This is a genomic window from Acinetobacter sp. M5A5_2a, assembly GCF_053345265.1.
In genome coordinates, this window is record NZ_JBKEZV010000010.1 from 57470 (window position 1) to 115140 (window position 57671).

At 39.7% G+C, this 57671-nt stretch carries 52 protein-coding genes, 1 pseudogene and 1 riboswitch (1 of these 54 cut by a window edge); of the genes and pseudogenes, 28 read left to right on the top strand and 25 right to left on the bottom strand.

Translation table 11 applies throughout. From position 1 onward, the window contains the following. On the bottom strand, positions 1–546 hold the 5' portion of the coding sequence (locus tag ACLBWE_RS13850; RefSeq protein ID WP_017392438.1) for an acyl-CoA desaturase. 627 nt of this gene lie to the left of the window's left edge; 546 of the gene's 1173 nt are visible here — the first part of the coding sequence; it begins with the start codon at positions 544–546; its stop codon lies beyond the left edge, outside the window. Between the two features lie 208 nt (positions 547–754). Here ACLBWE_RS13850 and ACLBWE_RS13855 point away from each other — a divergent pair, with 208 nt between their 5' ends. Then, the gene (locus ACLBWE_RS13855; protein ID WP_127493904.1) at positions 755–1294 is read left to right on the top strand and encodes an META domain-containing protein; all 540 of its coding nucleotides are present in this window, start codon (positions 755–757) and stop codon (positions 1292–1294) included. 30 nt (positions 1295–1324) lie between these two features. Here the strand turns inward: ACLBWE_RS13855 and ACLBWE_RS13860 are convergent, their stop codons facing one another. From ACLBWE_RS13860 to ACLBWE_RS13870, 3 genes are all read right to left on the bottom strand, one after another. Next, the gene (locus tag ACLBWE_RS13860; protein WP_447603567.1) at positions 1325–2038 is read right to left on the bottom strand and encodes a glycerophosphodiester phosphodiesterase; all 714 of its coding nucleotides are present in this window, start codon (positions 2036–2038) and stop codon (positions 1325–1327) included. Positions 2039–2112: 74 nt separating this feature from the next. Next, entirely contained in the window at positions 2113–2691 is a 579-nt protein-coding gene (locus ACLBWE_RS13865; RefSeq protein WP_447603569.1) for a cob(I)yrinic acid a,c-diamide adenosyltransferase, read from the bottom strand. A gap of 96 nt (positions 2692–2787) precedes the next feature. Further along, positions 2788–4662 carry a TonB-dependent receptor plug domain-containing protein gene (locus ACLBWE_RS13870; protein ID WP_447603571.1) on the bottom strand — a complete coding sequence of 625 codons (1875 nt, stop codon included), beginning with the start codon at positions 4660–4662 and terminating at the stop codon, positions 2788–2790. Between the two features lie 36 nt (positions 4663–4698). After that, a riboswitch (cobalamin riboswitch) is annotated at positions 4699–4905 on the bottom strand. A gap of 126 nt (positions 4906–5031) precedes the next feature. Between ACLBWE_RS13870 and ACLBWE_RS13875 the strand changes: the two genes are divergently transcribed. The 4 genes from ACLBWE_RS13875 to ACLBWE_RS13890 are packed head-to-tail and all read left to right on the top strand — an operon-like array spanning position 5032 to position 8462. Beyond that, positions 5032–5700 carry a phosphoribosylanthranilate isomerase gene (locus ACLBWE_RS13875; protein ID WP_198079412.1) on the top strand — a complete coding sequence of 223 codons (669 nt, stop codon included), beginning with the start codon at positions 5032–5034 and terminating at the stop codon, positions 5698–5700. Then, complete coding sequence (gene trpB / locus ACLBWE_RS13880; RefSeq protein ID WP_003655197.1) at positions 5675–6904, top strand: tryptophan synthase subunit beta; 1230 nt, start codon at positions 5675–5677, stop codon at positions 6902–6904. Before ACLBWE_RS13875 ends, trpB begins: the two co-directional genes overlap by 26 nt. 12 nt (positions 6905–6916) lie before the next feature. Further along, a complete protein-coding gene (locus ACLBWE_RS13885) occupies positions 6917–7429 on the top strand; it encodes a DUF1543 domain-containing protein (RefSeq protein ID WP_347019510.1) in 513 nt (170 codons plus the stop codon). Positions 7430–7466: 37 nt separating this feature from the next. After that, complete coding sequence (locus tag ACLBWE_RS13890) at positions 7467–8462, top strand: DUF2804 domain-containing protein (protein WP_447603574.1); 996 nt, start codon at positions 7467–7469, stop codon at positions 8460–8462. Between the two features lie 8 nt (positions 8463–8470). Here ACLBWE_RS13890 and ACLBWE_RS13895 read toward each other — a convergent pair whose 3' ends face one another. Then, on the bottom strand, positions 8471–9346 hold the full coding sequence (locus ACLBWE_RS13895; protein ID WP_447603576.1) for a metal-dependent hydrolase: 876 nt from the start codon (positions 9344–9346) through the stop codon (positions 8471–8473). A gap of 121 nt (positions 9347–9467) precedes the next feature. On the opposite strand from ACLBWE_RS13895, the gene ACLBWE_RS13900 reads away from it, so the two are divergent. The 6 genes from ACLBWE_RS13900 (at position 9468) to ACLBWE_RS13925 (ending at position 15806) form a co-directional block, all read left to right on the top strand. Further along, positions 9468–10517: an AraC family transcriptional regulator gene (locus tag ACLBWE_RS13900; protein WP_004638919.1), complete on the top strand. Its 1050-nt coding sequence runs from the start codon at positions 9468–9470 to the stop codon at positions 10515–10517. 247 nt (positions 10518–10764) lie between these two features. Continuing rightward, on the top strand, positions 10765–11568 hold the full coding sequence (gene trpA / locus ACLBWE_RS13905; protein ID WP_017392444.1) for a tryptophan synthase subunit alpha: 804 nt from the start codon (positions 10765–10767) through the stop codon (positions 11566–11568). Further along, entirely contained in the window at positions 11565–12461 is an 897-nt protein-coding gene (accD, locus tag ACLBWE_RS13910) for an acetyl-CoA carboxylase, carboxyltransferase subunit beta (RefSeq protein WP_427961318.1), read from the top strand. The genes trpA and accD overlap by 4 nt, the downstream gene beginning before the upstream one ends. Further along, positions 12458–13744: a bifunctional tetrahydrofolate synthase/dihydrofolate synthase gene (gene folC / locus ACLBWE_RS13915; RefSeq protein ID WP_447603579.1), complete on the top strand. Its 1287-nt coding sequence runs from the start codon at positions 12458–12460 to the stop codon at positions 13742–13744. Before accD ends, folC begins: the two co-directional genes overlap by 4 nt. Next, on the top strand, positions 13735–14790 hold the full coding sequence (locus ACLBWE_RS13920; RefSeq protein ID WP_348949917.1) for an SPOR domain-containing protein: 1056 nt from the start codon (positions 13735–13737) through the stop codon (positions 14788–14790). The genes folC and ACLBWE_RS13920 overlap by 10 nt, the downstream gene beginning before the upstream one ends. A gap of 86 nt (positions 14791–14876) precedes the next feature. Beyond that, positions 14877–15806 (top strand): DUF6929 family protein, encoded by a 930-nt coding sequence (locus tag ACLBWE_RS13925; protein WP_447603582.1) that lies wholly within the window; start codon positions 14877–14879, stop codon positions 15804–15806. Between the two features lie 145 nt (positions 15807–15951). Here ACLBWE_RS13925 and ACLBWE_RS13930 read toward each other — a convergent pair whose 3' ends face one another. From ACLBWE_RS13930 to ACLBWE_RS13940, 3 genes are all read right to left on the bottom strand, one after another. Then, a complete protein-coding gene (locus ACLBWE_RS13930) occupies positions 15952–16533 on the bottom strand; it encodes a dual specificity protein phosphatase family protein (RefSeq protein WP_035360598.1) in 582 nt (193 codons plus the stop codon). Beyond that, a complete protein-coding gene (locus ACLBWE_RS13935) occupies positions 16530–17342 on the bottom strand; it encodes an MBL fold metallo-hydrolase (RefSeq protein ID WP_447603584.1) in 813 nt (270 codons plus the stop codon). Before ACLBWE_RS13935 ends, ACLBWE_RS13930 begins: the two co-directional genes overlap by 4 nt. Before the next feature lie 316 nt (positions 17343–17658). Continuing rightward, entirely contained in the window at positions 17659–18300 is a 642-nt protein-coding gene (locus ACLBWE_RS13940; protein WP_002116558.1) for a peroxiredoxin, read from the bottom strand. A gap of 407 nt (positions 18301–18707) precedes the next feature. On the opposite strand from ACLBWE_RS13940, the gene secA reads away from it, so the two are divergent. Further along, entirely contained in the window at positions 18708–21428 is a 2721-nt protein-coding gene (gene secA, locus ACLBWE_RS13945; protein WP_447603587.1) for a preprotein translocase subunit SecA, read from the top strand. Positions 21429–21559: 131 nt separating this feature from the next. After that, on the top strand, positions 21560–21970 hold the full coding sequence (locus ACLBWE_RS13950; RefSeq protein WP_348949926.1) for a hypothetical protein: 411 nt from the start codon (positions 21560–21562) through the stop codon (positions 21968–21970). Positions 21971–22035: 65 nt separating this feature from the next. On the opposite strand, the gene ACLBWE_RS13955 is transcribed toward ACLBWE_RS13950, so the two are convergent. Next, entirely contained in the window at positions 22036–23346 is a 1311-nt protein-coding gene (locus tag ACLBWE_RS13955; RefSeq protein WP_347019517.1) for an MFS transporter, read from the bottom strand. A gap of 133 nt (positions 23347–23479) precedes the next feature. Further along, the gene (trhA, locus tag ACLBWE_RS13960; protein ID WP_209831990.1) at positions 23480–24121 is read right to left on the bottom strand and encodes a PAQR family membrane homeostasis protein TrhA; all 642 of its coding nucleotides are present in this window, start codon (positions 24119–24121) and stop codon (positions 23480–23482) included. Positions 24122–24249: 128 nt separating this feature from the next. Between trhA and ACLBWE_RS13965 the strand changes: the two genes are divergently transcribed. Both ACLBWE_RS13965 and ACLBWE_RS13970 read left to right on the top strand, forming a co-directional pair. Then, positions 24250–25461 (top strand): class I SAM-dependent methyltransferase, encoded by a 1212-nt coding sequence (locus ACLBWE_RS13965; protein WP_447603590.1) that lies wholly within the window; start codon positions 24250–24252, stop codon positions 25459–25461. A 12-nt stretch (positions 25462–25473) separates the two neighbouring features. Next, complete coding sequence (locus ACLBWE_RS13970) at positions 25474–25893, top strand: GNAT family N-acetyltransferase (RefSeq protein WP_447603592.1); 420 nt, start codon at positions 25474–25476, stop codon at positions 25891–25893. 29 nt (positions 25894–25922) lie between these two features. On the opposite strand, the gene ACLBWE_RS13975 is transcribed toward ACLBWE_RS13970, so the two are convergent. From ACLBWE_RS13975 to ACLBWE_RS13995, 5 genes are all read right to left on the bottom strand, one after another. Beyond that, a complete protein-coding gene (locus tag ACLBWE_RS13975) occupies positions 25923–26783 on the bottom strand; it encodes a patatin-like phospholipase family protein (protein ID WP_447603594.1) in 861 nt (286 codons plus the stop codon). A gap of 11 nt (positions 26784–26794) precedes the next feature. Then, positions 26795–27052 carry a hypothetical protein gene (locus ACLBWE_RS13980; protein WP_004638947.1) on the bottom strand — a complete coding sequence of 86 codons (258 nt, stop codon included), beginning with the start codon at positions 27050–27052 and terminating at the stop codon, positions 26795–26797. Between the two features lie 164 nt (positions 27053–27216). Beyond that, a complete protein-coding gene (locus ACLBWE_RS13985; protein WP_447603597.1) occupies positions 27217–29352 on the bottom strand; it encodes a 3-hydroxyacyl-CoA dehydrogenase NAD-binding domain-containing protein in 2136 nt (711 codons plus the stop codon). Between the two features lie 18 nt (positions 29353–29370). After that, positions 29371–30576: an acetyl-CoA C-acetyltransferase gene (locus ACLBWE_RS13990; RefSeq protein ID WP_447603599.1), complete on the bottom strand. Its 1206-nt coding sequence runs from the start codon at positions 30574–30576 to the stop codon at positions 29371–29373. 171 nt (positions 30577–30747) lie between these two features. Continuing rightward, the gene (locus ACLBWE_RS13995) at positions 30748–31758 is read right to left on the bottom strand and encodes an AraC family transcriptional regulator (RefSeq protein WP_004638954.1); all 1011 of its coding nucleotides are present in this window, start codon (positions 31756–31758) and stop codon (positions 30748–30750) included. A 210-nt stretch (positions 31759–31968) separates the two neighbouring features. On the opposite strand from ACLBWE_RS13995, the gene ACLBWE_RS14000 reads away from it, so the two are divergent. The 6 genes and pseudogenes from ACLBWE_RS14000 (at position 31969) to ACLBWE_RS14025 (ending at position 39760) form a co-directional block, all read left to right on the top strand. Further along, entirely contained in the window at positions 31969–33087 is a 1119-nt protein-coding gene (locus ACLBWE_RS14000; RefSeq protein ID WP_447603602.1) for a CaiB/BaiF CoA transferase family protein, read from the top strand. Between the two features lie 155 nt (positions 33088–33242). Continuing rightward, positions 33243–34475 (top strand): carbohydrate porin, encoded by a 1233-nt coding sequence (locus tag ACLBWE_RS14005; protein WP_198079461.1) that lies wholly within the window; start codon positions 33243–33245, stop codon positions 34473–34475. 173 nt (positions 34476–34648) lie between these two features. Continuing rightward, on the top strand, positions 34649–37054 hold the full coding sequence (locus ACLBWE_RS14010) for a glucose/quinate/shikimate family membrane-bound PQQ-dependent dehydrogenase (protein WP_447603604.1): 2406 nt from the start codon (positions 34649–34651) through the stop codon (positions 37052–37054). Between the two features lie 166 nt (positions 37055–37220). Continuing rightward, positions 37221–38864 (top strand): nitrite/sulfite reductase, encoded by a 1644-nt coding sequence (locus tag ACLBWE_RS14015; protein WP_003655249.1) that lies wholly within the window; start codon positions 37221–37223, stop codon positions 38862–38864. Next, positions 38857–39342 carry a DUF934 domain-containing protein gene (locus tag ACLBWE_RS14020; protein WP_005036243.1) on the top strand — a complete coding sequence of 162 codons (486 nt, stop codon included), beginning with the start codon at positions 38857–38859 and terminating at the stop codon, positions 39340–39342. The genes ACLBWE_RS14015 and ACLBWE_RS14020 overlap by 8 nt, the downstream gene beginning before the upstream one ends. 81 nt (positions 39343–39423) lie before the next feature. Then, positions 39424–39760: pseudogene (locus tag ACLBWE_RS14025) on the top strand (DMT family transporter). Between the two features lie 52 nt (positions 39761–39812). Here the strand turns inward: ACLBWE_RS14025 and ACLBWE_RS14030 are convergent. From ACLBWE_RS14030 to ACLBWE_RS14040, 3 genes are all read right to left on the bottom strand, one after another. After that, positions 39813–40256, bottom strand: coding sequence for a VOC family protein (locus ACLBWE_RS14030; protein WP_348949945.1), 444 nt, complete (start codon positions 40254–40256; stop codon positions 39813–39815). 130 nt (positions 40257–40386) lie between these two features. After that, the gene (locus ACLBWE_RS14035; protein ID WP_281832802.1) at positions 40387–41562 is read right to left on the bottom strand and encodes a thiolase family protein; all 1176 of its coding nucleotides are present in this window, start codon (positions 41560–41562) and stop codon (positions 40387–40389) included. Between the two features lie 108 nt (positions 41563–41670). After that, entirely contained in the window at positions 41671–42186 is a 516-nt protein-coding gene (locus ACLBWE_RS14040) for a GspH/FimT family pseudopilin (protein ID WP_004638963.1), read from the bottom strand. A gap of 379 nt (positions 42187–42565) precedes the next feature. Between ACLBWE_RS14040 and omp38 the strand changes: the two genes are divergently transcribed. Beyond that, on the top strand, positions 42566–43612 hold the full coding sequence (omp38, locus tag ACLBWE_RS14045) for an outer membrane protein Omp38 (RefSeq protein ID WP_092708723.1): 1047 nt from the start codon (positions 42566–42568) through the stop codon (positions 43610–43612). A 124-nt stretch (positions 43613–43736) separates the two neighbouring features. On the opposite strand, the gene ACLBWE_RS14050 is transcribed toward omp38, so the two are convergent. The 5 genes from ACLBWE_RS14050 to ACLBWE_RS14070 all read right to left on the bottom strand — a co-directional run bounded on the left by ACLBWE_RS14050 (position 43737) and on the right by ACLBWE_RS14070 (position 49297). Continuing rightward, entirely contained in the window at positions 43737–43895 is a 159-nt protein-coding gene (locus tag ACLBWE_RS14050) for a hypothetical protein (RefSeq protein ID WP_348949948.1), read from the bottom strand. A 3-nt stretch (positions 43896–43898) separates the two neighbouring features. Beyond that, positions 43899–45104: an RtcB family protein gene (locus ACLBWE_RS14055; RefSeq protein ID WP_127493864.1), complete on the bottom strand. Its 1206-nt coding sequence runs from the start codon at positions 45102–45104 to the stop codon at positions 43899–43901. 275 nt (positions 45105–45379) lie between these two features. Beyond that, complete coding sequence (locus tag ACLBWE_RS14060; RefSeq protein WP_347019529.1) at positions 45380–46840, bottom strand: amino acid permease; 1461 nt, start codon at positions 46838–46840, stop codon at positions 45380–45382. Positions 46841–46861: 21 nt separating this feature from the next. Then, entirely contained in the window at positions 46862–47875 is a 1014-nt protein-coding gene (locus ACLBWE_RS14065; RefSeq protein WP_447603610.1) for a methyltransferase, read from the bottom strand. 63 nt (positions 47876–47938) lie between these two features. Beyond that, positions 47939–49297, bottom strand: coding sequence for a uracil-xanthine permease family protein (locus ACLBWE_RS14070; protein ID WP_016137158.1), 1359 nt, complete (start codon positions 49295–49297; stop codon positions 47939–47941). A 177-nt stretch (positions 49298–49474) separates the two neighbouring features. Here ACLBWE_RS14070 and typA point away from each other — a divergent pair, with 177 nt between their 5' ends. The 3 genes from typA (at position 49475) to ACLBWE_RS14085 (ending at position 52491) form a co-directional block, all read left to right on the top strand. Beyond that, positions 49475–51310 (top strand): translational GTPase TypA, encoded by a 1836-nt coding sequence (gene typA / locus ACLBWE_RS14075; RefSeq protein WP_003655262.1) that lies wholly within the window; start codon positions 49475–49477, stop codon positions 51308–51310. Positions 51311–51564: 254 nt separating this feature from the next. Further along, entirely contained in the window at positions 51565–51996 is a 432-nt protein-coding gene (gene mscL / locus ACLBWE_RS14080) for a large conductance mechanosensitive channel protein MscL (RefSeq protein WP_045435462.1), read from the top strand. A gap of 141 nt (positions 51997–52137) precedes the next feature. Continuing rightward, positions 52138–52491, top strand: coding sequence for a gamma-glutamylcyclotransferase family protein (locus ACLBWE_RS14085; protein ID WP_209735063.1), 354 nt, complete (start codon positions 52138–52140; stop codon positions 52489–52491). Between the two features lie 10 nt (positions 52492–52501). Here the strand turns inward: ACLBWE_RS14085 and ACLBWE_RS14090 are convergent, their stop codons facing one another. Both ACLBWE_RS14090 and mutM read right to left on the bottom strand, forming a co-directional pair. Further along, positions 52502–52792, bottom strand: coding sequence for a peptidylprolyl isomerase (locus ACLBWE_RS14090; protein ID WP_003655265.1), 291 nt, complete (start codon positions 52790–52792; stop codon positions 52502–52504). Between the two features lie 18 nt (positions 52793–52810). Next, positions 52811–53635, bottom strand: a complete 825-nt coding sequence (gene mutM / locus ACLBWE_RS14095) for a bifunctional DNA-formamidopyrimidine glycosylase/DNA-(apurinic or apyrimidinic site) lyase (RefSeq protein ID WP_447603614.1) — start codon at positions 53633–53635, stop codon at positions 52811–52813. A 70-nt stretch (positions 53636–53705) separates the two neighbouring features. Between mutM and ACLBWE_RS14100 the strand changes: the two genes are divergently transcribed. The 3 genes from ACLBWE_RS14100 to ACLBWE_RS14110 all read left to right on the top strand — a co-directional run bounded on the left by ACLBWE_RS14100 (position 53706) and on the right by ACLBWE_RS14110 (position 57660). Continuing rightward, complete coding sequence (locus ACLBWE_RS14100; protein WP_447603763.1) at positions 53706–54278, top strand: DNA-3-methyladenine glycosylase; 573 nt, start codon at positions 53706–53708, stop codon at positions 54276–54278. 133 nt (positions 54279–54411) lie between these two features. Next, positions 54412–56541: a TonB-dependent receptor family protein gene (locus ACLBWE_RS14105; protein WP_447603616.1), complete on the top strand. Its 2130-nt coding sequence runs from the start codon at positions 54412–54414 to the stop codon at positions 56539–56541. Between the two features lie 9 nt (positions 56542–56550). Then, a complete protein-coding gene (locus ACLBWE_RS14110) occupies positions 56551–57660 on the top strand; it encodes an NADH:flavin oxidoreductase/NADH oxidase (RefSeq protein ID WP_447603618.1) in 1110 nt (369 codons plus the stop codon). The last annotated feature ends 11 nt before the right edge of the window (positions 57661–57671 follow it).

Here is a 57671-nt window from a genome sequence, read left to right on the forward strand (position 1 = left end):
ACCCCACAAATCGCCAGTTGCCCAACCAATTAAGCCTAAAATTCCAACATGAACTGCAACTACGAGTAAACCATAGTATTTATGCTGGAACATGACCAGTTTATCGTTCAATAAGTCTGGTGCATTTTTAAAATCTGGCTCAGATGGTGAATGATCGCGGATCATCCAACCCATATGGGCATACCAAAAACCACGATTAATTGAATATGGATCTTCATCAACATGATCAACATGTCGATGGTGTGTACGGTGACCAGATGCCCAGAACAAAATACTATTTTGCACGGCAAATGTACCACCAATCATTAAAAGAATTTTAAGTGGTAACGACGCTTCATAAGCTCGGTGAGCCCACAGGCGGTGATAACCAGCAGTAATCCCCATACTACTTAGAGCTAAAAGAAAAAATAAGCTTACCCATGCGCTTACACTAAAATCATAATAATACGCATAAATCGGGATTATGATTGCAGCAAGAATTGGTAAACCAATTAAGGTAATGCTAGCGGTCCAGTTAATTGGGGCTTTGAGTGGGGCGGAAGTCATATCCGGCAGCGCTCCTAGAAACCTTGTCAGACAAGGTACAAAGACAAAACGACATAGCAAAACCAATCATCAAGATATATTGCTATTCTATCCTTCATATTAGCACGTGCTTAGTGAGAATCACTAACATTATTGTACAGATGTATTGAAAGAACGGTAACAGATTTAAACTATGTCACAGAGTTTTTCAAGTAGGAGAAGTTGTTTAATGAACGTACAACGATTGAAAAAAAAGAACAACATTGATATTGCAAGAAAATTATCATTGCAGTCTATTTTGATCACGATCAGTCTTGTATTAGCTGCATGTCAAAGTACCCCACAACAAAATATTCAGAAAGGCCAGAAAGCTCAAGTAAAACCAGTCCATCGCGTACAACCTCCTGTAGTAAAAAAGAGAGTAAGTCCTGATGGCATTCAAGATATTGATTGGCAAATTACCCAGATTAATGGGCACAAGGCTAAGTTTTTTAACCAATGGCCAGTTCTTTCTTTAAATTCTGCTGTCAAAACAGTATCAGGTCATACGGGCTGTAATGGCGTTTTTGGTCGATATACTTTTGATTTCAGTCAACAGAAGCTTGATATGCAGGTCAATGCAGGACATTCAAGTTGTGATGGTGCGTTGGCTCAAGAAGCAGAGTTGATTGATTCTTTACAGCGTATTCAAAAATTTCAGTTGGTAGGCAATACACTCTATTTGCTTGACCAAAGCGGTCAGCGATTGATTCAGGCACAAAAGAAATAATAAAAGGTGGTTTTACCACCTTTTTTATATTTACAGAGCTTGTAACATCGTAGTTGGAATATCTGTAATTAGCCCCTGTACATCTAAATCCCGTAGCTTTTTTGCTCTTTCTACATCATTCACTGTCCAAACACTAATATTTAGGTTTGCTTGTTGTGAAAGCTGAATCATTTCATCTGTTGCGAGTTGATCATGCCAGCCAATATGACAACAACCATATTGATGAGCGAGTTCAATTGCGATTGCACCCACTGGAAGTTCAACCAATAAGCCTCGTTTAAATTGAGAATTCATCTCACGTAAAGCAGTTAGAATTTGAAGGTCGAAACTTGTGATGGTCACGACTTTCTCATAACCCTGCAATTCAGTCTCAAGCTTTTGAACGAGTCTTTCTGCTAAAGCCATGTCTCTTACAGCTTTCACTTCAACTTCAATATGATCGAAGTTATCAAGTAAGTTTAAAACGCCTGTAAGTGTAGGTGTTGGTTCAGAGTTTGGCCAATTGGGCCAGTTTTGACGATGATCAAATGATAATGCTTGAGACAAATTAGATTGCTCAACAATTTGATCTATTCCTGCGGTACGTAAAAAGTTGTCATCATGGATCACAACTAATTCTTGATCTTGAAGCTGACGAATATCAAATTCGACACCACGAATACCTAGATTTTTTAAGTGCTGAAAACCACCTAGCGTGTTTTCAGGAGCTTCTTTGCGTGCACCACGATGACCAATAATGCGCATAATTTTCTTCTATCAACTATTTTTAATGATGGTCTCTTCAAAAGAGCAGAGACCATGTTTAATCTAATCTACTTTTAAATAATCTCATTAATATTTTTTTGCCAAAGCACTTCTTGTCCACCTTCAGCACGTTGTAAAGCGCGAGATGCGACAAACAACCAGTCAGACAGACGGTTTAAAAGTTGTAGTGCCGTGGTTTGAATATTCTGATCGCGTGTTTGTACTGACATTAGCGATCTTTCTGCACGGCGGCAAACAGCACGTGCCTGATGGGCATAACTGCAAGTTAAAGAGCCTGATGGTAGAATAAACTCTTTCAGCATCGGTAAGTTTTCATTCATACGGTCAATTTCTTTTTCAAGAAATTCAATGCAAACAGGCTGAAGTAAATTGTAGTTTGGAATACAAACCTCGCCGCCTAAGTCAAAAAGCCAGTGTTGAACTAAGCTCAAACTCTTATCCCAATTTGCTTTGTCTATTACTTGACTTGCAGTGATTTGAGCTCGAAGAACGCCAATAATGGCATTTAGTTCATCGACATCACCAAGTGCTGCAATCCGTAAATCATCTTTGGCAACACGAGAACCATCGCCTAAACCTGTTGTACCTGAGTCGCCTGTGCGTGTATAGATTTTGCTTAAACGGTGTCCCATGATGGATATCCTGAACATAAAAAAGGGGATAATGTCGGTCAGAACATTACCCCGAAACTGGAGTTAAGAAAATATTTTTATAATTAAAGTGAGATATTAATAACGGAAAGTGACCCCAACAGAAGCTTGGCGGCCACCGTTGATATATTCTGAACCGAAATCGTTAACGACAATATTTTCTACATCACCAATATTCTGAATATTAGTGAAAAGTTTTACATTTGAGCTGATATTCCAGAAAGCATTTAGATCAACTGTTGCATAACCTGGAACTTTAATATTAGCAGCGCTTGTATTTGCTTTTGAGCGAGCAACTACAGCAGCATTGACGCCATACAATCCATCATCATAGCCCACTGTCAATGTATAAGTTTGACGTGGTCGATAAGGAGTATCTAATTTAGTCTCTTTATTTTGTGCTTTTGAGTAGACATATTCAGCATTTGCAAATAGATTGTCGAGTACCCATTTTAAGCCAATTTCACCGCCTTGAATTTTTGCTTTATTTAAATTGATGTAGGTTGTTTTTCCATCTATCTTACCCGAGCTAATCAAATTCTCCACATCAGTAGAATAACCTGAAATATAAGCTGATAATCCGTAGTTTAGTTTTTGATCTAAACCAATTTCATAAGAGACACTTTTTTCTGGCTTGAGATTCGGATTACTATAAAAGCTACTACCATAAGAACCATATAAATGTTCTAGTGTTGGTGCTTTAAATGCCGTACCAACATTGGTATAGATACTTGTAAGTGGTAAAAGCTGATAGCGTACTGCGATTTGTCCAACAGTATGTGTGCCAAACCAATCATTATCTTCTAAGCGTATGCCAGCTTGAGTGTTGAGACCATTATTCTGATATTGGTGTTGTAAATAATAACCTGTAGAGTTCGTACTGCGTATCGCTTCCGGAGTAGATGATGCATCATATTCTGACTTGCTATATGTAACACCAGCTAAAATATTCTGGTGTTCCATGAATTTCCAAACTGCGTTTAGATCACTTTCATTTGTTTCAGTATTATAGTGACTAGATGTAAGCTTATAGGTTTGCCAGTCTGTATCGGTTGATACACTTGTGTTCTTAATATTGGAATAACGTGCATTAAGTTTAATATCAGGATTGACTTGATATGAACCTAACCAATTGATGAGTTGATTTTTGAAATCACGTATTCCTGTGTTGGAATTTAAAGTTGAGTCATAATATACATTGGTACCTTGATTTTCACTAATAGAGATACTGGTATCAATCTGATTTTGCTGATAACCTATTTTTGCATGGTATCCTTTTTGATCAAAGCCAGCTTTATCATTTTTATCTTGAATGCTAAGTATTCGTGTTCCATCCGATTCTAAACGTTGTCCGCCTACTTGGGCATAGAATCCAGAAGCATCAACATAACCTGCATTAATAATTGATTTATAAGTATTATTCTCTCCATAAATTCCAGTTAAATTTATACCTGATTTTGTTGGTTTTTTTGAGATTAAGTTGATTACACCACTAATAGCATCTGAACCATATTGTACTGAGGCTGGACCTTTTAGAATTTCAATTTGATCAACATCTGTTAAATCTATAAATTCTGGATTGACTGGACCGAAACTATTTTGTGAATTTAGACGGGCACCATCTTTCAATAAAAGTGTTTGTCCAGTTTGACCACCCCGTAAAGATAAGTCTGAAAGCTGACCAATTCCACCATTTTGTTTGATATAAATAGATGCATCTTTTTGTAAGATATTAGATAAATTTGAAATAGGATTTTTTTCAATTTCTTCTTTAGAAATTACTGAAATACGCGCTGGAACTTCACTCGCTTTTTCAGCACTTTTTGAAGCAGTCACTACAATTAGATCAAGTTGAGTTGCGTTCGTTGTATCTTCAGCAAAAATAACAGGTGAAAACCCCATCGCAATAGCGATAGCTCCTACCAGACGAGTAGGTTGAAAAGTCTTAGACATAACATGCTCCATACATTCACCCCACGTGAATGATCGGGTAGATAGATGAAACAAGTAGGTCTCCGGACTTCAGCGCCATATTTAAGTTATGGACATATTCACCTTCCCACATCATTGCAGTGGTGTAAGTCGAGAACGACTTAAAAAATATGCTTTACATTGTTACCGTTGCGGGGGCAGTGCAGGACTTTCACCAGCTTCCCTAAAGCATTAATTGCTTACACTTGCTTCCAATTTTACGCAGTATAAAGTGGCGATTTATTTCATACAATGTCATTTGGACCAATTCCCAGAGAACTTTTACGCAAGGGACAAAAATTGCATTACAATGGCGCTTATTTTAAGAAATGGTTGTAGTTTAGGCAGATCATGAGCCCATCAAACCAAAAACGTACACGAGCGAAAATCTGTGGAATTACTCGCCCTCAAGATGTTCAGTCAGTAGTTGCGGCTGGAGCTGATGCAATTGGTTTTGTATTTTTTCCACCAAGTCCAAGACATGTCACACTCGAGCAGGCACAAGAACTAGTTAAATTTATTCCTCCTTATGTACAACTTGTTGGTTTGTTTGTGAATGCAAGTGCTACTGAGATTCAGTCAGTACTTGATTGTGTTCCCCTAGATGTATTACAACTACATGGCGACGAAACTCCAGAACAATGTCAGGAGATAGCTCGCTATTGTAAGCGTCGCTGGTATAAAGCGATTCAGGTTAAGCCTGACCTTGATGTTATTGCTGAAATTCAAAAATATCAGGCGGCTGGAGCCAGTGCTGTCTTGCTCGATGCGTGGCATCCTGAGCTTAAAGGGGGCACAGGACATCAGTTTGACTGGTCTAAATTCCCAAAACTTGATATTCCATTAATCTTGGCAGGTGGTTTAACCCCTGACAATGTCATTGACGCTATTCATACTACCGGTGCTTTTGCAGTAGATGTGAGCGGAGGCGTAGAGTCCGCAAAAGGTATAAAAGACCAACAACTCATTGAACGATTTATGCAAGGAGTCCAACGTGGATCAGCAAAACAATGTGATTGACTATACACAGTACCCAGATGCTGCAGGGCATTTCGGTATCCATGGCGGACGTTTTGTGTCAGAAACTCTAATGGCGGCATTAGAAGATTTAGAAAATCTATATTCCCGCATGAAAAATGATGAACAGTTTCTGGCAGAATTCGACCGCGATCTCGCCTACTATGTAGGTCGTCCTAGTCCACTTTATTATGCTGAGCGATGGTCAAAAGAGTTAGGCGGTGCGCAAATTTACCTTAAACGTGAAGACTTGAACCATACAGGCTCACATAAGGTAAACAACACGATTGGTCAGGCGTTATTGGCAAAGCTTTCTGGTAAAAAACGTATTATTGCCGAGACTGGTGCAGGGCAGCACGGTGTTGCAACTGCAACAATTGCAGCACGTTTGGGCCTTGAATGTGTTGTTTACATGGGTGCTGAAGACGTTAAGCGTCAAGCGATGAACGTTTATCGTATGCGTTTATTGGGTGCAACAGTTGTGCCTGTGCAAAGTGGCTCAAAAACGCTTAAAGATGCCATGAACGAAGCGATGCGTGACTGGGTAACCAATGTTGATAGTACTTACTATGTGATTGGTACGGTGGCAGGTCCACATCCGTACCCACAACTTGTACGTGATTTCCAGTCAATTATTGGGCGTGAAGCGCGTAAACAGATTTTGGAACAAGCTGGTCGCTTACCAGATGCATTGGTTGCTTGTGTTGGTGGCGGTTCAAATGCAATGGGCTTGTTCTATCCGTTCTTAAATGATGCCAATGTAAAAATGTACGGTGTTGAAGCTGCTGGTTTTGGTATTGAAACTGGTAAACACTCTGCGCCGTTAAATGCGGGTCACGTTGGTGTGTTACATGGTAACCGCACTTACTTGATGAGTGATGAGCAAGGCCAGATTATCGAAACACATAGTATCTCGGCAGGGTTAGATTATCCGGGTGTTGGTCCTGAACATAGCTTCTTGAAAGATATGAAGCGCGTTGAGTATGTGCCGATTAATGATACCGAGGCTTTACAAGGTTTCCGTGATTTAACCAAAATTGAAGGGATTATTCCTGCTCTTGAAAGCTCACATGCAATGGCGTATGTCTCTAAGCTTGCACCGACTATGTCTAAAGATCAGATTATTATTGCGACCGTTTCAGGCCGTGGTGATAAAGATTTAATGACTGTTGCACGCATTGATGGCGTAGAAATGGTTGAGATGTAAGCGGGAATAAAAATGCCAAGTCTGTTTATGGTAATGTTGGGTGGGCGTCATGCACGCGCAAATACAGAAGTTCATGATGTTGTCATGGCTGTAGGAGATACTTTGGAAGAAGTTTATCCTCAACTTAAACAGGCTTGGTTTGGTGAGGCTCAAGGATTACATATTGATGCTTGGGCTAAGCTTTCGGGACTAAAATCTCAAGAGCAAAATTATCAAATTCATTTTACTGACGCAGCACCAAAACCAGATGACTTAAAGTTATATTTAATTAATCTGGGTGGATATAATGCTCATGAGTTCGGTGAGCTCCATCGGTATGAGTTTGTTGTTGCGCCCAATGCTGTTATTGCAAAACAATTGGGTAAACAATTTATAGATCAACAGTGGCAAAAAGCACATACAGATCGAGTCATTGATATTGATGACTGCTTAGCGATAGATTGTGTGGCGGGTCGTTATATTCATTTAATAAAAGGCGATTTTGCTGCAACGATTTGGGAAAATACGTATTTGACCGTGGTATAGGTCATTTGAAATCTAATATTCATATGGAAGTGGGTAAATGGATTTAATTCAAGAAAATGGACAGCCTCGTTATGGGCGTTTTGAATCTGTACCATCAACCATTCATGTACAACATTATATTTATAAAACCCCTTATGGTAAGGTCTTAAAAGGCTGGCGTAAGCAATTAAAATACAAGAAATTTAAATTTTGTGGCATTCAACATAGACACTATAGTATTGGTCTAGCAATTGCAGATATCGGCTGGGTCGGTCATGGTTTTTTCTATATTTATGATCATGAAACCCAGCAGGTAATTGAATGGAATGCGATTCAGCCTTTAGGGCATAAAACCTATCTTGATGAACAGCCGTTGTTTAATCAAAGCTATTTTTCTAAATCGCCTTATCAATTTGATATTCAGCATGCGAATGGTGTGCGGTACATTCGAGTCACTAAATATGGTGAGATTAAACTCAGTGCTCGGATTTTTTGTGCTGGCACCGATATATTAAGTTTGTGTACACCAACTGGCATCAACGGTTGGACCTATACTCAAAAGCAGACGACGCTGGGTGTAGAAGGGATGTTTATTAATAAACAAAACCAAGTTGTACAATTTGATGAAAAGACTTTTGCATCTTTAGATGATACCTGTGGTTTTTTGCGACCTGAAACAGCTTGGTTTTGGCTTTCATGTAATTTTTGGGATGAACAAGGCAGACGTATTGGCCTAAATTTAGCTTCTGGTGTTAATGAAAGTTTTGGTAATGAAAATTGCTTATGGATTAACGGAGTTTTATTTCCATTAACTGATGTTTTATTTGAAAAAGTAAATGATGAACTTTGGAAAATTAGTTCTTTAGATCAAAAGCTTAATCTACAAATCCATATTGGTTGGTGTAGATACGAAAATATTAATTTAAGAATGATTGGAAGTCAGTTCAATCAGTGGCAGGCTAAAATCAGTGGCACGATTGAGCGTGAGACGAATGATGTCATCACTTGCAATGAGCAATATGGTTTATTAGAACAACACTACGCAAAATGGTAACAAGCAGGTTATAAACCTGCTTGCCAGAATGCCTCACCAGCTGCAATAGGGTCATTTGTCTTTTCGAGTGTTTCAATCCAAACAGGATATTGACGAATTACCGGATGCTGACTTGGATGAAAATCTTTTTTAAACCAATCCAAATATTGAGATTTCATAGCTGTTAATGTCCCATTTTTGCCAAAGAACCAAGGTAAACCCTTAAGGCTCATCAAGAGTCTTTCTTTAGAACTAAAACCATCACATTTCAACATGACATTGGTGCGATAAAGCGTAAAACCAAACATCAATACTGTTGTAGCAACTAATACAAAGCGACGAGTTAACTCGGGCACTTCACCTACCTGCTTCATTACGTCAAATGCAACATCACGATGCTCCATCTCTTCAATGGCATGCCATGCAAACAGCGCTCGAACATACGGATGCGCATTTTCCAATGTTTTTTTGTTGCTATAAAACGTCTCTGCCATTAAGGCTGTTAAATGTTCGGCAGCAGCAGTCATGGCAATGTTGTATTGAGGTGAGCGTTTTGTCAGTTCAAAACGGAAAATCCTTTTCAGCGTGGTTGTGAACTGGTCAACGGGCATGCCTTGCTCTTTCATGATCTGATTCATTTTGTCATGAGCAATACCATGTTGAGCTTCTTGTTTAATAAAGTCCACAACTCGTCTTTGTAGTTCTGGATCATCAATTTTGTCACGGAACATACGAACACATTCGATAAAATAACGCTCTCCATCTGGAAAGGTTAAGCTGAGTGCATCGAACATACGAGTCAAAAAAGGATCATTATTAAACCAAAAGCGAGGTGCTTCGTTTAAATGAAAATCTAGATCTTTACGAACCACTGGATCGACCTGATAAGAAACATGTGCGTTCATATTTTTATTTCTCGCATCTAACTTGTTCACTAGTATGTCGCGACTGGTCGGCTTTGTTTTGACAGTTATTGCCAATTTTTATACAGTTTACGACAAGGTGGCAGTAAAAAAAGGATGCGCCATGCAGGAGTTTACGATTTCAAATGGTTATTTTTACCTTTGGAATACTTACTTAAAAGAAAAGGGGATGGACTGGCAGGCATTAAATCTAACAGATGTTCAAGTTCGCCAAGTTCAAAACATTTTATCTGCATCTATCGATGCTCAATCACCTTTAACTTTTTTTCTTGAGCTTTTAGAGCTGACCGAATCTCGATTACAAGTTTCCAATTTAGCTTTGGAAATGGCGACTTGTATTACACCTGCCAATTTTGGTGTATTGGGATATATGGCATCCCGAAGTGGTAGCTTTGCAGAGGTTCTTGAATATATCATGAAGTTTCACCGTCTGGTGATTGACGGTGAGCAAGTCGTGCCTATGCAAATTGAGCAAGATGCTTCTAAAATTCGTTTGTATTGGCCGTTGGTTGATGACAGTAATATCATACTTTGTGAATTGACCTTGGCAGCTATGGTACAACTTGCTAAACAAATAGCCCCACTGCATGATTTTCTCTTGCAACAAGTTGAGTTTGTGCACAGCGCACGTGGTCCGTTAGTGCACTATCAGCGTTTCTTTCAATGCAAATTATCATTTGGAAAACCTTACTATGCATTAACTTTTGCAAGTGAGGGACTAAGTATTCGCCCTCAACATGCAGACCCGACCTTAATGCAACTTTTAGTGAAACAGGCAGAAGAGGCGTTAGCTCAGCGTAAAATACAAACAGATTTAGCTCAGCAAATACATTGGATCGTGCATGAATATTTTAAGCAAAGACAGCAAGCACCTAAAATAGAAGATATTGCCATCGAGTTGAATATTTCAGTACGAAGCTTACAACGCCAGCTACAGTCATTAAACACTTCATTTAAATTAATTTTAGATGCAGAGCGCATGAGACGTTGTGAGATATTACTCAACCAAAATGCAAGCCTCACTTTAATTGCTGAACAGTTGGGATATTCGGATCAGTCAGCACTTGCACGGGCTCATAAAAATCTGACAGGACAAACCTTGCTGACAAGAAAAAGACAATTACAGCTAACCAATAAAAATGCAGTGAAATAATCTTTTTTTTGGCGATTCTCTATTCAGATGACGATCTAATAATGGCTCGAAAATAGGAAGCTTTGATCATTGAGAAAAGTTTCAAAATATTGATAAATGTACGCCATGGGTTGTATGAATCATACAATCGAATATCGCCATAACGTTAGACCTGTTCAATGGACAAAAAATAGCGTTAAAATGCGATGTTCTTGTATTTCTACAAACAACTCCTCAATTTTAAATAATTCAAGGAAAGCACAACCCTATGTCACGTCTTGCCACCCGTTTTGAAAAGCTTAAGTCCCAACAACGTAAAGCGCTTGTATCTTATGTTATGGCGGGTGATCCACAACCGCAAGTAACAGTTCCGTTACTGCATAAAATGGTTGCGGCAGGAGTAGATGTCATTGAGCTTGGTTTACCATTTTCAGATCCAATGGCTGATGGTCCGGTAATTGCGCTTGCAGCTGAACGTGCGCTTGCAGCAGGGACTAACACATTAGATGCTCTTAATATGGTAAAGGAGTTCCGTGAACAGGATCAGGATACACCTGTTGTTTTAATGGGTTATTTGAATCCGGTTGAAGTGATTGGTTACGAGAAGTTTATTTCTCATGCGAAACAGTGTGGTGTAGATGGCTTATTGCTGGTGGATTTACCGCCAGAAGAGTCAAAAGAGTTTGGTGCTGTGTTGAAGCAACATGACATGGATCAAATCTTCTTGCTCGCGCCAACTTCTACAGACCAGCGCATTCAACATGTGGCAAATCAGGCAAGTGGATTTATCTACTATGTTTCACTCAAGGGTGTAACAGGAGCAGCAACACTAGATACGGCAGAAGCTGCTGCACGTATTCAGAAAATCAAAAATGCCACTGATATTCCAGTTGGTGTTGGTTTTGGTATTAGTGATGCCGCTTCAGCAAAAGCAATGGGTAGTGTTGCTGATGCTGTGATTGTAGGTAGTGCTTTCGTTAAAAATTTTGCAACGTTGGCAGCGGATGACGCTGTTGAACAGACGGTGAATAAAGTCAAGGAGCTTCGAGCAGCGCTCGATGAGTTAGTATGAATCAAGAAGTGAAATCAGGGAAAGTTCTTAGCCCTGCGACCCCATGGACAAAACGTCCGGTTCCAGGTATTGAAGTCGCAAATGAACAACAAATTCTCAAAGCAACATTTACTGAGCCAACGATTGAATGCCCTGAATGTCATGCTCTAGTGACACGTACAGCAATCTCTTTCAATGCGTATGTTTGTCCGCAGTGTGATGAACACTTACGAATGAAAGCTCGTGATCGTTTGAATTGGTTCTTCGATAATGTAGTGACTGAATTGGGACAAGAGTTTAGCGCGAAAGACCCGTTAAAGTTTGTCGACACCAAACCATATCCAGACCGTATGCGTGAAGCGCAAAGCAAAACTGGTGAAACAGAAGCTTTAATTGCAATGCAAGGCAATTTAAATGGCGTTGATTTGATTGCATGTGCTTTTGAGTTCGACTTTATGGGCGGCTCTATGGGTACTGTAGTGGGTGACCGTTTTGTTCAGGCTGCTGAACTTGCTATTGCAAAACGTCAACCATTAATCTGTTTCGCAGCTTCTGGTGGCGCACGTATGCAAGAAGGCATGTTGTCACTTATGCAAATGGCACGTACTTCAGCGGCGATCCAAAAATTAAAAGATGCAGGCTTACCTTACATCGTGGTGTTAACACATCCGGTGTATGGCGGTGTAACAGCTTCTTTAGCAATGTTAGGTGATATTCATATTGCTGAACCGAAAGCGATGATCGGCTTTGCAGGTAAACGTGTAATTGAACAAACTGTACGTGAAACATTGGAAGAGCCATTCCAACGTGCTGAATATTTGCTTGATCATGGCGTAATCGATCAGATTGTTCATCGTCATGCTTTACGTGATACTGTATCTCGACTTGTATCGAAATTGATGAACTTACCTTGAATCAACAAGCTCCACTTTCAATAGACTCTTTAGATACATGGCTCAATTATTGGAGCCATGTTCACGTTACAGGGATAGATCTTGGTCTGGAACGTGTAATTCCTGTGGCAGAAAAGCTGGGCGTAACTCAGCCTACTGCTAAAGTTTTTACAGTAGCCGGAACGAATGGTAAAGGCTCAACTACAACTACACTAGCTGCTATATTAAATGAGCAGGGTTATAAAGTTGGGTTATATCAGTCACCCCATATCTATCGCTTTAATGAACGAGTCAAATTAGGTGGAGTCGAAGTCGATGATCAAAGTCTGATTGATGCTTTTGTTCAAGTCGATCAGGCTCGTCGCGATTGTGATTTAAGCTTATCTTTTTTTGAAGCAACCACTTTGGCTGCTTTTGTCATTTTTAAGCAACAACAATGCGATGTATGGGTGCTCGAAGTCGGTTTGGGCGGGCGCTTAGATGTTGTTAATGTAATTGATCCCAATGTTGCGATTATTACTAATATTGGCCTAGATCATACCGATTGGTTAGGCGATACCATTGAAAAAATTGCTTTTGAAAAAGCAGGTATTATTCGTCCACACATTCCGGTTGTCTTTGCTGGCGAACAACTTCTACCTCAAGCAATTCAAGATAAAGCAGAAAGCACACAAGCAATTTTATATACCGTTAATCGTGATTATTTTTATAAACTCGCCGATGATGGGCAAAACTGGTACTTTGCTTCAGAAGGAACCACTTTAAAGCTTCCTTTAGGCCATTTAGCCATCGAAAATATTGCGGGGGCGGTTGCAGCCATTTTAAATAGCGGACTTGAAATTTCTCAGTCTGCTTTAGAAAAAGGTATTCAAGCTGCACGCCTAGCCGGGCGTTTTGAACAGCGTCAAGTGGAAGGGAAAACGGTAATTTTTGATGCCGGACACAATCCACATGGTGTTGAATTTTTGTTAAAGCAATTGCGAAATTTCTTAGAATACAATAAACAGTACACAGAAGTTGTCGCAGTATTTTCAATGCTGGCAGATAAAGATATAAAATCAGTAGTCGAATTATTGAAACCTACTGTTTTACATTGGAAAATTGCTGAGTTGAATGTGCCGCGTGCTGCATCGATTCAGCAACTCAATGATGCCTTGCAAGGTCAGACAGTACAACAATATGGCAATATCAAAGAGGCATTTAAATCAGCGCTTGAGCAAACAAATAACAATCAGCTGATTTTGGCCTGTGGTTCGTTTCATACTTTAGAAGCGATTTGGGAGTATTTGGAAGAATGTCAATGAATAACAAACAACGCTGGATGGGTGGTGTTGTTTTACTGGGTGGTGGTGTTTTATTGGCAGCATTACTTCTAAAAGGAAATGAAGAAATAAAGCAGGTTGAAGTTCAACCATCCACATCACCAAAAACTCAAACTAAGCCAAAGCAAGCAACCGAAGGACAAATGGTACAACTACAACCTCTAGCGGTTGATGTTGCAACAGAAAAGCGTTTGCTAGAAGAACAACGTCGTTCGCGTGAAAAGGCTGTTGCAGAACAGGAAGCACGTGCAGCTGAGTTTTTAGCAATGCAGCAGCAAGCTGAAGCCGATGCTGCTCGTAAAGCGGCTGCCGAATATGCTGCGATTAATGCACGTCGTACAGCTGCTCAAGAAAGTTCAGACAATATTCCACCGGAAGTTGTCGGCAGCGATGGTAAAGTAAAAAGTCCACAAACTGATGTGAATAAAAAATCTGTAGATAGTGCAAAAGCAGAAGCAGATAAAAAAGCGGCTGATGCCAAGCGACAAGCAGAAGCTGACAAGAAAGCAGCTGAAGCAAAACGCCAAGCAGAAGCTGATAAGAAAGCATCAGATGCTAAACGCCAAGCAGAAGCTGATAAGAAAGCAGCTGAAGCAAAACGTCAGGCAGAAGCAGATAAGAAAGCAGCTGAAGCAAAACGTCAGGCAGAAGCTGACAAGAAAGCAGCTGAAGCAAAACACAAAACAGAAGCAGATAAGAAAGCATCAGATGCTAAACGCAAAGCTGAAGCTGATAAAAAAGCTGATGCTGAAAAAGCGCGTGAACTGCTGGAAAATGGTGATAAAAAGTGGATGGTGCAAGTTGCATTGGCTGCTAACCAAGCAAATGCAGATTCAGTTGTTTCTAAATTACGAGCTAAAGGCTACAAGGTAACTACGAGCCAAACCAGTAAAGGAATCCGTATTATGGTTGGACCAGCGAAAGACCGTGATACAGCAGATGCAGCCCGTAAGAAAATTACTTCTGATTCAAGCTTAAATATGAAATCAGCTTGGGTAATTGACTGGGTGCCGCTTGATCAGCGATAACGGCTGATCATCCCCTAAATCAAATCAGGAACACTCAAAGGCTTTATTCTTGTGAGGAGTGTTCCATTCAATAGGGGATTTTGAAGATGAATACAACGATCCAAATATTAGAACGATTTGTTTTTGCACAAGATTCAGTGATTAGCGCACTGTCTGGAGTTGCTTGTGTGGGGGATGATGTTTATTTTGTTGGTGATAATCTCCCTTATTTATTAAGAATCAATCGAACCCAGAACATGGCCGATGCAACGGTCTTTGAAAAAATTCCATTATTTGATCCTTCAGAGCAAATACCGCTAAGTACATTAAGCAAAGAACAGAAGCCTGATTTTGAAGCTTTAACCTCCATAAGTTGGAACGGACAATCACAGCTTTTGGTGATGGGCTCGGGTTCTACAGAAAATCGAAAACGAGCATTACTCTATAACCCTGCCAATGACCAGGTCAGAACTTTCTTGGATGCGGTTGATTATGATTTTTTGCAGCATCAGGTTGAATTAACAGGTGGGGCTGATCTCAATATAGAAGCCATATGTTCAGACCATCGTTATCTCTATATCTTTCAACGTGGTAACATAAATCTCCATCATGGGGTTTTAGTCTTTGATTTAATCAAAATTCAAGCAGGAAAATCCTTAGAAAATGCACTTATACATTCGCTCAAACTGAGCTTAGCTGAGCTTGATGGTTCAGCAAGTGGCATTTCAGATGCTTGTTTTTTAGCGGATAAAAATTTGATTGTTGCTACAGCTACGGTCGAACAAACACTCAATACCTATGATGACGGTGCTGTCTTGGGAAGTTTTATCTTGGTGTTTTCGCCTGAGGGTAAAGCTTTAGCAGCTCATTTGATTCGAGATGCGAAAGGACAGACGCTGCCAATCAAGGTTGAAGGGATTACTTGGTTCGAGTCGAGATCCGATGGCGAAGTCTTTTTATTAGTGACAGACAGTGATGGTGGTGATTCTGAAATTTTGAAGGTATTACTTAGCAACGCCGCTTTGGGAAAATTATAAAGTTAAATCATATTTTTGATGATCATCTATCTTTAAATGTATATTTTTCGATGTAATTGATAATAATGAAAACAATAAATAAGTTGGTGATTGAGCCAACTTATTTGTCTAATAATCATGTTTGAATACAAAAGTAATCCAGTCTTTAACTGCTGGAATTCGACAGTTGCTGTTGAGTCCATTTTACATTTTCAGGTGTAAATAGGCCGTCAATGTTCTTCCAGATAATATGATAGCCATAACCGCCTTCCTTCATTTCTTTAACCGCATCATCAATTGCCCAATTTTCAAAAATAATGCGATACATGGCAACACTAGCACCTGTACGGTCTGAGCCATGGTAGCAGTGCAATAAAACACGTTGATTATTCTGCTTGGCAATCTTAATTTGTTGCATGACTTCTAATAGATCTTGTCGGTCAATTGCCCATGTATTGATAGGAATATGCACAAGATTAAAATTTTCATTTTTAAAAACTAAATCGTCTGCCGCTTTGGCCCTTAGGTTAATAATAGTTCCAATTTGATGGCGTTTTAGCTCGGGAACCATCGTTGCATCGGGTTGTTCACTGCGAAAAACATCACCACTAATTTGATAAAAGTTATGACTCTGAGAGACTAATGTCCCCCAGTCTTGTGGTCGATGCTCATGGGCAATACTTTCATGCTGCATACATCCCTGTAAATTTATACAGATGGCAAGTGTGATGAGTGATAATTTTTTCATGTTTGATACCGGTTAAGCTCATAAGGATCATGAGCACAAATTATTTCAATCGTTGGCTCATGTTGAGCTAAATGCTGCAAGCGTTTGAGATTAACAAGACGTTTCTCATTATCTTCTGCAAATGTTTTTTCCAGCAAACTAAGTGATCTTAATTTATTTTTAGGGTTTAACTCTAGGTGTGAGTAGTACGCATCTCCACAAAATAATAACCATTGATTTTGTTGCTTTATGGCAATGCCACAATGACCAGCTGAGTGACCCAATAAAGGCACCATTAAAATTTCATCTTGAAAAAGAGGAAAGCCTTTTACTTTTTCCAGATTAAACCATGCTTCACCTTGCTGATATTCAACAAAGTTCCAGTAACGATGGTCTTTATATTGATTGGTTCTATAGCGAAGTTTACCCTTAAGATTTGGAAGTTGGGCCGCGTTATATTCTGCCGCTAAAACATGAACTGTGGCATGGGGGAAATCTGAAATTCCACCTGCATGATCAAAATCAAGATGAGTGACAAATATATGTTGTACATCCTTAGGACTAAATCCGAGCTTTTGGATTTGCTGGATGGCACTAAACTCAAGGTTAGTCTCAATTTTGCCTAAACGTTGGACTAATGAACCTAGTCGCTGCTTCATATGTAAGTAATCTTGCAGCCCAAAGCCTGTATCAATAAGTACAAGGCCGCGATCGGTTTCAACCAGAAGGCAATGGCAGACGACTTCAGCCCGGAAGCCTTTTTGTCCAAAGAGTGGGGCACAAACTGGGCACATGCTGCCGCACTTTAAATGATGAATTTTATAGATCATGATTTTTATTTTTTATACCAAATCGCTTCGAGTTATAACTGATCTGGGCAGTAAAAACCATGTGTATTCAATACATAAATAAAAAGCCATCACGTTGGATGACTTTTTAGGGTGTGATATTTACTTAAGATTTTCTAAAAATTTGGTACTTGCTTCGTATGTCCTGTTATGAACTTTTTAACTAGTTGCGTACGTGTCGCTGACAGTTTTTATTAGGAAAATTTCGAATGCCTGCCTACGTGTCTCGTTTGTCTTGTAGCTAACTTTTCAAATGCTTGCCTACGCACTTCGTTTGTCTTGCACTCGATTAAAGGCTTTAATCTTGCTCAGGCTGTGGTGTTAAGCGTAAATAAGGCTTAACCGCTGTATAGCCTTTGGGGAAGCGCTGTTTAATTTCTTCTTCATCTTTAAGTGATGGCACAATAACGACATCTTCACCTTGTTGCCAGTTCGCTGGCGTCGCTACTTTATGCTTGTCAGTTAATTGTAATGAGTCAACAACACGTAAGACTTCATTAAAATTTCGGCCTGTTGAAGCAGGGTAGGTAATGATTAAGCGAACTTTTTTATTCGGATCAATAATTACTAATGAACGAACTGTTAGTGTTTCACTGGCATTTGGATGAATGAAACCATATAGCTCAGAGACTTTGCGGTCTTTATCGGCAATGATTGGAAAATTTACAGTCGTATTTTGTGTTTCATTAATGTCATTGATCCATCCCTTATGAGACTCTACATCATCTACTGACAAAGCAATCGCTTTAACATTACGCTTCGTAAATTCATCTTTTAATTTTGCTGTGTAACCTAACTCTGTTGTACATACGGGCGTATAGTCGGCTGGATGTGAAAATAAAATTCCCCAACTATCCCCTAGAAAATCATAAAAATTAATTGTGCCTTCACTCGATTCTTGTTGAAAATCGGGTGCTGTATCTCCTAATCGTAGTGTCATGATCGTTCCTCAATTGCTCATAATTTGTTATTCGATCCAATGAATATGCAGCATTATCTTTATGATTAAAATTATTGTTTTTGTATTTTATTATGAGTTTTTTATATAAGTGTAAATATATATGACTAAAACTCACTATTTTATGTGCTTAATCAATGTAACTTTAAGGTAAATTTGCTAAATTAGATTTCTCGGAAGTTATGCTTAATAGATGAGCGTTAATGTTACGTTTTTAGGGGCAGGGCGCATTACGGGGGACTAGGCGAATGATAAAACCATTCGTCTAACTATCAGATTTTTTTTAGGGGTTTTGTGCAAAACCCTTGTACTTCAAATTTCTGGCACCATAATAAACGACTGAGAAAAAGTTTATTCATTTGACCAAGCAAGATTTAGAGAGTTTATCCATGTTGGCAAGTCTGATCGGAGGTATCTTCGGTACAAAAAATGAGCGCGAACTCAAACGCATGCGCAAAATTGTTGAGCAAATCAATGCGCTCGAGCCGACGATATCAGCTTTAAGCGATGCAGACTTATCTGCAAAAACTCCAGAATTCAAACAACGTTATAATAATGGCGAAAGTTTAGATAAATTACTTCCAGAAGCGTTTGCAGTGTGTCGTGAAGCTGCCAAACGTGTAATGGGCATGCGTCACTATGACGTTCAGCTTATTGGTGGTATTACCTTACATGAAGGTAAGATTGCCGAAATGCGTACCGGTGAAGGTAAAACCCTTATGGGTACTTTGGCGTGTTATTTAAACGCATTAAGTGGCGAAGGCGTTCATGTCATTACTGTGAACGATTATTTGGCACAGCGTGATGCTGAGTTGAACCGCCCATTATTTGAATTTTTGGGTTTATCTATTGGTACTATCTATTCAATGCAAGGCCCGTCAGAAAAAGCGGAAGCTTATCTTGCTGATATTACTTATGGTACCAATAACGAATTCGGTTTTGACTACTTACGTGACAACATGGTGTTTTCTTTAGCAGAAAAGAAACAACGTGGCTTGCACTATGCCATTATCGATGAAGTTGACTCAATCTTGATTGATGAAGCACGTACACCATTAATTATTTCTGGTCAAAGTGAAGACTCTTCGCATCTTTATGCTGCAATCAATACGATTCCCCCTAGATTACGTCCGCAAAAAGAAGAAAAAGTTGCAGATGGTGGACATTTCTGGATTGATGAAAAGCAGCGTTCAGTTGAAATGACCGAAATTGGTTATGAAACTGTTGAGCAAGAACTTATTCAGATGGGCTTGTTGGCTGAAGGTGAAAGCTTATATTCAGCAACGAATCTAAGCCTTGTTCACCATGTGTCTGCCGCTATTCGTGCACATTTCTTATTCCAACGCGATGTCCACTATATTATTCACGATGGCGAAGTCGTGATTGTTGATGAACATACTGGCCGTACAATGCCGGGCCGTCGTTGGTCAGAAGGTTTGCATCAGGCAGTTGAAGCGAAAGAAGGTTTGGAAATTCAGCCTGAAAACCAGACTTTAGCAACCACAACATTCCAGAACTATTTCCGTCTATATAAAAAGCTTTCAGGTATGACAGGTACTGCTGATACTGAAGCTGCGGAAATGAAAGAAATTTATGGCCTTGATGTTGTGATTATTCCAACTCACCGCCCAATGGTACGTAATGACCAAAACGATTTAATTTATTTAAACCGTAATGGTAAATATGACGCGATTATTCAAGAAATTACGAATATTCGTGAGCAAGGTGTGGCACCGATTCTTATTGGTACAGCGACCATTGAAGCTAGTGAAATTTTATCTTCTAAGTTAATGCAAGCTGGTATTCATCACGAAGTGTTGAATGCAAAACAACATGAGCGTGAAGCTGACATTATTGCTCAGGCAGGTAGCCCGAATGCAGTAACGATTGCAACAAACATGGCGGGTCGTGGTACTGACATTATCTTGGGTGGCAACTGGAAAGCGAAACTTGGCAAACTTGAAAACCCTACTGCTGAAGATGAAGCACGTCTGAAAGCACAATGGGAACAAGACCATGAAGATGTATTGCAATCAGGTGGTTTGCACATCATTGGTTCTGAACGCCATGAATCACGTCGTATTGATAACCAGTTACGTGGTCGTGCGGGCCGTCAGGGTGACCCTGGTGTTTCTCGTTTCTATTTGTCTCTTGAAGATGACCTTATGCGTATTTTCGCAGGTGACCGCGTAGTTGGAATGATGCGCGCGATGGGTCTACAAGAAAATGAAGCGATTGAACACAAAATGGTGAGTCGTTCAATTGAGAACGCTCAGCGTAAAGTTGAAGCTCGTAACTTTGATATTCGTAAAAACTTATTGAAATACGATGATGTGAATAATGAACAACGTAAGATCATTTATTCACAACGTGATGAAGTGTTAGCTGAAAATACCTTAAAAGAATACGTCGAAGAAATGCATCATGAAGTGATGAAAGGCGTGATTGCTAACTTTATTCCACCTGAGTCAATTCATGACCAGTGGGATGTTGAAGGTTTAGAGAATGCTTTACGTATTGATTTGGGCATTGAGCTGCCAATTCAGGAATGGTTAGATCAAGATCGCCGTCTGGATGAAGAAGGTTTAGTTGAGCGAATCAGTGATGAAGTGATTGAACGTTATCGTCAACGCCGTGCTCAAATGGGTGATGAATCAGCAGCAATGCTTGAACGTCACTTCGTTTTAAACTCTCTTGATCGTCATTGGAAAGATCACTTAGCTGCAATGGATTACTTGCGTCAAGGTATTCACTTACGTGGCTATGCGCAAAAGAATCCTGAACAGGAATACAAGAAAGAAGCTTTCAACCTGTTTGTAAATATGCTCAGTATTATTAAAACTGATGTTGTGACTGATTTGTCTCGTGTACATATCCCAACACCAGAAGAACTTGCAGAAATGGAAGCTCAACAGCAGCAGCAAGCTGAATCGATGAAGCTTTCTTTTGAGCATGACGATGTAGATGGTTTAACAGGGGAAGTTACACTTTCTCAAGAAACCATGAACGAGTCTGCCGATCAGCAAACTTTCCCTGTTCCAGAAAGCCGCAATGCGCCATGCCCATGTGGTTCTGGATTAAAATATAAGCAGTGTCACGGTAAGATCTAATCTGCCTTCACAAAAAAAGCAGAACAATTGTTCTGCTTTTTTTACGTTTGTAGTAAGCCTGTGAATAATGTTTGCAGTTTTAAGCATTAAATGCTATTTACTTCTCATCCAGAGTGTATGTTGGAAAGACAATGAAAAAAGTATTACAACCTTTATTTTTAACTGTTCTTGCTGTGCCTAGTTTTGTTTTCGCAGCAGAAGCAGCTTCAGCCCCTCAAACGACAACGGTTGATAAAGTACTTGCAGCAAAAGGGCCAACTTCGGCGCAGGCTGTAGTGAAGCAAGAAAATACAACTGTGATTAGCCCGCGTACTGGTATTCGCTATACGTTAGGTAACACAGGTAATCGTCCAATTATTTTACAAACCACTGCGATTGCTCCGGCAAACTCAGCAAATATTAATCGTATTGTGGCAACTAACCCTGCTTTATCTGCGAAGAGCCAAGAAAAAGCAAAAGTGGCTTTAATTGGTGAAGCAGCTGTAGCAGGAGCAGCTGCTGTTGCAGCAAGCAATGTAGCAGCTCCAGCCTCAATAAACTAAGTCACATATTTATAAAAAAGCCGGTCAATCATGAACCGGCTTTTTTATATAAGAATTTCTAGTTTTTAGATCTGATTATTCACATCATCATTTTTTGTTTCACGAATGAATAAGAAAGCGATGAGTGATAGAAGTGATGCCGCAGTAAGATAATAACCAACTGCATATAAACCATAAGTTTCAGCAAGTTTAGTGGCAATGAGGGGAGCAAAAGATGCCCCAAAAATACCTGCCAAGTTAAACGTTAATGCTGAACCTGTATAACGAACTGAAGTTGGAAAAAGTTCAGAAAGAACAGTACCAATCGGACCATAGGTCAAGCCCATAATCGACAAGCCTGTACACAAGAAGAGAAAGACAATTAACGTATTTCCAGACTCTAACATGCTAGAGAAGAACAAACCGAAAATCGCAGCAGCAATACAAACACCAATCGAAGTGGCTTTACGACCAAATTTTTCTGCAAAAATAGCCGATAAAGGAATGAATGCAGCAAAGCACAGTGTGGCAAAGAGTTGAAGTTCTAAGAACTCACCACGTGAATAGCCAAGTTTGGTGGTTCCCCAGTTTAAGGCAAATACAGTTGTAAGATAGAACACCACAAATGTACAGATTGCTGCAATCGTACCAAGTACAAGTTTACCTGTATGTTTGGTTAAGACTTCTTTAAATGGAATATTGACTTCTTTTTGCTTATCCAAAACTTTTTGGAATGCTGGAGTTTCATGGAGCTTTAAGCGGATATATAAGCCAACAATCACTAATACAGCACTTGCAATAAAGGGAATACGCCAGCCCCATTGCATGAATGCTTGCTCAGGAATGGCTGCACCCAATAATAAAAATGAACCTGTTGCTAAAATAAAGCCAATTGGAGCCCCTAGTTGTGGGAACATGCCATACCATGCGCGCTTACCTTCAGGTGCATTCTCTGTTGCAAGTAATACAGCACCACTCCATTCACCACCTAAACCTAAGCCTTGCCCTAGACGACATAGAGCCAATAGTAAAGGCGCAGCAAGACCAATTTGTGCATAGGTTGGAAGTAAACCAATACATACTGTTGAAATACCCATGGTGAGCAAAGCTGCAACTAGCGTGGCTTTACGACCAATACGGTCTCCTAAATGACCGAATAATGCTGCACCGATAGGGCGGGCAATAAAGGCAATGGCGAAGGTTGCTAAAGATTGTAAGACTGCGGCACTGCCACTACTAGCAGGGAAAAACAGGTGAGGAAAGATAAGTACTGCGGCGGTTGCATAGATATAAAAGTCGAAGAACTCAATGGTTGTACCGACTAAACTTGCAAACAAAACCCGCGTTTTTGAATTAGTGGCTACTGCCGGAGCAGCAGTCGCAGAGGTTGACTCCATATAAGACCTTATATCAGTTAAAATTTATTTTTAATTTACTATTCTTTTTAAAGACATATTTTTCTAAAAGAATAGCGTGAAAGAACATCATCCATGACTCTTTCAGGATCACTGAATAAGAGTGAAAAATGAACTAAACAATGTACCAATAGATCGCAAGAAAGTGTGCTCCTGCACCTAAAAGCACAAAAATGTGCCAGATCGCATGGGTATATCTTACCTTTTTTAACGCGTAAAACAATGCTCCAACCGTATAAGCTAAACCGCCAATAATCAAGAAAATCAATGCGTCTTTACTTAAATAAGTACGCATATCATCCATTACAAAAACGGCAAGCCATCCCATTACAATATAGGCCAGCAAAGAAATTTTTTGAAAACGATAAATAAAAACTAACTTGAAAAGTGTACCAATTGCAGCAATGCTCCAGAGAGCAATAAGCAGAATATGGGCTTTTTGTGTAGGAATAGCGATGCTTAAGAAAGGGGTATACGTCCCAGCAATTAAATAATAAATAGCAGTGTGGTCTAGTTTCTTATACCAGTAACGTAGATTTTGTGTTTGAGCAAAGTGATAGAGAGTTGAACTCGTGAAAACCAGAATTAGACTAAATGAGTATACCCATAACCCCACCCATTGAGCAGTTGGAAGATAAGATCCCTTCATAATTAAAAAGATAGAAGCAATAACTGCCATAACGACACCAGCTCCATGGCTGTAGGCGTTAAGTAGTTCTTCTTTAGGATCGTAAGTTTCCAGCACAGATTTACTCATGAGTTTAATTTTTTTGATTAAAAATACAAATGTATAGAAATACAAAACAGTCGTAAAGTTATTTTATTTTTAATCCTAGACCCTTTAAACTTCTATTTCATATGAGTCTTCATTTTTTAGGTATATCCGTGTCGGTTTTCTCCTTTGAGCAAGAACAGCAATTCTTTTATGAAATCAAACAAATGCTTGATGAGCAGACTTTTGAGCGTTTGATTTTGAGCCAATATAAAGGAGAGTTGGAACAACTGGAAAAAATCACTTTCCGTGTTGTAGAGTTACATGGAAAAAAACAGCTTTCGGCTTTATATCATTATACAACCCAAGATGTGACCAAAAATTATTCATTTGAAGAAGGTTTAGAACAGATTGCAGCGCTTTTAGTTCAGTGTAAGCAAGCGAATTTATTTTCGACTACTCAAGAAATTCAACTCAAAAAAAATAAGAAAAAAGCCTTATTAAATATGGGTAAAAAGCAGGCTGTAAATGCGACACAAACGGTTCAGACGCATGATCGTGAAAAGCAACGCTATGTACAGCAGGGCAATGCATTTCTAAAAGAGCTTGGTATTACCGATGAAAAAGGCCAAATCATTCCAAGCATGGCGCGTAAATGGAAACAAATAAATAAATTTATTGAAATTTTTGCGAGTGCCTATGAACAGATTGACGCATCTCAGCAAGAGCTACGGATTGTCGATTTTGGTTCAGGTAAAGGCTATTTAACTTTTGCTTTATATGATTATTTGCAAGAACAACAAAAAACACCTCTAATTACTGGTGTTGAATTACGTCCGAATCTGGTTGAATTCTGCCAAAAAGTTGCAGATAAAGTGCATTTTAATCATTTAGACTTTTTTGAAGGTGATGTACGTAGTTATCAACCGGAAAAGTTAGACGTTATGATTGCCTTGCATGCTTGTGACATTGCTACCGATTTTGCGATTCATACTGGCATTCGTTTAAATGCTTCAATGATTATGTGTGCTCCATGTTGCCACAAAGAGTTGCGCCCACAATTACATAGTCCCGAAGTTTTACAGCCAATGCTGCAATTTGGAATTCATGCTGGTCAGCAAGCTGAAATGTTAACCGATACATTACGTGCATTACTTTTAAAAGCTTATGGCTATGAAACCAAAGTTTTTGAGTTTGTATCGCTTGAACATACCAGTAAAAACAAAATGATTTTGGCAACAAAGCGTAAGGATGTTACTCAGCCTGATGCCAAGATCATGGCTCAAATTCAAGCCTTGAAAGACATGTATGGTATTAAAAAACAAACTCTAGAATTGTTATTACAAGACCAGTTGTCTATCGAGAATATTGGTTGTAAGTGTTAAGCAGGTTAACCCATGTATAAAATTATAACGGGTGGGTGGGAGCAGCTTGAGAAAGATGCCAAGCTCATCCGTGAGCAGGTTTTTATTCAAGAACAGGGAATTGCCCCTGAAGATGAATGGGATGATTTGGATGCCACAGTTTTGCATTTTATTGTGTATGATCGTGAGCAACCAATTGCTACAGCGCGCTTGTTGCCACAGCATAGTGTAGGGCGGGTAGCTGTTTTAATGCCTTATCGAAAGCAGGGTATAGGTAAAATTTTAATGGAGCATATTATTGAATATGCGCGCCAGCAGAACTTACCTTATCTAAAGCTTTCAGCTCAAACTTATGTGACCGCGTTTTATGAAGCATTGGGCTTTGTAGTTCAAGGCGAAGAGTATCTAGATTGTGGTATCCCACATATTGATATGACTTTAGAGTTAAATTGAGACTTCTTTTTAGAAATCTCAATTTGGATTTACTTCATTGAATTCCAGCTCTCAATTGCCTGCAGCCCTGTTTCCAAGCCAACTTCATAGCTGTAGCGAAGCTTTTTCGGATTGGTGCTTAAACGGCCAGCCATGTTTTTAAGCGGCGGTGGGCAAACTTCTAAAATCTGCTGTTCTGGGTTAGAACCACGGACAAAATCGACCGAAGCATTATAGCGAGCACAACGGCTACGTAAGCTGTTTGCAAAACCATAATGATGTTTAAACGCATATTTCGCGAGGAATTGATCGCCTTTACTACTGGCTTTAAAGTAATTTTTCGGACGAGTGCGTAAAACTAACAGTTTTTTGACATCACTTTGCTGAGCTGTCCAGCGTACAGGTAGGGCATCTGCAACGCCACCATCAAAGTATGGTTCACCCATAATATCGACGGGATGACGCGTTAAAACTGGAATTGAGCTAGAAGCACGAAGTGCATTCAGCAAGTTATCTTTACCCGCACGAAGATATTCTGCCTGTCCTGTTTTGGCATGCGTCAATACCATATAAAAATCAGGATTTTTAGCAAACAGACTTTGCTGATCAAGCGGATGTTCTTTTTCACCAACTTCCCACATCCATTTTAAATCAAGTAAATCGCCGCCTTTAAAGAAGCGTTTGTAATCGATAAATTCAGGACGGAGTGAGTGATCAATATAAAACGTTAAAGTGCGGCCTTGTTGGCCTGCTAAGTAATTTGCAACGTTGGTTGAACCAGATGATACGCCAACATATAAATCGAAAGGGTTGAACTGCTGCTGTAAAAAAGCATCAAGTACGCCACTGGTAAAGGCACCACGCATGCCTCCACCCTCTACAACAAGTGCATTACGGGAAAAATCTGTCATTTGATATCTAATTACTGAGTTGAGTTCTGATGTTCTTTCATATCCATTTCAGACATGTTGTCACTATGTTGAGCGTGTTGCTCTGTGGAATTTTCAGCTTTTTGCTGCATTTGCTCTTGTTGTGCTTTGCGCTGAGCCCCTGGCATATAGTCAGGTTCATTACTCATCGCCAAATAGAAAAAGCCAAGGAAAATCGCACTCAAAACACCAACGATCAGAACAAATTTCCAACCTAAAATTGCTGACTCGGAAGAATTTTTATCGGACATAAGGATTTCTCGAATGTGCTTTAGAAGCACAAAAATGAAGTCTATTTATAGCATATTTAGGCAGGAGGCTGAAATCTTAAAGGTCATAAAGAAAAACCCATATAAATAAAATATATTTATATGGGCAAGGTTTATGCAGTTTTTAAATATTCAGTAAGTCTAAGTTATTGAATATTTTGTTTCTGCTCAGCTTTGTTTTTTAGCAAAGTTGGAGGTGTAAAACGTTCACCATATTTGGCAGCTAATTCTTCAGCTCTTTTTTGTGCTTTATCAGTACCGTATTGATTTAGGAATTGAATTGCTCCTCCAGTCCAAGGAGCGTAACCAATACCAAAGATTGAACCGACATTGGCATCAATCACAGACTCTAATACGCCTTCTTCATAACAGCGTAGGGTATCTAAAGCTTGTACAAACAGAATGCGATCGATCATATCTTGTTCAGAAATACCATGGTCTTTTTGCCAACGGTTTAAACCTTCCCACAGGTGCTTTTTACCATTTTCTGGATATTCATAGAAACCTGCTCCAGCCGCCTTACCTTTACGGTTTAACTCATGAATCATGGTATGAACCACTTCATCTACAGAGGTTTTAGGCAAATCTTTTCCTTCGGCCTGAAGCGCTTTACGTGCTTCACTGGCAACATGTTCGGTTAAGGTTAAAGACACTTCATCTTGAATAGCGAGTGGGCCGACTGGCATACCAGCTTTAAGCGCTGCCATTTCAATACGGGCTGGATGAACGCCTTCGGCAAGTAAGCGCATACCTTCTTGAATAAAAGTACCAAACACACGACTGGTAAAGAAACCACGGCTATCATTAACAACAATAGGCGTTTTTCCAATTTGTTGTACAAAGTCGTAGGCTTTAGCAAGTGTGTCGCTTGAAGTGTTTTTACCTTTAATAATCTCAACCAACTGCATTTTGTCGACTGGGCTAAAGAAATGTAGTCCAATAAACTTCTGGGCATTTTTACTTGCCGTTGCCAAACCTGTGATTGGTAGGGTGGAGGTATTTGATGCAAAGATTCCACCTTCAGCTAAATATTGTTCAGCTTCTTGAGTAACTTTGGCTTTGAGCTCTTGGTTTTCAAATACAGCTTCAATAATGAGATCACAGCCTTGTAAGTCTTGTGCTGAGGCAGTTGCTGTAATGAGGGATAATACTTGGTCACGTTTTTCTGCGGTCATACGGCCTTGAGAAACGCGTTTATCAAGGAGTTTCTGCGAATAGGCTTTGCCTTTTTCAGCATTTTCAACAGATACATCTTTTAGTACAACAGGAATGCCTTTAATTGCGGTTGAATATGCAATACCAGCACCCATCATGCCTGCACCTAACACACCAACTTTGGTGGCTTGCCATTTTGCAACATCGGCAGGGCGACTAGCACCAGACTTAATTGCATTTAGACCGTGCCAGAAAGTACCGATCATATTTTTAGAGATCTGACCCGTGGTGAGTTGGGTGAAGTAACGAGATTCGATGCGTAAAGCGGTATCTACATCGACCTGAGCGCCTTCAACTGCTGCCGCCATTATTGCTTCAGGAGCAGGGTAACAACCTTTTGTTTTGTCTCTTAACATGGCTGGGGCAATAGCAAGAACTTGAGCAACAGCTGGAGTCTTTGGATCACCGCCCGGAATTTTATAACCCTTCACATCAAAAGGTTGTTGAGATTTCGGATTGGCTTTTACCCATGCGATTGCTTTATCTAAAAGCTCTTGTTCGTTTTCGGCAGTGTCATGTATCAGACCTAAAGATTTTGCTTTATCGACACCAAACTGCTTACCTTCCATTAAAAATGGGAATGCGTTTTGTAAGCCAAGTAGGCGTACCATGCGAACAATACCGCCGCCACCCGGTAACAGGCCTAAAGTGACTTCTGGTAGGCCGAACTTACTTTTTGGGTCATTGATTGCAATACGGTGATGGCAGCTTAATGCAATTTCCCAACCGCCACCAAGGGCTGTGCCATTTAAGGCTGCAACTACAGGAATACCTAGAGTTTCAATGGTACGTAAATGACCTTTTAGCTTTTCAACCATGTTGAAAAAATCAGTGGCATGTTCAGGCTGAACTTGAATAAGCTCATCTAGATCACCCCCAGCAAAGAAAGTTTTTTTGGCTGAGCGGAAAATAACGCCCGCAAGTGCTGTTTCTACTTTTAGTTTTTGGGTTGCCTCATCAAGCGAGTCTCGAAACTCGGCATTCATGGTGTTTGCAGATTGACCTGTTGAATCAAGCGTTAAAATGACAATGTTATCGGCATTTTTTTCGTATTGGATTGCACTCATCTTTTATATCCCTAATCTTTATACGCGTTCAATAATGGTGGCAATACCCATACCACCGCCAACACAGAGCGTAGCTAAACCGCGCTTTTTATTTTGACGTTCAAGCTCATCAAGTAGCGTGCCTAAAATCATGGCACCCGTTGCACCCAATGGATGGCCTAAAGCAATCGCACCGCCATTTACATTGACTTTTTCTGGTGGAACATTGAGTTCATTGATAAAACGCATTACAACTGCTGCAAAGGCTTCGTTGACTTCAAACAGGTCAATATCATCAATGGTAAGGCCAGCTTTTTCTAAGGCTTTACGTGCAGCAGGAGCAGGGCCAGTAAGCATGATCGTAGGGTCTGTACCGACGAGTGCAGTAGCTAAAACTTTAGCGCGTGGTTTTAAGTTTTGTTCTTTCACGGCTTTTTCTGAGGCCAATAAAACAACAGCAGCTCCATCGACAATGCCAGATGAGTTACCTGCATGATGAACATGATTGATTTTTTGTGCTTCAGGATATTTTTGTAAGGCGATGGCATCAAAACCCATTTGCCCCATCATTTCAAAACTTGGATTGAGTTTAGTCAGTCCTTCAACTGTCGTATTTCCTTTAATAAATTCATCTTTTTCTAGAATAACCACACCAGAATGATCTTTTACTTGAACCACTGATTGATCGAAATAGCCATTTGCCTGAGCTGCTGCGGCTTTTTGCTGAGACTTTACTGCAAATGTGTCTACATCTTCGCGACTATAACCATCTAAGGTTGCAATGAGGTCAGCCCCTACACCTTGTGGAACAAATGATGATTTAAGGTTTGTTTCAGGGTCTAACGCCCACGGCCCGCCATCGGAGCCCATTGGAATACGTGACATTGACTCGACGCCACCAGCAACCACTAAATCTTCCCAGCCTGAGCGAACTTTCATTGCTGCCATGTTGACTGCTTCTAAACCTGAAGCACAAAAACGATTGATTTGCACCCCAGCAACATCATCATTCCAACCCGCTGCAATCGCTGCTGTTTTAGCAATATCACCACCTTGATCACCAATAGGAGTTACACAGCCCAGAACAATATCGTCGACTTTAGACGTATCGAGTTGATGACGCTGCTGTAATTCATTTAATAAAGTGGTGAGTAAGGTAATTGGTTTTACTTCGTAAAGAGAGCCGTCTTTTTTTCCTTTTCCGCGTGGTGTGCGAATGGCATCAATAATATAAGCCTCGCTCATAACAGTTCCTTTTTTATTGCTTAAAATTTATTTGTGTTTTGAGTGTACTGGTTTTAATAGCGAGTGCAATGACGATAAGCGCACCAGTCAGGTGATGATTTTTGCCAATAGAGATACAAAAAAGCCCAAGTTGAACTTGGGCTAAATGTGAAACTTAAATAGATTAAAGAATTAGTGGTAGCCGTGTAGCTGGCGATATAAGCCAGGAGTTACACCAGTCCATTTTTTAAATGCACGGTGGAAAGTACTGGTTTCACTAAAGCCAACTTGTTGTGCAACATCTTCAAGTGTTAATTCAGGATTGAGTAACAAGTGAATAGCAGCATCTCGGCGTAGGGCATCTTTCACGCCTTGGTAACTTTTACCTTCAGCAGCCAAGCGGCGGCGTAAGGTTTGAGGAGACAAGTACAACATTGATGCAACGTCATTAAGCGTTGGCATTTCTTCACCAATCTGGCTTTTGAGCACGTCACGAATACGAGAAGTCAGCGAGTTGGTGTTTTTGAATTTTACTAAAAGCTGAGCAGGAGCTGCTTTTAAGAACTCTTCTAGCGTTTTTTCATCTTGGCGGATTGGCAAATCAAGATAATCGGCTGCAAAGGTAATTTCAGTACGAGGTGCATCAAACTGCATGACTGGTGCAAAAAATAATGCATCATATTCATCTGCATGAGCAGGACGTGGATAGCTAAAATGAACACGTTCTAAAGGTAAGCGACGTTCAATCAGCCATGATGCCAAACCATGCCAAATCATTAACATACTTTCAGTAATGAAATGGTCCGGATCTAATGTTTTTGGAATGAGTGGAACTAAACGTGCTTCATGTTTGTCACGCTCTAGGCTTACAGACCATTCATCACCGAATAATTTGTAAAATTGAGATGAGAGTTCAAGGGCTTGGCCCAAGGTTTTTGCATGAATAATCAACTGACACATAATGGCAAAAGTGCCCAAACGACGTGGCTGTACATCAAAACCGACGTGTTCATCTTGTGTGACCATCCACAACATTTTTATAAAACGAGTGTATTGTTCTGGCGAGATTCGAGCTTTAGGTTGACGTAATAGTTCCGCTTCGATACCCACATGTGAAAGTAACGTCTCGACATCCATGCCAAGGCGTTTTACGCCTGTCAAAGCCGCATTCACGAAGTGGATGCTAATCGTATCGCGACTCATATTGAATCCTTCAGTCTCTTTGATGTTCACTTTAAATTGACCTAAATGACCGTCTAAAAAAATAAATTGGCGATTTACAACAGAGTAAAAGCACTTTTTACATGTTAAATTGCCGAAATGATCAAGGTAAATGGCTGAACATGACATTGTTTTAGAATATTTGCTTAACTAATATAAAAGAAAATATGAATAATAGTGGTTAAAAAAACGATGACGACAGCATTAAATGGACTTAAAGTTCTAGATTTCTCGACACTCTTACCTGGACCTTTTGCCACAATGTATTTAGCCGATATGGGTGCAGAAGTCATCCATATTGAATCTCCATCACGTCCAGATTTAATTCGCATCATGCCGCCTTATGCAAATGGACAAGCAACGGCACATAGTTATTTAAATCGAAATAAACAGTCGATTGTTCTTGATTTAAAAGATCCGGCGAGTATTGAGCTGATTAAAGCCAAGATTTCCGAATTTGATATTGTCATTGAGCAGTTTCGACCTGATGTGATGCAACGTCTAGGATTAGACTATTCAACGCTTGCAGAAATTAATCCACGTTTAATTTATTGTTCAATTACAGGATATGGACAGACTGGAAGTTATAAAGACCGAGCTGGGCATGACATTAACTATTTAGCTTTAGCTGGTATTGCTGGGTATAGCGGCCGACAAGACAGTGGTCCGCCACCGCTTGGTATTCAAGTTGCAGATATTGCAGGTGGTTCACTTCATGCGGTCATTGCTATTTTAGCCGCAGTGGTTGAACGTGATCGTAGTGGCATGGGGCAATATATTGATATTTCTATGACCGATTGTGTGGCAAGCTTAAATAGTATGGCCGCATCAGCTACACTTGCTGCACAGGTTGAACAGGCACCAGAGCATGGCATGCTTAATGGTGGCATTTTCTATGATTATTATATAACGCAAGATGGGCGCTATCTATCAATTGGGAGTCTTGAACCACAATTTATGTCAGGTTTATCAATAGCTCTTGATTTGCCACTATTATTACAAAAAGGCGCTTCCTTAGATGTAGAAGACCGACAGGAAGTTAAACAAGCTATTCAAGAAAAAATTAAAACTAAAACCTTTAAAGAATGGCATGAAATATTCGCAAATCTTGATGTATGTGTAGAACCTGTTTTAAACCTAACTGAGGCTTTAAATTCTCCCTTAGCACAAGAACGTGGATGGATTGTGGATGTACCTTTGCAAAATAATACAGCAGATACAGAACCACAATTGGCTTGTCCAATTAAGTTTTCACGATCTAAAATGAGATATTCCTTTATAGGTCAAAAACTTGGTGAAGGACAGTGGTAAAGAGTAGAGGTCATTTCTTATACAATGTGTATTAAGATTATTATTAGATTAATCAATTGATTAACATTTTGAATAATTTCTTTACATAAAATTAGCGTACCCTTTATAAACAAAGACATAAAAGGTATGTAAACATGAAAACACATAAATCCTTGATGGCTTCCTGTTTATCCGTTTTATCAATTACTCTTTTTATACAGCACGCACAAGCTGCTGCTGCATTTGACCCAAATAGTCCTTGGATGTTGGGTGATTGGAACGGTCAACGCACCGCGTTACAAGCACAAGGTTATGATTTTTCTTTTGGATATACCGGCGAATATGCCGGTATTTTAGATTCAAAAAATACATCTACGCATGGTAGTGCTTATACGGGGCAACTGGCACTAGGAACTCATTTTGACCTAAATAAAATTTTAGGTTGGCAAGATACCGAAGCTCAAATCACATTAACTTATCGTGATGGGCAGTCGCTTTCTGAACACTCACCAGCTTTAGCAGGGCACTTAAGCTCGGCACAAGAAGTGTGGGGGCGTGAGCAAACTTGGCGTTTAACAGATTTGTGGATCAAGAAGAAATTCCTTGACCAGAAGTTAGACGTGAAAGTCGGTCGTTTTGGTGAAGGTGAAGACTTTAATAGTTTTGACTGTGATTTCCAGAATTTAGCACTTTGCGGTTCACAAGTCGGTAACTGGGTTGGTGATCAGTGGTATAACTGGCCAGTTAGCCAATGGGCAATGCGTGTTAAATATAACTTGCAACCCGATTTATATACGCAAGTTGGTGTATATGAATATAACCCAGAAAATCTGGACCGAGGCAAAGGTTTTAACCTAAGTACGGATGGTTCTCACGGTGCAATTATTCCTGCTGAAGTAGTTTGGTCACCTAAATTAGGCGCTCAAAGTATGGCTGGTGAATACCGTTTAGGTTATTACTACAGCACTGCTGATGCCAAAGAAATTGCAGATGAAACCAAAAATTCTCATAAACAAGGTGTTTGGGTAACTGCAAAACAAAAATTATTCCAGCCTGCTGATCAAACAGACCGTGGTTTGACTGGATTTGTGAACCTGACATTCCACGACTCTGATACCAACAAAATTGATAACATGCAAAATGTAGGCTTGGTCTATAAAGGTTTGCTCAATCAACGTCCTCAAGATGAGTTGGCACTAGGTGTTGCACGTATCCATATCAACGATGATTGGAACGATGTCCAAAATAAAGAATATGACACTGAATACAATACCGAGCTTTACTACGGTATTCATGCGACGAACTGGCTGACTATCCGTCCAAATGTGCAATATGTTCGTCATGTTGGTGCATTAAAAAATGGTGATAATACTTGGGTAGGCGGTATTAAATTCTCAACTGCATTCTAAGCGTAATTACTCCGAAAAACGGATTGTCGAGGGTTAAATCATTAATTGACGTAACTTGGCCTTCCGTTTTTCTTTATGCCTGAGTTTTGTTTTAGATGTATTGATAGGCCGATTTTTATTTAAAAGCTTGGCTTATCTTTCCGATAAAAATGATGATTAATAAGAGGTGGTTTATGAATCAACCTACTTCAAGATCAGGTTTAACGACTTTTACCGTAATTATTATTGGGTTATTAGCGTTATTCCTGTTAATTGGAGGTATTTGGCTCGCTACACTAGGCGGTTCAATTTACTACATTATAGCTGGTGTATTACTCCTGATTGTTGCATGGCAACTTTATAAGCGCGCATCCACGGCCCTATGGGTATATGCCGCTTTAATGCTAGGTAGCATTATTTGGGGAGTCTGGGAAGTTGGAACTGATTTCTGGGCTCTTGCACCTCGTTTAGATATTTTAGGTATTCTTGGTTTATGGTTATTGGTTCCAGCTGTGACTCGTGGAATCAACAACCTTGGATCAAGTAAAGTTGCGTTATCTTCAACGTTAGCAATCGCTATCTTGTTGATGGTTTACTCTATTTTCAATGATCCGCAAGAAATTAATGGTGAAATCAAAACACCTCAACCAGAAACTGCTCAAGCAGTGCCTGGTGTTGCCGAGAGTGATTGGCCTGCTTATGGTCGTACTCAGGCAGGTGTGCGTTATTCTCCGTTAAAACAGATCAATGACCAAAACGTAAAAGATTTGAAAGTTGCTTGGACTTTACGTACTGGCGATCTTAAAACGGGTAATGACTCTGGCGAAACAACCAATCAGGTTACACCGATTAAAATCGGTAATAACATGTTTATCTGTACAGCTCATCAGCAATTAATCTCGATTGATCCTGCTACAGGTAAAGAAAAATGGCGTTTTGATCCGAAGCTTAAAACGGATAAATCGTTCCAGCATTTAACTTGTCGTGGTGTGATGTATTACGATGCAAACAACACAACTGAGTTTGCAACAAGTCTTCAAGGCAAGAAATCTGACTCTACACAATGTCCGCGTAAAGTCTTTGTTCCTGTGAATGACGGCCGTTTAGTGGCAGTGAATGCTGACACTGGTAAAGCATGTACTGACTTTGGTAAAAATGGTGAAGTGAACTTACAAGAGTTTATGCCATACGCTTACCCAGGTGGTTACAACCCAACATCTCCTGGTGTTGTGACTGGTTCAACTGTCGTTATTGCTGGTTCGGTAACAGATAATTACTCAAACAAAGAGCCATCAGGTGTAATTCGTGGATACGACGTTAACACTGGTAAACTTCTTTGGGTGTTTGATACTGGCGCAGCAGATCCAAATGCAATGCCGGGTGAAGGTACGAATTTCGTTCATAACTCACCAAATGCGTGGGCACCTTTAGCTTATGACGCTAAACTTGATATCGTTTATGTACCAACAGGTGTAGGTACTCCAGACATTTGGGGTGGTGACCGTACTGAACTTAAAGAGCGTTATGCAAACTCAATGTTAGCGATTAATGCCTCTACTGGTAAATTAGTATGGAACTTCCAGACAACCCATCACGATTTATGGGATATGGATGTACCATCTCAACCATCTTTAGCTGATATTAAAAACAAAGCTGGCCAAACTGTTCCTGCAATCTATGTATTGACGAAAACAGGTAATGCCTTTGTTCTTGATCGCCGTAATGGTCAACCAATTGTTCCTGTAACTGAGAAACCAGTTCCACAAACAGTTAAACGTGGACCACAAACGAAAGGCGAGCATTATTCAAAAACTCAGCCATTCTCTGACTTGAACTTGGCTCCACAAGACAAATTGACTGATAAAGACATGTGGGGTGCCACTATGCTTGATCAGCTCATGTGTCGTGTATCTTTCAAACGTCTAAATTACGATGGTATTTATACTCCACCATCTGAAAACGGTACTTTAGTTTTCCCTGGTAACTTAGGTGTGTTTGAGTGGGGCGGTATGTCAGTTAACCCTGACCGTCAGGTTGCTGTAATGAACCCAATCGGATTGCCATTTGTGAGCCGTTTGATTCCTGCTGATCCAAACCGTGCGCAAACTGCAAAAGGTGCGGGAACTGAGCAGGGCGTACAACCAATGTACGGCGTACCTTATGGCGTAGAAATCAGCGCATTCTTATCTCCACTTGGTTTACCTTGTAAACAACCAGCTTGGGGATATGTTGCAGGCGTAGATTTGAAAACCCATGAAGTGGTATGGAAAAAACGTATTGGTACAATTCGTGACAGCTTACCGAACCTATTCCAATTACCAGCTGTAAAAATTGGTGTTCCTGGTTTAGGTGGTTCAATCTCTACTGCCGGTAATGTCATGTTTGTTGGTGCAACTCAAGATAACTACTTACGTGCATTTAATGTCACTAACGGTAAGAAACTTTGGGAAGCGCGTTTACCAGCGGGTGGACAAGCAACACCAATGACTTATGAAATCAATGGTAAGCAATATGTTGTAATTATGGCCGGTGGTCATGGTTCATTTGGTACGAAAATGGGCGACTATTTAGTGGCTTATGCCTTACCAGATAACAAATAAAATGCTTCTATAAAAAGGGCCTGGATTTATCCAGGCTTTTTTTATATCGATTTATATTAAAGCTTATCAATAAAACCGTTATTAAATATGCAAAAAAAGCATTTTATTGATGAATAAAAGCTCGCTATGCTATCTGCCTTAATAATGAATCTACTAGCCATACGCCATGTATTTATATACCGATTTCGATCAGCAGCTGATTAATCAACGAGTTGCTCAGTTCCGCGATCAGACAGAGCGCTATTTAGCGGGCAAACTTTCTGAAGATGAATACCGTCCATTACGTTTGCAAAATGGTTTATATGTGCAACGCTATGCGCCTATGCTGCGTATTGCTGTGCCGTATGGCTTAATGAGTTCAAAACAATTACGTAAAATTGCTGAAGTTTCAACTGAATATGATCGTGGCTATGCACACGTATCTACACGTCAGAACATTCAGTTAAACTGGCCAGCTCTTGAAGATGTACCAGAAATTTTAGCTGAACTTGCAACGGTACAAATGCATGCCATTCAAACCAGTGGTAACTGTATTCGTAATACAACGACTGACCAATATGCAGGTGTGGTTGCAGGTGAAATTGCAGACCCACGTCCAACATGTGAATTGATTCGTCAGTGGAGTACGTTCCACCCTGAATTTGCATTCTTGCCACGTAAGTTCAAAATTGCCGTTTCTGCACTTGAAGAAAAAGACCGTGCTGCAACAGCATTCCACGATATTGGTGTATATATCGTGCGTAATGAAGCGGGTGAAATCGGCTACAAAATTATGGCTGGTGGTGGTTTAGGCCGTACCCCAATCATTGGTAGCGTCATTCGCGAGTTTTTACCACGTGAAGATTTAATTTCTTACTTAGAGGCAGTTCTGCGTGTTTATAACTTGCATGGCCGTCGTGATAACAAATATAAAGCACGTATCAAAATTCTAGTTAAAGCGTTAACACCTGAAGTTTTTGCTCAGAAAGTTGAAGCTGAATTTGAACACACACGTGAATCATTAAAAATTCAGCCAGAAATCTTGAAAAAACTGGATGAAGAGTTCATCCCATTTGACTATCAAGATTTGGCAGATGAAGACTTCACGGCCTTATTTGCTGAGCATCCAAAATTCAAGCAATGGTTCAATATCAACACACATGCACATAAAGTGAAAGGCTATCGTATTGTTACGATTTCTTTGAAACGTGCAGGTATTGCACCGGGCGATATGACAACCGAAGAAATGAACTTTATTGCAGATCTTGCTGATAAATATACTTTCGGTGAACTTCGCACGACTCATGAACAAAACATTGCTTTGGCAGATGTGCCACAAAAAGATTTGTTCGATGTATGGCAAGCGCTTGAACAACAAAATATGGCACGTGCACATATTGGTTTTATTACCGATATTATTAGTTGCCCAGGCGGTGATTTCTGTTCACTGGCAAATGCGAAATCAATTCCAATTGCTGAAGCAATCACGCGTCGTTTTGATGACTTAGACAAAGTTTATGATCTTGGTCATTTAGACTTAAATATTTCTGGTTGTATGAATGCTTGTGGTCACCACCACGTAGGTAACATCGGTATTTTAGGTGTAGATAAAAAAGGTGCTGAATTCTACCAAATTACATTAGGTGGTAATTCGGACCATGATGCATCAATCGGTGATATCTTAGGGCCATCATTTGCAGCAGATGCAGTGCCTGATGTAATTGAAGAAATATTAAATACTTACCTTGATTTACGTACTGAAGGTGAGCGTTTTGTTGACACATATCGCCGTGTAGGAATTCAACCATTTAAGGAGCGTGCATATGCTTAATACAGCTCTACCAGTGCTTTATAAAGATGGCACGATCGCTGACAATACTTATCAAATCATTGCTGAAGATGGTGTTATTCCTCAGGGTGACGTTGTTGTAACAACAGCTCAACTAGACCAATTAGCAAACATTCAAGGTAAAAAAGCTTTGTATGTGACTGTGAGTGATTCACCTGAAGATCATACATTCCCATTAAATGAGCTTAATGCAATTTTCATTGAGTTTGCAGGTTTTGGTGATGGTCGTGGTTATTCATTTGCTGCACTATTACGCCGCCAAGGTTTCCAAGGTGAATTGCGCGCAACGGGTGATGTGTTTAAGGATGTCTTAAACTACTTAAAGCGTTCTGGTTTTGATAGTTTTGTCGTAAAAGAAGGCAAAGACGTACAAGAAGCGGCGGCAGGTTTGCAAGACTTTACCAACCCATACCAAGCTTCAACTGCTGTACCACAAGCAAGTTATCAAACTGGTGCTTAAATAGATTTCAAGTAAAAAGGCTGAACTTAGGTTCAGCTTTTTTTATAAATAATTTTTAAATGACTTAAATGAAGAACAAGAATGCTAGGCTTAATTTCAAAAATAAATCCCGGTGCCTGGTGGCTATTATTTGCCATCGCGGCGGATGTACTCTCAACATTTTATTCTGCTAGAGGTAATGGCTTAGTTAATAAAACAGCTCAAGGTATTGCTCTGATCCTATATATGATCTCTTTCGCTTGTGCTGCGATTGCTTTGAAATATATGCAGGCTGGAATTTTGTATGTACTTTGGTCTGGAATTGGCGTATTAGCTACAGCTTTTTTGGCAAAGATTTTTCTTGGGCAAAATATTGATGTGGCAGGGTGGGTTGGAGGGGCTGATGATTATTGCTCAATATTCCAATATCGATATTTAAAAGCCTCATAGAAATATCTGAGTGTTTCTATGAGGCTTAAGTGTTGAAAATATTAAGTATCAAGCTGGCAGTTGATCATCCATTTTATGCCAAATTGATCGGTAAAAGCGCCGTACAATGCACCCCAGAACGTTTTTTCTAGAGGCATTTCAATTTGACCATTAACAGATAAAGCATCAAAAAGTTGTTTTGCTTTTTCTTGCTCATCTTTTTCAAGATTAATCGAAATGTAGTGATTATTACCTTGGGTAAAGACACTGTTAGGAGCACAGAATTGATCATTTGTATCTGATGCCATAAGTACGGTGTATTCATTAATTGGCAGTGAAACATGAAGAACCAGATTCTTATCGGCCTCCGATAAAGTCACGCCTTCGGTAGGTGGCATATCGCCATAGCGGCTCAACATGCCGAACTCACCGCCAAAAACTGACTTATAGAAATTAAAAGCTCGCTCTGCCTGACCTTGAAAGTTGAGATAGTGATTGAGTTGCATTGTTATAGTCCATTGTTGTTTTCATTTAGAAGAATAAGTTAAAACGTAAAAGTGATTTTGTGGGTCATTTTTTGTAGTTTTTTAATAAAAAAATCCCGCCGAAGCGAGATTTTGAAATATTGTTTTTTAATTAAAGAAGTTCAATTGCAACGGCTGTAGCCTCACCACCACCAATACAAAGTGCAGCAATACCTTTTTTACCGCCAGTACGTTTCAATGCATGAATAAGCGTAAGAATGATACGAGAACCTGTAGAACCTACTGGATGACCTAATGCGCAAGCACCACCATTGATATTTACTTTTTCAGCATCAAGCTTGAAATCATCAATTGGGCACATGGTGACCATGGCAAAAGCTTCGTTAATTTCCCATAGGTCGACATCTTGAGCATTCCAGCCAGCTTTTTTCAGAACTTTCTCGATGGCGCCAACAGGAGCGATCGTAAATTCTGAAGGATGCTGAGAGTTTGATGCTGTTGCGATAATTTTCGCAAGCGGCTGTAAACCACGTTGGGCAGCAACTTCACTTGATGTCAGTACTAATGCAGATGCACCATCCGAAATAGAACTCGCGTTTGCTGCGGTGATTGTTCCGTCTTTTGCAAAAGCTGGTTTAAGTGAAGGAATCTTGTCGATCTTTGCATTTAGAGGTTGTTCATCTTGATCAACAACAACATCGCCTTTGCGACTAGGCACGGTAACCGAAACAATTTCATCTTTGAAATAGCCTTCAGTAATCGCTGTTTGAGCACGTTTCAAAGAACGAATTGCAAAGTCGTCCATTTGCTCACGTGTATAGCCACGTGTGTTTGCCATATCTTGAGCAAAAGAACCCATTAAACGACCAGTTTCAGCATCCTCAAGTCCATCAAGAAACATATGATCCTTAATTTCGCCGTGACCCATACGATAACCAGCGCGTGCTTTTGGTAAAACATAAGGCGCATTTGTCATAGATTCCATACCGCCAGCAACAACAATTTCAGCACTACCTGCTTTAATCATATCGGTTGCTTGCATTACTGCTTTCATGCCAGAGCCACAAAGCTTATTAATAGTAACAGCACCTGTAGAATCCGGTAAGCCAGCTTTACGCATTGCTTGACGAGCAGGGCCTTGTTTTAAACCAGCAGGAAGAACACAACCCATAATGACTTCTTCGACATCAGTAGGTTGTAAACCTGCTCTTGCGATTGCTTCTTTAATGGTTACAGCACCTAGTTCAGGTGCAGTAAGTCCCGATAACGATCCTTGAAAACCACCCATAGCAGTACGAGCACCATTAACAATTACGATGTCAGTCATTGTTCTAATCTCCAGTTGTTCTTAATCTCAAAATAAGAAATGTTTAAAACCTAGTCAGTATATTGTAAAAATCAGAGAGAAATATCTTCTGCATTAGACTGTAGAGTTCTAACAATTTTTAAGGTCTTCTAAACGAATATGTCCCATTTTACTGAGAACTAATTTAAAGTTTTTAAGCTGATCATAAGAACAATATGTAAAACTGCCGTTAGACTCACGTGGCAGTCCAGTGTCTCCCTGAAATACGATACTATTGAGTTTTTTTCCAAATTTTTGAAATTTTAAAGAACCATAACGATGATTAAGTTCAACATTGGTCAATATCTCTTCGTCGCTTTCTCTCTGTAGATTATGATTTGTGTCTACAAAGCTTATAAGGCTTGTATCCCAATTACTATTACACAGCGTTAAATCAACACTTGGGCAAAGTACGACACTCTTATGTCGTAGAATTGCGTCGTATTTGGCTTTTTGTATATGAATTGTCAGTAGTCTAGGGGTGTTTTTTAATTCTACCGAAGCCATAAATTGATGGTATAAAGGAAGAGCTATAGTGAACATAATCATAAGAATTGCGAGCGTTATAGTGAGTTCCATCAATGTGAAACCAGGAGATTTAAACATTAAAATTCCTTAATATATAAATAAATATTTTGATTTTATGCGTTCTATCAATGATTTATATGGCTTTTTATAATGAGGAAACACAAAATTAAATAAAGGTTATCAGGACGCTAGAATACTGGTAAAATCACCCTAAGCGAAAGAAAGAAGTTGTTCATATTTTCTAGTTGAGTAAAAAATTACCGAATTACAACGGAAATTGTAAGTAATTTTGTCAATAATTTACTTGATTAAAATTATCAAGCACTTGGAAAGTCTATCAAGTGTTTGTATGATTCAAATGTGAATAGCTTAAAAATAATACTGGGGTAAAAATATCTCAGGGGCCAATAAATTTAGGCTGAGCTTGAACAACAATTGTTATCTCTGGAGGATATCCATGAAATTGAGTCGTATTGCACTTGCTATGCTTGTCGCTGCTCCATTAGCTGCTGCTAATGCTGGCGTAACTGTTACACCATTATTGCTTGGTTACACTTTCCAAGACAGTCAGCACAACAATGGTGGTGACAAAGGTGAGTTAACTAACGGACCTGAATTACAAGACGATTTATTCGTTGGTGCAGCTCTTGGTATTGAGTTGACACCATGGTTAGGTTTCGAAGCTGAATATAACCAAGTTAAAGGTGATGTAGACGGTCTTGCTGCTGGCGCTGAATACAAACAAAAACAAATCAACGGTAACTTCTATGTTACTTCTGATTTAATCACTAAAAACTATGACAGCAAAATCAAGCCATACGTATTGTTAGGTGCTGGTCACTACAAATACGAGATTCCTGATCTTTCTTACCACAATGATGAAGAAGGTACTTTAGGTAATGCTGGTTTTGGTGCTTTCTGGCGCTTAAACGATGCTTTATCTCTTCGTACAGAAGCTCGTGGTACTTATAACTTTGACGAAAAATTCTGGAACTATACAGCTCTTGCTGGTTTGAACGTAGTTCTTGGTGGTCACTTGAAGCCTGCTGCTCCTGTAGTAGAAGTTGCTCCAGTTGAACCAACTCCAGTTGCTCCACAACCACAAGAGTTAACTGAAGACCTTAACATGGAACTTCGTGTTTTCTTTGATACTAACAAATCAAATATCAAAGACCAATACAAGCCAGAAATCGCTAAAGTTGCTGAGAAGTTAACTGAATACCCTAACGCTACTGCACGTATCGAAGGTCACACAGATAACACTGGTCCACGTAAGTTGAACGAACGTTTATCTTTAGCTCGTGCTAACTCTGTTAAATCAGCTCTTGTAAACGAATACAACGTTGATGCATCTCGTTTGTCTACTCAAGGTTTCGCTTGGGATCAACCGATTGCTGACAACAAAACTAAAGAAGGCCGTGCTATGAACCGTCGTGTATTCGCGACAATCACTGGTAGCCGTACTGTAGTTGTTCAACCTGGTCAAGAAGCAGCAGCTCAATAATTTGAGTTTTTGAACAGTAAAAAAGCGACTCGTTAGAGTCGCTTTTTTTATTACGATTTTTAAAATATTTAGTCATTTCTACATCTCCTTAATAATAATTTCTTTCAATTTTGGTCTAAATTATTTACCAATCGCCTTTTCTTAATTGCTGTTTAGTATCTTGTCTATCTCTACGATGTTGAGCACGAGGCTTTTCCGTTTCATGCATCCCGCCTTTGTGAAGTAAAGGGGAGAGAGCCACCTGATTACGGACTTTGATTTTTGAAATTTCTTTAATTTTCATGTTTTAACCTTTAATACATAAAACTTGTTTAAGTGTGTGGACAACTTCAATGAGGTCAGCCTGATTTGCCATGACTTCATCAATATCCTTATAAGCACTTGGGATTTCATCGACAACGCCACTGTCTTTACGGCACTCAATACCTTGGGTTTGTTCAATAAGATCTTGCTGGTTAAAAAGGTTTTTTGCCTTGCTTCGACTCATCTTACGACCTGCACCATGAGAACAAGAACAAAATGACTCAGGGTTTGCTTTACCTCTGACGATATAAGATCTTGCCCCCATTGAACCTGGGATAATGCCTAATTCATCTAAACCAGCACGAATTGCGCCTTTTCGGGTAATCAATAAATTTTCACCAAAATGTGTTTCACGGCTTACATAGTTATGGTGACAATTAATTGCTTCTTTTGTCATTTGAAAAGAGGGTAGAAGAGGGCGAATTGCTTCTAATATTAATCGCATCATTTCTTTGCGATTTTCAAAAGCATATTCTTGAGCCCATTCTACCGCTTCCACATAATCATCGAAACTTTTTGAGCCTTCGGCAAAATAACTCAAATCTTTATCAGGTACATGACCAAAACGATGCTGAGCCTCTTTCTTGGCTAACTCAATAAAATAAGTACCAATAACGTTACCAAGCCCTCTGCTACCCGAATGCAGCATGATCCATACGTCTTGATTTTCATCAATACAGAGCTCGATAAAGTGGTTGCCGCCACCTAAAGTGCCCAATTGTTTTTGCCATGTCGCATCAAATTGTCGAAGCATCCGGACAAGACCAGGATGCTTTTTGATAATCGGCTCTAAGCTTTTTTCAAGTGGAATAATGCTTGAAGCTTTTGCCTTGACCTGTTTATGTAAAGCAAATCCAACGGGGACTTTACGTTCGATTGCATCTCGTAAACGACTTAAGCTATCTGGCAATTGAGAAGCCTTTAGACTTAAACGAATTGCATTCATTCCACAGCCAATATCTACGCCTACAGCAGCAGGAATAATGGCATGTTTAGTCGGAATAACACTGCCTACAGTCGCGCCTTTTCCGACATGAACATCTGGCATAACAGCAATATGTGAGTATATAAATTGCAGTTGAGCCATTTTCTTGAGTTGTTCGATACTTTCACTATCTATATCTTGAGTGAAAATTTTAACGGGGACACCATACAGTGCCTCCTCATTTAATATTTTTTGTATGCCCATAATTTTTCTCTTATTTTGTCCGAGCAGGCATAAAAAAACCTAGCGAATGCTAGGTTTTAAATTTGAGCATTCGGACAAGTGAAGTGAATTTGTACACTTGTCCGTGAGCTGACATCGTGCCAAATTATTTAGTCTGTTTTACCTTGTACTGCTGGCATGATGTCCTCCTTATTTAAAAGTGCCGTTGAAAATCTGAACGGCATTGTACGCTTTTTAAATCAAAGATCAAGCTTTTGATCTTTGATTTACTTTTAATTATCTATTGAAACCGATTTTTAATCTTGTTCAGGTTTGACGTTCATTTGATCATAAGGGATCAGTTTGGTTTTATTTTTCCACTTATAGCCTAACCAGATAATCAAGAACAATGGCAAGCTGATATAGGTTGAAAGTAGGCCTAACCAGTCAATTTTTCCACCTAAAATGGCTTGATAGTTTTGTCCCAAAATAATGATTGAACAGAGGATAAATGCAAACCAAGGGGCAAATGGGAAAAATTTGGCACGGTAAGCTAAATCTTCTAATTTATATCCTTGAGCAATATAACCTTTGCGGAAACGATAGTGCGAAATCGCAATTCCTAACCAAACAATAAAGCCGCACATACCTGACATATTAAGTAGCCAGTTAAATACTTGTTTTTCACCAATAAAAGTTGTCAAGAAACAAAAAGCGGCGATAATTGTTGTGGCATATAGTGCATTCATTGGAACGCCACGACCATCAAGTTTTGCAAACCACCTTGGCGCACGGCCTTCCTGAGCCATTTTAAACAACATGCGAGTTGAAGAGTACATGCCTGAGTTACCTGCTGATAAAATAGCAGTAAGAATGACAGCATTCATTAAGCCAGCCGCAAAAGCAAAGCCAACTCTTTCATAGAGCAATGTAAAGGGAGAAAGCGCAATATTTTCAGTGGTAGCAGCTTGTAGTAGATTCGGGTCATCATAGGCAATCAGAGTGCCGATAATGAAAATACATAAGACATAAAATAATAAGATTCGCCAGAAAATCTGTTTGATTGCAAGTGGAATTGTTTTCTTTGGATCTTTAGATTCACCAGCAGCAACCCCAACCATTTCAGTTCCTTGGAAAGAGAATCCGGCAATCATTGCAACACCAATCATGGCCTGTAAACCACCCACAAAAGGTGCGTCTTTATAGGTCCAGTTTCCAAAAGCTGCGACACCTGGGGTTAGCATAATCTTAATGATCATAGCTAAACCAATAATAATGAAGGCAATGATGGCGATCACTTTTACCATTGAGAACCAGAATTCGCTTTCGCCGAATCCCTTTACTGTCATGGCATTAATCATAAAGATAACGATAAGGAACAGGGCACTCCAATAGAACCCTGGAATATCAGGGAACCAGAACTTCATAATAAACTGAACTGCAACAAGTTCGAATGCAACCGTAATTGCCCAGTTATACCAGTAGTTCCAGCCTAAAGCGAAGCCAAAGCCTTCTTCGACATAACGACTGCCATATGTAAAAAAAGCACCAGAAGTCGGATTGTGGGTTGCAAGCTCACCTAAGCTGGTCATTAAGAAGTAAATCATAATGCCAATGAGAGAGTAGGCGAGTAGCGCCCCACCTGGGCCAGCATTTGCAATGGTTGATCCAGAAGCAAGGAAGAGGCCTGTACCAATGGAACCACCAATGGCGATCATATTCAGATGACGAGCCCCAAGCTTACGCTGGAGTTTTTCAGGAGCATGTGTTTCGCTCATGGAGATTCCTTACATAGTTTGTTATGCACAGGCATATAACACCTTAAAGCCTTCAAGATCAGTTTTAATCTGGCACTGACCAAAGTGCTTCTCAATTAAGATCGGATAGTTTAAAAAACGGTTTGCTACAATCCATAGCTCGCCTGATGCCTTTAAATGTTTTTTAGCGTTCTGGCAGAGTCCTTCACTTGCATCATAGTCGGTATGAATACCTTGATGGAAAGGGGGATTACTGACAATGGCATCGAGTTCTGTTGGAGCGTCTGCAATACCTATGACAGGCTGCAATCTCAACTGGTCTGAACCTATTCCATTTCGACTAAAAGTCATTTCCGTTGACCGTAAAGCGAAAGCATCAATATCTAGGGCGTGAATAATATTACTTGAATTTATTTTTGCCAAATAGCAACTGATAATTCCAGCACCACACCCGAAGTCGGCAATTCTACCTGATTTCACCTGATTAAGATAAGGGAGTAAAACAGCAGTTCCGACATCTAGATGATTTTGGCTAAAAACACCGGGAAGGGCACAAATCGTAAGCTCTTGCTCATTAACCTGAACAGTATAAGTTTTAATCCATTTTTCTAGAGGTTTAATCTGTTCTGTTTTCTCAATCTTTAAGTGCCACAATTGACAATGGCGAGCACTATCAAGTTTTAGTACTTTGCCAAAGCTTTGTAATTGTTTAGAGGCTCTTTCTACACCACCCTTTTTTTCACCAACTAAAAAAACAGATTGATTGGTTTTAAGATGGCTCATTACTACATGCAATATGTAATTCAAGAGCTCTTTAGATTTTGGAACAAAAATAATTGCTTGGTCGAATTCTTGTGATGGAAACTCAACTGAGAAGTGCGCTTTTGTTCCACTATTTATAAATCCCTGATAGTCGGCATGATTCCATGTCCAGACTGACGCATCAGTTCCAGCTGGTAATTGACTGACTAAGGCATCATTCGGTGCATTAATTAACAAGATTCTACCTTTCAAATAGTCTTGCTGTCTTAATACCACTTCACTTCTAGGATCCATGTACATCTCTCATGAAGAAGAATGCCCAGTGGGAGCTGGGCAGTAATCAAAATTAAAAGTTAGTTATTTATGCGTTTCAGGAAGCACAACATTTAAAATTAATGCTGCTATACCACCTGTTGCCACGCCAGAGCTAAAAATATTTTTAAATAATTCTGGAAGGTGCTCTAAAATCTGAGGAACTTGAGCAACACCTAAACCTAATGCAAGTGAGATGGCAATAATTAATAGTGCTCGGCGGTCAAGGTGAACTGAAGAAAGAATATTAATGCCTGATGCAGCCACTGCACCGAACATGACCATAACAGCGCCACCTAAAACGGCTTGAGGAACTGCTTGTATCACACCAGCTACTGCAGGGAATAGACCTAATAAAATGAGTAATCCAGCAATCCAGATGCCTACATAGCGGCTAGCAACCCCAGTGAGTTGAATTACCCCATTGTTTTGAGCGAAAACAGAACTCGGGAAAGTGTTAAATAGTCCAGCTAGCAAAGAGTTTGCACCATTCACTAATACGCCACCTTTAATGCGTTTCATCCATTCAGGACCATTAACAGGTTGGTTGGAAAGTTTACTGGTTGCTGTCACATCACCAATTGCTTCTAAAGAAGTCACCAAATAAATGAATGCCATTGGGATGAATAATCCCCAAGAGAAACTCAAACCAAAGTGCATTGGTGTTGGAATTTGGACGAGTGGCGCGTCTTTAATACCAGAGAAATCTAGATGACCCATAAATCCAGCAAGAATGTAACCACTCACTAAGGCGATTAAAATAGCTGAGCTTTTAATCCAAACCACTCGAATACGATTAAGTACAATAATAATGGCAAGTACGGTACATGACATAATAAGGTTGTCTGCACTTGCAAAAGTATGATCTTGCATGGCTTGATAGCCACCACCCATACTAATCAAGCCTTCTTTAATAAGCGTTAAGCCAATTAATAAAACAACAATACCAGTCACCAACGGAGTAATGAGTCTTTTTACCCATGGAAGAATTTGCGAAACACCCATTTCAATGAATGAGCCGGCAATGACCACACCAAATATTGCAGCCATGACTTGGTTTACAGGTGTTCCTGCGGCAACCATTGCACTACCAATACCAATAATAGGGCCAATAAAGTTAAAGCTTGTGCCTTGAACAATAAGAAGACCTGCACCAAACGGACCAACTTTTTTACATTGTAAAAATGTAGCAATACCTGAAATCACTAAAGACATCGATAAAATCATGTTAGTTTCGGTGCGTGAAACGCCTAAAGCTAAGCAAATTAAAAGGCCAGGTGTAACAATTGGTACAATAATCGCAAGCAAATGCTGGAAAGCTGCTAAAAAAGCGATCAAAGGTTTTGGTCGATCATTTAAACCATAAACAAGGTCTAAATGGTCTTGAGAGTGTTGATTGGACATGGGTATAGGTCCGCCGCAATTTTGCAAATTGGCGCTATTCTAATCGAGATAACTATCTTTACAAAACGAAATACAGGCTATTAGAAATTTTTTTGTCAATGTCAATAAACTGTCACTACTCAAGAGTAGTGTTTTTCTGTATAATTTGCCCTCAAACTTTAGGCGTATCGAATTTACATGTCAGATATTAAAACACTCCGTAACATTGCCATCATTGCGCACGTCGATCATGGTAAAACGACTTTAGTCGACAAACTTTTACAACAATCAGGTGCATTAGGTGATCGCGCGGGTGAAATCGAGCGTGTGATGGATTCAGGTGCAATTGAAAGTGAACGTGGTATTACCATTCTTGCAAAAAACACTGCAATTAAATGGACTGATGCGCGTACAAATACAGAATACCGCATTAACATCGTGGACACTCCAGGACATGCTGACTTCGGTGGTGAAGTTGAACGTGTAATGTCGATGGTTGACTGCGTACTTCTTCTTGTCGATTCTCAAGAAGGTCCAATGCCACAAACTCGTTTTGTGACATCGAAAGCCTTTGCGAGCGGTTTGAAGCCAATCGTGATTATCAACAAAGTAGATAAGCCAAGTGCGCGTCCTGATTGGGTAATTGACCAAGTATTTGATTTGTTTGATAACTTAGGTGGTACTGACGAACAGTTAGACTTCCCAGTTGTTTATGCATCAGGTTTACGTGGTGTTGCTGGTCCTTCTCCAGAAGAACTTGCTGACGACATGACTCCATTGTTCCAAACAATTGTAGATATCGTTGAACCACCAGCAGTTGATGTTGATGGTCCATTCCAAATGCAAATCTCTTCACTTGATTATAACAGCTTTGTTGGTGTAATCGGTGTTGGTCGTATTCAGCGTGGTTCAGTTAAATTAAACACACCTGTAACTGTTATCGACAAAGAAGGTAAAACACGTAACGGTCGTATCTTAAAAATCATGGGTTACCATGGTCTAGATCGCGTTGACGTTGAAGAGGCAAATGCTGGTGATATCGTTTGTGTAACAGGTATCGATGCACTTCATATTTCTGACACGATTTGTGATCCGAAAAATGTTGAAGCTTTACCGCCGTTATCTGTAGATGAACCTACTGTTACGATGACTTTCCAAGTAAACAACTCACCGTTTGCGGGTAAAGAAGGTAAATTTGTTACTTCACGTAACATTCGTGAACGTTTAGATCGTGAATTGATTCACAACGTAGCATTACGTGTTGAAGATACTGACAGTCCAGACCGTTTCAAAGTGTCTGGTCGTGGTGAACTTCACCTTTCAGTTCTTATTGAAAACATGCGTCGTGAAGGCTTCGAAATGGGCGTATCACGTCCACAAGTAATTTTGAAAGAAGTTGACGGCGAAAAGCAAGAACCATACGAAAACGTAACATTTGACGTTGAAGAACAGCACCAAGGTTCGGTAATGGAACAAATGGGTTACCGTAAAGGTGAAATGACAAATATGGAAGTTGACGGTAAAGGCCGTATCCGTATTGAAGCAACTGTTCCTTCACGTGGCTTAATTGGTTTCCGTTCTGAATTCTTGACCATGACTTCTGGTACAGGGATCATGACATCAAGCTTCTCGCATTACGGTCCAATGAAACAAGGTACTGTTGCGAAACGTCAAAACGGTGTGTTGATTTCTATGGTTCAAGGCGTTTGTTTGGGCTATGCATTATTCACATTGCAAGACCGTGGTCGTCTATTCGCTAAACCTCAGTTAGAAGTTTACGAAGGTATGATCATTGGTATTAACTCTCGTTCAGATGATATGGTTGTTAACCCAACTAAAGCGAAACAGTTAACAAACGTACGTGCATCTGGTACAGATGAAGCGTTAACGTTGACACCAGCTGTTGAATACACGCTTGAACAAGCACTTGAATTCATTGAAGATGATGAATTAGTTGAAGTAACACCAAAATCAATCCGTATCCGTAAGCGTTACTTGACTGAAAATGAACGTAAACGTAACCGTGATAAATAATTTTTCTTAAGTGAAAAAGAAAAAACCGCTAAATTAATTTAGCGGTTTTTTTAATCGTTATATTTGAAATTAAACTAAGCTTAAAATCATATTTTTCTTATCAGTTAATATGTTGTTAAAGTGTGAAATAACTTTCTTTTTTTGATAAAAATATTAAATTATCAATATCATGGCGATTACTATCTAAATGGATAAGATGCCAATGAAAAGAAAAATATAACGTGTTTTAACCCCCGACATCTGGAGATGTTTAGATGAGTATTATTCAAGAATTTAAAGAATTTGCCGTGAAAGGCAATATGATGGATTTAGCCATTGGTGTGATTATTGGTGGTGCTTTTGGCAAAATCGTAGACTCTTTAGTAAAAGATATTATCATGCCGCTGATCAGTGTAATTACGGGTGGTGGTGTTGATTTTTCGCAGAAATTCATTGTTCTAGGAGCAAACCCTACCAATCTGCAATCTTTAGATGCTTTGCAAAAAGCAGGTATTAATGTTTTAACCTATGGCAATTTCCTCACCATTTTAATTAACTTTATTATTTTGGCTTGGGTTGTGTTCTTAATGGTGAAATTATTAAATAAACTTCGCCGTAATAAAGAAGAGCCAGAAGCTCCAGCTGCAACTCCTGAAGATATTCAATTATTACGTGAAATTCGTGATGAGTTGAAAAAGCAAGCTTAACAATCTTCTGAAGTAATAAAAAACGGTACTAAAGGTGCCGTTTTTTATTACTAAGTATTTTATGTTGGACTAAAGATATTGATAAAATTGAAAGGCTATCGATAAGTTCAATTACACATATTGTAAAAGGGGTATAAATAAATGAATCAGCTTTTTGTGTATGGAACCTTATGTCCAAATAAAGCAAATGCTCATATTTTAGAGCAGATTGGCGGTAACTGGACAAAAGCCACTGTGCGTGGTGTGATTCATATTTTAGATTGGGGACCCGACAAAGGCTTAAAAGCAATTGTTTTAGACGCAAAAGCCGATTGGGTAGAGGGTTATCTTTTTAGCACAGAAAAACTGGCAGAAAACTGGCAGATGCTTGATGATTTTGAAGGTTTTCAATATCAACGTGTCATAGCAGATGTGAAGCTTGAGTCAGGTGAACAGATCAAAGCTTGGACATATCAACTGAATGCACAGGCTCAAGCTTCTGAAAACCACAATTAAAATAATGGAATCAACGTAAGCTACTCATTCTAAATTTAACTTCTAAAAGATGATAACCAAATTGGCTTTTTATTGGTCCTTGTAGTACACGTTCGGCGGCTGTAAACACTACTTTATCAATCACTGGTACCAGCTGTCCTTTTTTGACTTCGCCTAATTCACCACCGCGTTTTGCTGAATTACAAGTTGAATATTGCTTGGCAAGTTTGGCAAAGTCAGCACCACTTTGTAGCTTCTTTTTTAACTGTTCAGCTAAGTCTTTATCTTTGACCAGAATATGTCGGACGATTGCTGTTTGCATTATGACTTCCTCTGAAAATTAGAGCTTATTGGGCTTTTTGAGGGGTTGGCACTCTGGGCAAAATACACTTGCACGTTGTCCAAGTTTCAAGTTTTCTAATGCGGTTTCACAGTTAACACACATCTGTCCGGCACGTCCATACGCCAAAAGGGTCTGTTGGAAATAACCATTTTCACCCATGGCATTGCTGTAATCACGTAAGGTCGAACCGCCTAAATCAATAGCTGATTTTAAAATCCGTTTGATTTCGATCACCAGTTTCTCGATTTGTTCAAAGCTAAGGTCCGCAGCAGGCTGTGCGGGATGGATCCCGACATTAAATAAACTTTCAGTTGCATAAATATTGCCAACACCAACCACAACATGATTATCCATAAGTGCAATTTTTGTGCCGACAGATTTATTTTTAAGTTTTGAAGCTAAATATTCTGCATTAAAGTCAGTACTTAAAGGTTCAGGTCCTAAAGTATCAATCAACTTCCCTTGTGTTTCAGAGTTTAGCCAGAGAATGCAGCCAAAGCGACGTGGGTCATGATAACGTAACTCATGTTCCTCAAAGCGAATGATGAAGTGATCATGTTTTCTCAGCTCATCATTTGGCTGACACAAGCGGAAGCTGCCTGACATTCCTAAATGCCAAAGCATTTGATCTTGTTCAAAGTTTGCCAAGATATATTTTGAACGTCGATTTAATCCAATAAGACGTTGCCCAACAAGTTTTTGAACATCATCTGGTATTGCCCAGCGTAAGCTCGGGTTACGTACTTCTACACTTTGAACTTTTTGATTCAATAAGGGAAATAAACTGGTTTTAGTTGTTTCGACTTCGGGTAACTCAGGCATCGCCAACTCGCAGAATTAACAGATATACTGGAATAATCAAGTATATCGTGTGGTATGTAATATTTCAGAGATTACTAGGTCAGATATTTTACCATTAAGCTGGTTTCAACGTGAAACTTCACAGGTTGCACATGATTTAATCGGATGTGTATTGTGTAAGCGACAAGCTGATGGACACGTCATTCGATGTACGATTACTGAAACAGAAGCTTATTTAGGAATTCGAGATAAAGCTTGCCATAGCTACAATGATAAACGTACTGCTCGAACAGATGTGATGTATTGTTCAGGTGGTACGATTTATGTCTATTTAATTTATGGCATGTATGAAATGCTCAATCTCATTACCCAGACAGAAGGCATCCCTGAAGGGGTGATGATTCGTTCTGCATTTTTAAGTGGGGCTTCAACCAAAAAAGAATATAAGCTTTTAGCTGGACCCGGCAAACTGACACGCTATTTAGGCATTAATCGAAGTTTAAAAGGTCAGACTTTAGGTGAAGAATCTGGACTGTGGATTGAATCGGCATCAACGCAGCCTGAAGTGGTGATGACACCACGTATAGGAATTGACTATGCCGAAGAGGCAAAAGATTGGCCTGAACGATATTGCTGGAAAGACCATCCCTCTTTAAGTCGTTAATTAAAGTAGGTAGTAAATTCTTTGATAGTGATTAAGTGTGTTCCAGATTTAAAACAATGCAGAGCAAATTCTATATCCAGACAAGACACTGCTTTTTGTTATTATAACTACAATATAAATAAAGGAAATAAGCATGTCCTTATTACGCTTAGACCGACTTCATTACTGTATTTTGATGAGTATGGGTTGTATTTCTAGCCCACTTGTTTGGGCAGATGACTTAGCTCAAGACATTACGGTATTGCCAACTTTACATGTTGAAGCAACGCGTACCGATACAACCTATTTGCAAACACCTGCTTCGGTTTTTCGAATAGATGCGCCTCAAGTTGATAATTCCTCACAAGTAAATTTAACTGACGTTGTGAAAGGAATACCGAGTTTACAGATTCGTAATCGCGAAAATTATGCACAAGATTTACAGCTCTCCATGCGTGGTTTTGGTGCACGTTCAACTTTTGGTGTTCGAGGTATTCGCCTGTATGTGGATGGTATTCCAGCAACGATGCCAGATGGGCAAGGCCAAACATCTAATATCGATTTAAGTAGTCTGGACCATGTCGAAGTTCTAACGGGACCTTTTTCTTCGCTTTATGGAAACTCATCGGGCGGTACAATTTTAACTTCTACTAAAGAAGGTCAAGGGAAAGACTCAATTGAGCTGAGCTATTCGGGAGGCAGCCATGATAAAAGCCGAGCTGGACTCGTGCTACAAGGTGGAGCAAAGAGCGCGAATGAACCAAGTTATGTTATTAGTTCATCATATTTCGATACCGATGGTTACCGAGAACATAGCGGTGCAGAAAAAGTATTAAACAATGCAAAACTCAGTTGGAATCTTGATGATGGAAGCAAAATCAACTGGGTGACTAACTATGTCAAAATTCATGCAGATGATCCGCAGGGTTTAACTCATGACCAGTGGAATGCGAACCCAAAGCAACAAGTTCCATTTTTAAAGCAATTTAATGTCCGTAAAGATATTGAACAAACTCAAACTGGCGTGACGTGGTCTAAGCCGATTAATGACCATCATGAGCTTTATGCGATGGCATATTTAGGCAATCGTCAGGTGACACAATATCAATCTATTCCTAAGTCGACACAAGATGCCAGTGTGAACCATGCAGGTGGCGTGATTGATTTTGAGCGTAATTATTATGGTGCTGATTTCCGTTGGACGGGTAAAGAGTTACTTCCCAATACGACTGTAAGTGTCGGTGTTGCACTTGATACAATGGATGAAGACCGCAAAGGTTTTGAAAACTTTAACTTAGTAAACGGTCAACCTTCTTATGGTGTCAAAGGTAATTTACGCCGTGATGAAGATAATATTTTGTGGAATATCGACCCATACTTACAAGCATCTTGGCAGTTCTTGCCAACATGGCGTTTAGACACTGGTGTGCGCTATAGCAATGTCCATTACAAATCTGAAGATAACTATTTAAGTAATGGCGACGATAGTGGTAAGACTGATTACAGTAAAGTTTTGCCTTCAGCTGCTTTAAGTTGGCAAATTTTACCTGAACTTATGGCATATGTGAGTTATGCCAAAGGTTTTGAAACACCGACATTTACTGAAATGGCATATCGTCCAGATGGTTTGAGTGGTTTTAATTTTGATTTAACAGCATCAACGAGTGATACCTATGAAACAGGCTTAAAGTCACAAAATCATTTAGGTGATTTTACTTTGGCAGTTTTCCAGACTAAAACTAAAGATGACATTGTTTCAGCAGGGAATTCTAACGGCCGTTCAACGTTCCGTAATGCAGATAAAACCTTACGTGAAGGTGTAGAGTTTGCATGGAATAAAAAGTTATGGCGAGATTTAACTGCGACTGCAAGCTATACTTATTTAGATGCAACCTTTGATGCGGATATTCCAGCCTCAGGAAGTGTTGCTCAAATTCCATCAGGGAATGCCATCCCAGGTATTGCTAAAAATCAGGCTTATGCATCTTTGGCTTGGCAACCTACGCACGGTCTATATGGTGGTGTAGATGTACAGTATATGGATAAAGTATACGTGAATGATACCAACAGTGACGCAGCGCCAAGCTACAGTGTAACCTCAGCTAATGTTGGTTATGCATGGGTGATGGGCGACTGGAAAGTGAATAGCTTTGCCCGTGTTGATAACCTATTTGATAAAAACTATGCAGGTTCAGTGATCGTAAATGACGGTAATGGACGCTACTTTGAGCCAGCGGATGGACGTAACTGGAGCGCAGGTTTACGTGTAATTAAGCAATTCTAGGAATTAAAAATGGCAAAATTATTTGAAACGGTTAACTTTGGTTCACTACAACTGGTCAATAGAATTGTAATTGCCCCAATGTGCCAATATTCGGCAACAGATGACGGTGAAGTGACCTATTGGCATGAACAGCAATGGGCAAATTATGCATTATCTGGTGCAGGGCTTTGTATTGTAGAGGCGACTGCTGTGCAAGCTGAGGGACGTATTAGTTATGCTGACCTTGGACTTTGGAATGATCAGCAACGTGACCATATCAAAATATTATTGGGTAAGGTTAGAACACTTTCACCCATGCCATTTGGAATTCAGTTAGCACATGCAGGTCGTAAGGCTTCTACTGAAAAACCATGGTTAGGCAAAGGGCAAATTCCAAAAGATCAGCCACATGGTTGGCAAACTGTTGCCCCAAGTGAAAGTACCTTTTCTGTTCATGATGCTGCACCCCATGCTTTAACCATTGATGAAATTAAACAAGTTCAACAAGATTTTTCGGCCGCTGCAAAACGTGCTGTAGAAGCTGGCTTTGAGTTAATCGAAGTTCATGCTGCGCATGGTTACTTGTTACATCAATTTTTATCGCCAATTGCGAATCAGCGTACAGATGAATACGGCGGTTCTTTAGAAAACCGTATGCGTATGGCCCTTGAGGTTCTTCAAGCAATTAAATTGGCTGTTCCTGCTGGTTATCCAGTGGGAGTTAGATTGTCTGCGACCGATTGGTTAGACGGTGTAGAACACTGGGATATCGAATCTACCGTTGGTTTATCAAAAGCTTTAGAGCAGTTGGGCGCAGCCTATGTGCATGTGTCTAGTGGTGGTTTACACGAACATCAATCTATTAAGATTGGCGCTGGTTATCAGGTTCCATTTGCTGAACAAGTGAAAAAACATGTGTCTATTCCAGTCATTGCTGTAGGGCTGATTACCGAACCTGAACAAGCAGAAAGTATCCTTACTTCGCATCAGGCCGATGCAATTGGTCTTGCTCGTGCAATGTTATATGACCCAAGATGGCCTTGGCATGCAGCAGCAGCTTTAGGCGCGGAAGTTAAAATAGCACCTCAATATTTACGTTGCCAACCTCACGGGGTAAAACAGCTTTTTAATTCTTTTTAACTGTATCGGGC

Excerpts from the sequence above, each read along its gene's own strand:
- ACLBWE_RS13855 (WP_127493904.1), top strand. The coding sequence starts at position 755 with ATGAACGTACAACGATTGAAAAAAAAGAACAACATTGATATTGCAAGA.
- ACLBWE_RS13860 (WP_447603567.1), bottom strand. The coding sequence starts at position 2,038 with ATGCGCATTATTGGTCATCGTGGTGCACGCAAAGAAGCTCCTGAAAAC.
- ACLBWE_RS13865 (WP_447603569.1), bottom strand. The coding sequence starts at position 2,691 with ATGGGACACCGTTTAAGCAAAATCTATACACGCACAGGCGACTCAGGT.
- ACLBWE_RS13870 (WP_447603571.1), bottom strand. The coding sequence starts at position 4,662 with ATGTCTAAGACTTTTCAACCTACTCGTCTGGTAGGAGCTATCGCTATT.
- ACLBWE_RS13875 (WP_198079412.1), top strand. The coding sequence starts at position 5,032 with ATGAGCCCATCAAACCAAAAACGTACACGAGCGAAAATCTGTGGAATT.
- ACLBWE_RS13885 (WP_347019510.1), top strand. The coding sequence starts at position 6,917 with ATGCCAAGTCTGTTTATGGTAATGTTGGGTGGGCGTCATGCACGCGCA.
- ACLBWE_RS13890 (WP_447603574.1), top strand. The coding sequence starts at position 7,467 with ATGGATTTAATTCAAGAAAATGGACAGCCTCGTTATGGGCGTTTTGAA.
- ACLBWE_RS13895 (WP_447603576.1), bottom strand. The coding sequence starts at position 9,346 with ATGAACGCACATGTTTCTTATCAGGTCGATCCAGTGGTTCGTAAAGAT.
- ACLBWE_RS13900 (WP_004638919.1), top strand. The coding sequence starts at position 9,468 with ATGCAGGAGTTTACGATTTCAAATGGTTATTTTTACCTTTGGAATACT.
- trpA (WP_017392444.1), top strand. The coding sequence starts at position 10,765 with ATGTCACGTCTTGCCACCCGTTTTGAAAAGCTTAAGTCCCAACAACGT.
- accD (WP_427961318.1), top strand. The coding sequence starts at position 11,565 with ATGAATCAAGAAGTGAAATCAGGGAAAGTTCTTAGCCCTGCGACCCCA.
- ACLBWE_RS13920 (WP_348949917.1), top strand. The coding sequence starts at position 13,735 with ATGTCAATGAATAACAAACAACGCTGGATGGGTGGTGTTGTTTTACTG.
- ACLBWE_RS13925 (WP_447603582.1), top strand. The coding sequence starts at position 14,877 with ATGAATACAACGATCCAAATATTAGAACGATTTGTTTTTGCACAAGAT.
- ACLBWE_RS13930 (WP_035360598.1), bottom strand. The coding sequence starts at position 16,533 with ATGAAAAAATTATCACTCATCACACTTGCCATCTGTATAAATTTACAG.
- ACLBWE_RS13935 (WP_447603584.1), bottom strand. The coding sequence starts at position 17,342 with ATGATCTATAAAATTCATCATTTAAAGTGCGGCAGCATGTGCCCAGTT.
- ACLBWE_RS13940 (WP_002116558.1), bottom strand. The coding sequence starts at position 18,300 with ATGACACTACGATTAGGAGATACAGCACCCGATTTTCAACAAGAATCG.
- secA (WP_447603587.1), top strand. The coding sequence starts at position 18,708 with ATGTTGGCAAGTCTGATCGGAGGTATCTTCGGTACAAAAAATGAGCGC.
- ACLBWE_RS13950 (WP_348949926.1), top strand. The coding sequence starts at position 21,560 with ATGAAAAAAGTATTACAACCTTTATTTTTAACTGTTCTTGCTGTGCCT.
- ACLBWE_RS13955 (WP_347019517.1), bottom strand. The coding sequence starts at position 23,346 with ATGGAGTCAACCTCTGCGACTGCTGCTCCGGCAGTAGCCACTAATTCA.
- trhA (WP_209831990.1), bottom strand. The coding sequence starts at position 24,121 with ATGAGTAAATCTGTGCTGGAAACTTACGATCCTAAAGAAGAACTACTT.
- ACLBWE_RS13970 (WP_447603592.1), top strand. The coding sequence starts at position 25,474 with ATGTATAAAATTATAACGGGTGGGTGGGAGCAGCTTGAGAAAGATGCC.
- ACLBWE_RS13975 (WP_447603594.1), bottom strand. The coding sequence starts at position 26,783 with ATGACAGATTTTTCCCGTAATGCACTTGTTGTAGAGGGTGGAGGCATG.
- ACLBWE_RS13980 (WP_004638947.1), bottom strand. The coding sequence starts at position 27,052 with ATGTCCGATAAAAATTCTTCCGAGTCAGCAATTTTAGGTTGGAAATTT.
- ACLBWE_RS13985 (WP_447603597.1), bottom strand. The coding sequence starts at position 29,352 with ATGAGTGCAATCCAATACGAAAAAAATGCCGATAACATTGTCATTTTA.
- ACLBWE_RS13990 (WP_447603599.1), bottom strand. The coding sequence starts at position 30,576 with ATGAGCGAGGCTTATATTATTGATGCCATTCGCACACCACGCGGAAAA.
- ACLBWE_RS13995 (WP_004638954.1), bottom strand. The coding sequence starts at position 31,758 with ATGAGTCGCGATACGATTAGCATCCACTTCGTGAATGCGGCTTTGACA.
- ACLBWE_RS14000 (WP_447603602.1), top strand. The coding sequence starts at position 31,969 with ATGACGACAGCATTAAATGGACTTAAAGTTCTAGATTTCTCGACACTC.
- ACLBWE_RS14005 (WP_198079461.1), top strand. The coding sequence starts at position 33,243 with ATGGCTTCCTGTTTATCCGTTTTATCAATTACTCTTTTTATACAGCAC.
- ACLBWE_RS14010 (WP_447603604.1), top strand. The coding sequence starts at position 34,649 with ATGAATCAACCTACTTCAAGATCAGGTTTAACGACTTTTACCGTAATT.
- ACLBWE_RS14015 (WP_003655249.1), top strand. The coding sequence starts at position 37,221 with ATGTATTTATATACCGATTTCGATCAGCAGCTGATTAATCAACGAGTT.
- ACLBWE_RS14020 (WP_005036243.1), top strand. The coding sequence starts at position 38,857 with ATGCTTAATACAGCTCTACCAGTGCTTTATAAAGATGGCACGATCGCT.
- ACLBWE_RS14030 (WP_348949945.1), bottom strand. The coding sequence starts at position 40,256 with ATGCAACTCAATCACTATCTCAACTTTCAAGGTCAGGCAGAGCGAGCT.
- ACLBWE_RS14035 (WP_281832802.1), bottom strand. The coding sequence starts at position 41,562 with ATGACTGACATCGTAATTGTTAATGGTGCTCGTACTGCTATGGGTGGT.
- ACLBWE_RS14040 (WP_004638963.1), bottom strand. The coding sequence starts at position 42,186 with ATGTTTAAATCTCCTGGTTTCACATTGATGGAACTCACTATAACGCTC.
- omp38 (WP_092708723.1), top strand. The coding sequence starts at position 42,566 with ATGAAATTGAGTCGTATTGCACTTGCTATGCTTGTCGCTGCTCCATTA.
- ACLBWE_RS14050 (WP_348949948.1), bottom strand. The coding sequence starts at position 43,895 with ATGAAAATTAAAGAAATTTCAAAAATCAAAGTCCGTAATCAGGTGGCT.
- ACLBWE_RS14055 (WP_127493864.1), bottom strand. The coding sequence starts at position 45,104 with ATGGGCATACAAAAAATATTAAATGAGGAGGCACTGTATGGTGTCCCC.
- ACLBWE_RS14060 (WP_347019529.1), bottom strand. The coding sequence starts at position 46,840 with ATGAGCGAAACACATGCTCCTGAAAAACTCCAGCGTAAGCTTGGGGCT.
- ACLBWE_RS14065 (WP_447603610.1), bottom strand. The coding sequence starts at position 47,875 with ATGGATCCTAGAAGTGAAGTGGTATTAAGACAGCAAGACTATTTGAAA.
- ACLBWE_RS14070 (WP_016137158.1), bottom strand. The coding sequence starts at position 49,297 with ATGTCCAATCAACACTCTCAAGACCATTTAGACCTTGTTTATGGTTTA.
- typA (WP_003655262.1), top strand. The coding sequence starts at position 49,475 with ATGTCAGATATTAAAACACTCCGTAACATTGCCATCATTGCGCACGTC.
- mscL (WP_045435462.1), top strand. The coding sequence starts at position 51,565 with ATGAGTATTATTCAAGAATTTAAAGAATTTGCCGTGAAAGGCAATATG.
- ACLBWE_RS14085 (WP_209735063.1), top strand. The coding sequence starts at position 52,138 with ATGAATCAGCTTTTTGTGTATGGAACCTTATGTCCAAATAAAGCAAAT.
- ACLBWE_RS14090 (WP_003655265.1), bottom strand. The coding sequence starts at position 52,792 with ATGCAAACAGCAATCGTCCGACATATTCTGGTCAAAGATAAAGACTTA.
- mutM (WP_447603614.1), bottom strand. The coding sequence starts at position 53,635 with ATGCCTGAGTTACCCGAAGTCGAAACAACTAAAACCAGTTTATTTCCC.
- ACLBWE_RS14105 (WP_447603616.1), top strand. The coding sequence starts at position 54,412 with ATGTCCTTATTACGCTTAGACCGACTTCATTACTGTATTTTGATGAGT.
- ACLBWE_RS14110 (WP_447603618.1), top strand. The coding sequence starts at position 56,551 with ATGGCAAAATTATTTGAAACGGTTAACTTTGGTTCACTACAACTGGTC.